We start from the raw sequence: 43,307 nt of genomic DNA, 5'->3' as shown, positions 1-43,307 counted from the left end.
CTGAGCGCCAGAGGAAACCGATCAGCCAACTCCTCAACGACCAAAGAGGTTAGCTGCCAAAGTCCTTCCCACTGGCTCTGGTCGTGAAGATGAGGTAGCCGGGGGGTCATCAGCCCCAATAGGCTCAGGAGATAAGGGATCCTTATCATCGCCGCTGCAAGGGGCTATGGTGTTCAACCCAAGAAGATTGAAAAGAGGCTATCCCTGGGCAGAAGCTGGCCCGGAAATCGGTCTGCCAGGCCTGTAGCCACTAGCGAATGTACTGAGCCAAAGCCCGCGAAGAATAGCCCACCCGCAATTTGCGCAGGGCATCCCGCTCGATCTGACGAATCCGTTCCCGCGTTAGGTTGAAGTGATCCCCCACCTCCCGCAGGGTTCTCGCCTGTTGCCCGTCTAACCCATAGCGCAACTCCAGCACTTGCCTCTCAATCGGCTTCAGGGTTTGCATGGCAGAACGCACATCCTGCTGCATCGATTGCACGAGGATCCCTTGAAAGGGCTGCTCTTGCCGCTCATCTTGCAGCAAATCTCCAAGGCGGCTTTCTCCTTCCTGGCCGACCGGCACATCCAGCGACAGGGGCAAAGCAGCAGCCTGTTGGATCATGCGCAGTTTCTTGACTTTAATGCCCAAGGCTTCTGCCAGCTCCGCTTCGGTGGGCCGCCTCCCCTGCAGCTTCATCAGCTCGCGGTTGGTGCGCTTGAGCAGGCGTACTTTGTCGACCATGTGTACCGGCAGGCGAATCGTCCGCGCTTGGTTGGCAATGCAGCGGGTAATGCCTTGGCGAATCCACCAATGAGCATAGGTGCTGAAGCGAAACCCCCGCTCCGCATTGAATTTTTCGGTGGCCCGAATTAACCCGATATTGCCCTCTTGGATCAGATCCAAAAAGGGCACCCCCCGATTGAGGTATTTTTTGGCAACACTGACCACCAGGCGCAGGTTGGCGTTGACCAGCTTGCGCTGAGCTTGCTCCCCTTGTCGGATGCGGGAGCGAAGGGTGGATACGGAAATCTGCAGGGCCTCGGCCAGAGCCTCATCGCTGGGATCCTCCCCCCGCCGTTGCCGCCATTCCTGCCGGGCTTGGTCGATGAGGAGCTTTTGCTGAATTTTGCGCGACAGCTCGATTTCCTCAGCGTGATCGATGCGGGGCACGCGACCGATGGTATTCAGGTAGTGATCGACAGCGTCTTCATTCAACCGGGATCCGCCGGCCCCTGGCTCTGAGTCAACTTCTGCGAGGTCGTCTTGAGGGGCAGACTCGGGGTCGAACCAGAGATCGTCGAACTCCTGAGGCGAAGAGGCAGAGTGTTCAGGATGAGGACGAGAAAAAACCACGGCCAGGTGAGGAGAGAACTTCATCTCCCAGTCTAAAAAGGTTTCTGCTGCTGCTGCGAGCGAAAATCGATCATGACCCTCTTTTTTGTCCGGAGATTTTTCCGTTTAGATGCGGGAACAGCAGGGATCCCATCCGTCAAGTCCTTGTAGGCAAGGGGTTGCCCGGCAAAAAGCGGTAAGCGATTTTCGATCTAGACCTTGAGATAAGATTGTTCCTGAGCCAGTCAGCTCAACGGCTGCCGGGTGGGATCCCAGGAAAAGGGAACCTTGCCAGCTCAGGCTACCATGTGAGGATCCCTCAACTTCCTCAGTCTGGAAAAGAATATTTACGGCTTTCTGCTCCTATGGAGTCTAACGACCGGCACCATCCATCGGCCAACTTGATTGGGGAGCGGGTGCGCTGGGTACGGGAGAAGCTGCAACTCACCCAAGATCAACTGGCGGGCCGCTTGGCCAAGTACGGTGTGCAGTTGGACTACGTCAAGATTGGCCAGGTGGAAAAGGGAAAACGGCGCGTCATTGACAAAGAACTGGTGGCCTTTGCCAAGGCGTTGGGGGTATCGGTCACTTGGCTGCTGAGCGGAGATGAATCCCACCTGTAGCGGCTGGTGGGAAGATATATCCGATACAAGTATCTCGAACGAAAAGACGTGAAGATACGTAAGTATCCTGCGCTTTTCGGCGTGATCTTGGTCAATTTCCGTGTAAGTACGGTAGGCTTAATTTACGAATAGATTGGTTTGAGGCCAAACCTCATCTTTCCCTCAACCATCCGAGGGGGTAGGAGAGGCGGAGAGATACAGCGCCTCGTCAGCAGTACGGGTTTTTCCAACAAGGATCGGGATCACGGGCTTCTTCACCTAAACTTGATATTGTTGACTTGGCGTTAAGCTGCCGCCGTTTATCTGTCTGTTTGTGTGAGGTTTGCCGATGCTCTCTTTCTTCTTCAACTCCAACAAGGCCAACAGCCGACAAACCGGAGGCCACCGTCTGCCTGCTGCCAGCAAAACCACAGGCACGCAACGGATCCCCAACTACAGCCGCCTGTCCGCTCCCCATGAAGTGCTCAAGCAGGAAAGGCAGATCAAGCGGGAGCAAGAGTTTACAGAAATGGAGCAAAACATCAATCGCATTCGCTACTTCTACCAAAAAGCAGATATGCCCCTGGAGATGCGACAAATTCTGACCTACCGTAAGCTGATGGAGCTGGACTACTTTACCCCGCAGGCGGCAAAAGAGCTGCTCAAGCAATGGCAGCAGCAGGAAAAGCAGGAGCAAGAACGCCGTCGGGCTTGAGAAAAGGACTACCTCCAGCAGAGTTTGGGCAGCCGAACCCTGGCAAGTGGGCTTGTTGAGCCAAGAGTTCCCGGTCTCCAGGTGGGGGAGCGTCTACGGGTAAAGGCCGCGATCCTGTAGGGCTTGGGCCACTCGGCCTACCCCTAGGGTGTAGGCAGCCAGTCGCAGCGACACTTGCCGCCGTTCTGCCTCCTGCACCACCCGTTCAAAGGCACGTACCATCAGACCTTCCATTTCTTGATAAACTCGCTCTTCATCCCAGAAGACGTAAGAGAGTCCCTGCACCCACTCCAGATAGCTCACCACCACTCCACCGGCATTGGTTAGGATATCCGGCAATACCTGGATCCCTCGCGATTCCAAAATCCGGTCGGCGGCAAGGGTGGTTGGCCCGTTGGCAGCTTCTGCCACAATCCGGGCTTGAATTTGGTGGGCATTGGCTTCGGTAATTTGATTTTCCAGAGCGGCAGGGATCAACACGTCCGCTTTTTGCACCAGTAGGTCGGCGTTGCTGATGGGCTCAGCCTGTGGAAAGCCCGCCATGCGGCCTCCCCGTTCCTTCATGTAAGCTTTGAGGGCGGGGATATCCAGTCCATTAGGATTGTAAAGGCCCCCAGAACTGCCGGAAACCGCCACAATCTTAGCTCCCGCCTCATGCAGCAAGCTGGCCGCTGCCCCGCCCACATTGCCAAAACCTTGGATTAACACCGTTGCCCCTGCCAGGGATCCACCATGTCGGGCCAAGGCTTCCCGTACCGTGATCATCACCCCCCGTCCGGTGGCCAGTTCTCGCCCTCGGGATCCCCCAATCGAGAGAGGTTTGCCCGTCACCACTCCCGGCACCGCATGCCCAACATTCATAGAATAGGTATCCATCATCCAGGCCATCTCACGGGCAGAAGTTCCCATGTCTGGAGCGGGGATGTCCTCTGCAGGGCCGATATCCTTGATCAGCTCGCTGGTATAACGGCGGGTAATGCGCTCCAGCTCCGAGACCGAATAACGCTTCGGATCGATAGGGATCCCCCCTTTGGCCCCACCGTAGGGAATGCCCATAAGGGCACATTTCCAGGTCATGAGCATCGCTAAGGCCGATACCTCTTCAAGGGTGACCGCGGGATGGTAGCGGATCCCCCCTTTGTAGGGGCCGAGAACGTTGCAATGCTGCACCCGATGGCCCGCCAGCACTTGGATGTGTCCGTTATCCAGCCGCACGGGGATCGCCACCGTCACCACTTTACGGGGGGTGCTGAGGATCGCCACCCAGCCGGGATCCAGTTTCAGCTCGCCAGCTGCCCAATCTAGGTAGCTGCAGGCCTGGGCAAGGGGACAGATATGGGCGGGAGAGGGAGGGGCAGAAGAGGCCAGCGCAGGACTTGCAGCCATGGCGAAGAGAAGCAAGGGCTGTTTCCACACTATACCGCCGGGAACCGGAGAGGAACGTTTTGTAGCAAGCGTTACAAATAATTGAGGATCTGCAGCAGAACAAAACAGAGGCCGGCACTGGCCAGGGGCACGGTCAGGTTATCCAACCCCCACCAAGAGAACACCTCCAGCCCCATAGCCATCCCTCCCACCAAAAGGCTCACTCCGAGCAAAGGGAGAGAGAAGCCAAAGTACCCCAGCAGCAGAGCCGCGATCACCAAGCTGCTCACTGCCCACATGGTCAGGGATCCCTCCCAGCTTTTTTGAATGGATCCCAGTTGGTAGGGGTGTTGGCCCCAAGTTTTGCCCACCAACCCTGCCAAGGCGTCGGCCCACGTCATCACCAATATGCCGATCACCGCGAAGACCTGTCGCTGGGGACGCCAAAACCAAAACAGCAGCAGGCCAATGCTGACGGCGTAGAAACAGGTGCCAAAGCTGCGGCGACCGACTCCATTCAAGCTGGGCAAGATGGCCACCCGGTAGGAGAGCAGCGCCAAGCCGGCAAACACCAGAGAGAATCCCACCCCTAGCCAGCGAGGCACTTGCAAAGCCCAAGCCAACAAAATGATATTGCCCACACCAATGTGAATGGCCTTGCGCACCCATTCCCCGTCCACCTGCCGGGAGCGCAGCCATTCCGCAAAAGCAAATACGGCGGCCAGCCAGAGAGCATAGCAAGCAAGCTGCTGGGCCAGGCCCATGAAACGGCCTCAGAGGGTTTTCAAGTAGCTGAGCAGATCTGCCATCTCCTGAGGATCCGGCTGGAACTGGGGCATGGGAGGCGTTTTGCCACCGGTCACCTGCTGAATAATAAACCGATCCGAGCGGCGGCTGCTCACCCCCCGCAGACTGGGCCCCACTCGCCCATCCGCTTCTTCTCCGTGGCAGGCTGCACAGTTGAGGGCAAACAAGGATGCACCATGGCTAACCTGCCCCTGTAAGCTGAGGACGGCTTCCGTGTAGGGATCCAGACGAGCCTCAGCACTTAGCCAAGCCCAGGTCAATATCGCCAGCCCTAGGCCGAGGAGGGCAAGACCCAGCCGAGTTTTTTGAGACCAGACACTTGTAAAGAACTGCTGCAAGGATTTGAGGAAGGGTTGTAAACGTCGTTGGGATGGAGGTTGAAGTCGCTTTTGCTCAAACTCAACCCAACTGCCAGTTGACGACTGGCTGCTGCAGGATTGAGGAGTGTCTGAGAGGGAGGGAGGCACAGACAACGCTGAGAGAAACCGTTTCAATCTTTTACATTTCAACCAACACGATAACCCAGGAGCCTTTCCCTGCCAATAATCTGTAAAGGTATTTACTTTTTCTTAATGGTTGGCTGGGCCACGTGAGACTTTGATCCCTCTGAGGGGGGACGGTTGGGAAAGAGCCGCTCCATCACCTCCGCTTGGGCCCAGGGATCCCGGTTGAGGCTGTGGATGGCATTGGCCCATGGAAAGTGCGCCTGCAGGCGGCGGTAGAGAGATAAATTACCATAAATGACGACCGCTGCCACCCGCTCCCGATGCTGTTGCAGCCAATCCAGCACATAGTTGGGCAGGGGATCCCGAAGGAAACCTTGGAAAATCAACCCTGGGGCGTTGTCTAGAGCGGCTTCCAACCAAGGCAGGGGGGTAAGGGCATCGCTGAGCACAGGAAGCATGCCCAGGGCAGCCGGAACATGCAGGGCGGGAGACTGCAACTGCACATCGGCAGCACCCAAGGGGGGATCCTGCCAGATCCAGTTCAACCATCCGGGCTCTGCGGGCGGGCTGAGGGGCCGGCCTCCTTCCACGCCACCGCGGGCCATAGCCGCTTGACAGGGGGCGATATCCTTCTCGGCCAAGAGGGATCCCAGCTGTGCGGCTCTGTGCAGAGCAGAGGTCAGGTGGGAGCGCCTGTTGAACAACTTTCCCAACGCCGTTCGCGTCCGCGGAACGGAGTCCTTGTCCTTGGAGATGGGATCCCCCAGCAGCAAAGGCTTCAGTTGCTCGGCGGGAGAGCCACGGTTGAGGGCCGGATCTGTGGGATCCTTGGCTCCCATCCATCCGCCAAGGGCGCTGAAGTCGGTTTCTGCCAGGGCCGGCCACACCTGTTGGAGGAGAGCTGAGGCGGCGGGTAGGAGTCGCTGTTTGGCCCGCAGCACCCGCGTCACCGACTGGGCAAGCTGGGCTGCGCTGAGGGATCCCTGTTGCACCGCTTCCAAAACGGCTGCCAAGGATGCCATCGGATCGGGGGGGGCCAAAATTAGGTCGGCACCGGCCTGGAAAGCCCGCACGGCCAATGAGTTGGGAAAGGACTCCGTCCCGCTAACGCGAACGGCCAGCTCTGCCAGAAAGCCTTGATCGAGGCTATCCACGACGATAAGCCCACCAAACCCCCATTCCTGGCGCAGCAGTTGGGTCAGCCGCCCCGGCAGCAGGGTGATAGGCCAGCGCTCATCCCACTCCGGCAGCACCACGTGGGAAACCAAGATCGCCCCCACCTGCTCCACCAAACCTCGAAAAGGCAGCCAAGGTCCCTCTTGGAGCTGGGCTAGGGTCAGGGTTAATCGGGGGCACCAGGGGGTGTCTGTTGTCTTTGGGGATGGCTTCAGTCCGGCCTGAACCGGATCCCTCCAGCCTTTGCCCGGAAAAGAGCTGGCTGTGGTTAGGATCCCGCCTGTGCTGCCCGGGGTGGCTTGCTCACATCCGCGCACAAAAGCTCGCGCCAGTTGCAAAGCAGACAGGGGATCCTCCGCCAGCGCCCCTTCCCCCAGCGGCTCTGCCACCGGGCTGAGCAACCAATTGATGCCGATGGCCGCCGCCTCCCGCGCCGTGATCCGCCCCCACTGCTCGGCCCAGCGCTCGGCTTCCGCCCCCAGGCGGCTCAACCCTAGAGGATGGGGGAAAGGGGTCGCCCCCTGCAGGGCCAGCCCCCGCCCGACCTCGGCTGCCACCAAAAGGGGCAGAGCCGTCCAAGACTGGGCCTCCTCGATCAGCAGCAGGGCCTCGGCCACGTGGCCATCCGTGAGCCAGATGCCCCCGATCCCCACCTCCTGGATAAGCCGTTTGAGGATCTCTCGGGGAGGAGACTGGGATCCCAGACGGGCCGAGACCGGCACCACCAACAGTTGCGCCACCTGCCGGGCTAGGGACAAGGGTCGGTCAAGTTCCTCGAGCGGAGATCCGGAAACACTCATAGGCACAGCCGAAAGTTCGTCAGCAAGGGGAACTGCTCCCTTTGCAGAAACGCAGATCATGATAGCCACTCCTGCCGGTTGCGGCTCGCAGCGGGCTGTTGAGGGCTAACGAGAAAGCCGACAACGGTCACAGGTGCCACAGGGCAGGCCGGGCTGCTCCCCAGGGTAGCCAAAATAGGGCAAGATCGCCTGCCACCGACAGCCGCGGGCGTGGATGAGGGCTTCCATCCCTTGCCAGGGATCCTCTCGTCTTAAAGGCTGCCAACGGCGGTGCAACACCTGAAAGCGAAAGGGATCCGGCCAGTGCAGGCAGCCCATCTCCTGCAGCAGACCCAAGGCCACCCGTGCCTCTCCGGGCGGCAGGTCGGCGTAGGATCCCTGCTGAGGCAAGGTTTGCAGCAGGTGGCGTGCTCGGGCCTGAAGGCGCTCCTGCTGGGAATAGAAATAGGCTTGGCGCCGGCGATCGCTGGGATCCAGCATGCCCGTCGGCTCCGAGACCAGCATCAGGGCCCGACAAGGGCCACCATCCCGACCGCCTCGCCCCACCTCTTGCAAATAATCCATCAAGGTGGGCGGGGGATGAAAGTGCAGCACCCAACGCACATCCGGCTTGTTGATCCCCATGCCGAAGGCGTTGGTGCAGACCAGAAAGCGCAGTTCCCCCTGCAGCCAGGATCGTTCTAGCCGGCGGCGGGATCGCGCTTCCAGCCCCCCGTGATAGGTGGCGGTTTTTAGGTTCTGTCGGCCCAGCCACTCGGCCAGCTCTTCCCCATCCCGTCGGGTGCGCACATAGACCAGACCCGACCCGGGATTCTCGCCCAGGAATCGCAGCAGACGACGACGGCGATCCGCCGGGCTCCAGGCTATCGCCACATTGAGGGAGAGGTTGGCCCGCAGGGGATCGGCGCGAATGTGCTCCGGATCCCGCAGCCCCAGGATTTGGCTGAGGCGGCTGCAGGTTTGGGGGTCAGCCGTGGCGGTAAAAGCGGCGATGGGAAAAGAGGGCTTCACCGGGGCCAGAGCCGGGCGCAGCAATCCCAGACGGCGGTAGTCGGGCCGGAAGGATCCCCCCCAATGCACCAACGTGTGGGCCTCATCCACGATCAGGCCGTTGATGTGCACCTGAGGCTGTTGCAGCCGTTGCCAAACGGGGGGGCTGAATAGGGTCTCCGGCCCCAGATAGAGCAGGCGCAGTCGGTTTTCCTCAAGGGCCTTCAACACCCGCTTGCGCAGGGCTGGATCCAGTTCGCTGTGGAGACAGGCTGCCGGCAGCTTGCGTTTCCAGAGATCCTGAACTTGGTCTTCCATCAGGGCGATCAGGGGCGAGACCACCAGCGTCACCCCTGTTTGCAGCAGGGCTACTAGCTGAAAGCACAGGGATTTGCCAAACCCCGTCGGCAACACCACCAGCGCGTCGCGCTTGTCCAGCAGAGCGCGGATCACCTGATCCTGGGGTGGGCGCAGCCTCTCGTAACCCCAGTGTTGCTTGAGGGCGCGCTGAATCTGCTGCCAATCTTGCAAACGGCAACCCCCTTTTCAACAATTTCTTCAGCAATCTACAGCGATTTCGGGAGAAGCTGTCTTATAGGCTATTTCAAATCCCGCTGAACCTGCTAGCTCCCCTCTCCCAAGGGGTGAGGGCGCAGAGGATCGGCCCCACCGGCTTGCCTGTAGGGGATCCCTGTCACACCTATCCCCGTGTCCAGGGGGCTGGGATCAGGATCCCCGGCAGAGAAGGGATTCTCACCTGCTGCATGGGTGAAGGTGTCGATGGCGGCGGGCTTGTGCGATCCTAGAGCTGGGACTTCCCGCCTGCTTCGATACTTTTCCCATGACTGCCAAAGTGCTCCGCACCGCTGACGCGAACGACTCCTCGCGCCTGCTCCAGCCCAGAACGGCCTCTGTTCACCGTCGCACTGGAGAAACGGATGTCCAAATTCATCTGAACCTGGATGGCAGCGGGCGCCATGAGATCGATACTGGGATCCCCTTTTTGGATCACATGCTGGCCCAGCTCAGCACCCACGGGTTGATCGATTTGCAGATCAAGGCCATAGGGGATCTGCACATCGACGATCACCACACCAACGAAGATGTGGGCATCACGCTGGGACAGGCTCTGGCGCAGGCTTTGCAGGATCGGCGGGGCATTCATCGCTTCGGCCATTTTTGGGCGCCTTTGGATGAAGCTTTGGTGCAGGTGGTGCTGGATTTTTCGGGTCGCCCTCACCTCAGCTATGGCCTGGAGCTGCCCACAGAGCGCATTGGCCGCTACGAAACCCAGTTGGTGCGGGAGTTTTATCAGGCGGTGGTCAACCACGCCCAGCTTACCTTGCACATTCGCCAAGCTGCCGGTCTCAACGCCCACCACATTGTCGAGGCCAGTTTTAAGGCGTTTGCCCGTGCCCTGCGCATGGCCGTAGAACGGGATCCCCGCCGACAAGAAGGGATCCCCAGTTCGAAGGGAGTACTCTAGGCATGAACTGGCCACGGAGACTGTTGGCCTTGGCTCTGGGATTGGGGACAGTTTTCTTCGGTCTGGGCCAGATGGGGGGTGCAGAGCGCTTGGGGGTGTTTCTGCCGCCTTTGTTTGATTGAGTTCTCCTTGCCCGTGGAGGATCTGGCCCGGTTTGCCCACAATGGCACGGTGAGCCGGCAGTTGGATTTTTATCTGCGGCGGCTTACGCCAGAGCAGCAGGCAGCTTTGGCAGATTTGCTCACACGCGATTTTGATCCCAGCACCTCTGCGCACTACTTTGATTCGAGACCTGAGGCCAGAACGGATCCAACTGGCCTCGTTCGCGACGGCGGTGCGGAGCACTTTCCCGTGAGAAGTGTCTTGAGCTGAGGAGCTGAGAAGAGGGCTGGCTGCTATCTTTTCGGATTATTCCCTTTGGTTTTGCTGAATCTCTGCCCATGCTGCTGTTGCTGACCAATCTGAGCGCCGTTTTGCTGTTTTTGCTCTGCCCCTGGTGGGTGCTGAGGCGGGAGTTCGGCGGCACAGGGGTGCTGGCAGGAACCTTTGGCCTCATCGACCCGCAGCAGTTGGGAATCCCGGAGACTTTGGCGGTGGGTTGGATCCCAGGGTTGAGCTGGGCCTGGGTGCTGTTGGCGCTGTTGTCATGTCTGGCTCTGGGGATCAAGGAGCGGCAAGTGCGGGCCCGCTGGCTGTACAGCTTGGGAGTGGTCGGTCTGGTTCTATTTGGGCTGGGCTTGCTCTGGTTTTATGGGGCAGTGGGGGCGGTGAATGGGGCGGCCCTGGCGGAGGGGATCCCGCCGGCTCGGTTGCCGTTGCGGCGGTTCAGCCCTTCTTTGGCTGGCTATGCCAGCTTTGCCTATGCCCTGCTGCTGTTGCTGCTGGGGCGGCTGCAGTTGCCGGGAGGAAAAGCTTTTTTGGTGCGGCAGCGGCAGATCATCGTACCCCTGAGTGCCTTGGGGGCGGCGGTGGCAGCAGGGGCGGTGGTGGTGGGGTTGCTGCGGCCCGGCTTAGGCTCCTCGCCCGATTCGCCTTTTTTTGTAAAGCTGAGCACCAAAGTGGACTTGATCACCTACACCTTTTCATTGCTGCAGGCGGCCTGTTGCCCGGCTATTTCACGGATCCCTTGCAGGCAGCCCAGGTGGAAATGGACTGCGATGAACGCTCAACTTGAGTACCTCTGAGCGGAGATCTCGTTTGCGCTGGCGCTGCGGAGCAATATGGCAACTCTGTTTTGGGCTTTGATCCCGGCTACCCTGCGCTCCACCACCCCTCTGTTGCTCACGGCCTTGGGGGGCATGTACTCCGAACGCAGCGGCGTGGTCAATATTGCCCTGGAGGGGATCATCTTGTTTGGGGCTTTGGCGGCGGCGGTAACCACCCAACGCCTGGAAGCTTCCCTTCTGGCCCAGACTCCAGCAGCTCAGGTGGGTTGGATCCCTTGGGTGGGTTTGTTGGCCGGCGCCTTAGGGGGGGTGGCCATTGCCTTTGTGCATGCGCTGATGTGCATCCGCTACAGAGCCGATCAAATTGTCAGCGGCACTGCCATCAACCTGTTGGCCATGAGCGTGCCTTCGCTGGTGCTGCAATCGTTCTACGGCAACACCACCAACTCTCAAGAAATTGTCAATCGGCTGCCGCTGTGGCATGGGTTTAGCCCCTTGGTGTATCTGGCCTTTCTGTTGGTGCCAATCTCCTGGTGGTTGCTGTTCAAAACACCCTGGGGCTTGCGGCTGCGAGCGGTGGGAGAGCATCCTCAGGCTGCTGCCACCATGGGGGTGGATGTCCTGGGTATGCGCTACGCGGCGGTGCTGCTCTCCGGCCTGTTGGGGGGCCTGGCGGGGGCCTACCTTTCCATTGGCTTTTTGAACCAGTTTGTCCGCAACATGTCAGCAGGAAAGGGCCTTATCGCCTTGGCAGCGATGATCTTCGGCAAGTGGCACCCCTTCGGGATCTTGGGCGCAACGCTGTTGTTTGGAGCCACCGACGCCCTGGCCATCCAACTGCAGGGAGGAGATGTGATGCCGCCCGTGTTGATCCAGGCTTTGCCCTTTGTGTTGACGATGGGGGTTCTATCGGGAATGCAGGGCCGCGCCCGCCGCACTCGTCCGCCGGCTGCCTTGGGCAAAATCTACAGCAACTGAGAAAGAGCCCAGAATTAAGATCCAAGTTGCGGGCTTGGGCAGCAGTTAGTCAGGTGATCGGGGTCGATTGCACATCCCTGGTGGGTGCGCTAGTTCTGGACGCGATTCTCAGTGTGGGCCTGTTGGCTCCCGCCTTGGCAGCCCAGATGGGGCAAAGTCTAGCCGGTAGGGATCCCCATTTGGGTTTATTCTGGACTTAGCCATCTTTCCAGAGTTGCACCTCAGCTTATGCGGGATCCAGAGTCGAAAACGGTTTCACCCCATCGGGATTCTGGCGGTGGCCAACCCTGGAGGCTCTTGTTCCAAGCAGTCGGTAAATCAATCTATGTTAGGGGGGGATGAAAACCATGGACATTGATCTCCGTCCGCTGATCGTTCTGTCGCCCATTGTTTTGGTGGTTGCCTGGGCTGCCTACAACATCATCAAGGCTGCCATCAAGGGAGAAGCCAAGCTCTTCGGAGAGAGGGGCAACAACCCCTTCGGCAGAGGCGGGAGCTGAACGTGCGGATCCGGTCACAGCCGGCAGGCTCAGTATGCTAGGCGAAGCAACCCAGGCAGCGGTAACCCCTTCCGAGGGAGCCCGCTCAACATCCGCCGATGTGATTGTCATCGGGGCGGGAGTGGCCGGTTTGGTGTGTGCAAGGCAACTGCTGCGGGCAGGGCTCCAGGTTCTGGTGCTGGAAAAATCGGCAGGCTTGGGCGGGCGCATGGCCACCCGTCGAGTTGAACATGCTGGGCAAACGGTGCCAGTGGATCATGGGGCTCAATACCTGACTGCCGATTCGGATGGCTTTTATCGCTGGGTGAAGGAGCTGCTGGGCCTGGGGCTGCTGGCGGAATGGACGCGCTCGCTGCATGTGCTGGATCGAGAAGGGCTGCGCCCAGAGGATCCCAACGACGAGAAACCACGCTACGCTTGCCCCCAGGGCATGACAATGCTGGCCAAACACTTGGCTGCCCCGCTGTCGGTACACACCCAAACTCGTGTGGTCAGCCTCAAACCTTTGGTAACCACCTGGCAATTGAAAGCGGAGAACGGCCAATGCTACGAGGCTGCTGCCTTGGTGGCGACAATCCCGGCCCCCCAGTTGCTGCCCCTGCTCCGGGAAGGGATCCCTTCGGCTGAAAACCTGTTGCCTCTGCTGGAATCCGCCCAGTATCAACCCTGCCTTGCGGTTTTGGCGGGCTACTCTGAGCATACGCCGCCTTGGAAGGGGATCAAGTGCTTGGAGGATCCGATGTTGGCCTGGCTGGGACTGGACAGCAGCAAGCGCCTGCAGCCGCTCCCGCCTGTGGTGGTCTTGCATGGGGGGGCGGAGTGGTCATCTCTGTACTTGGAGGCCGGCCCCTCTGAGCTGGAAAAGGCCGGTCGAGAATTGCTGGCCCACGCAGCCCAACGGCTGGATCCCTGGTTGGCTTCGCCACAATGGATGCAGGTGCACCGTTGGCGCTACGCTTTGCCTTTGGAAACCACGGGATTGGCCAGCTTAAGCACCCGTGTGCCGGTTTCCGCTGCTGAGGGATTGCCTTTGGTTTGTGCCGGCGATTGGTGCGCCGGAGGGCGCGTAGAGGGGGCTTGGCTCTCAGGACACAATGCCGCCAAAACCTTGCTCGAAATGCTTTCTGGGAAATGAGGGTATGCACAGGCCGACCCGGTCGGCAGGGCAAGTGCCTGACCTGGCGCAGGACAGAGATGACGGCAAGACCACTGGGAGGGTAGGCTGAGGGCCGCTGAGAATTTCCACCCTCTGGGCCGGGGAGTGTGTCAAGCTAAAGGGTGGATCCCCCGGCAGATGCTCTCCTCTCCACTCATGTCCAGAATCTGTACAATCTACCGCCGTGCGCAATTTGCCGCCAGCCATCGGTACTGGTTGCCCGAACTCTCAGAAGCCGAGAACTTAGCCCGCTTTGGCCCCAATGCCCGTTTTCCCGGCCATGGCCACAACTATGTGCTGGAGGTGGGCATGAGTGGTGAGGTGGATGACTATGGGATGGTGCTCAACCTCTCGGAGGTGAAGCAGGTGATCCGGCAGCGGGTGATTCAAGATCTCAACTTTGCTTATCTAAATCAAGCTTGGCCGGAGTTTGCCCAAACCTTGCCCACTACCGAGTTTATCGCTTACGTGATTTGGCAACGCCTGGCCGATGCCTTGCCCCTAACCAGCGTCCGTCTGTACGAAGATCCTGAGCTTTGGGCCGAATACCGAGGAGAAGCCATGCAAGCCTACTTGACTGTTGCCACCCATTTCAGCGCCGCCCACCGCTTGGCTCTGGATCACCTGAGTTTTGAAGAAAACAGCGCCATCTACGGCCTCTGTGCCCGTCCCCACGGCCACGGCCACAACTACGGCCTGGAGATCACCGTCAAGGGATCCATCGACCCGCGCACGGGGATGATCGTGGACTTGGCGGCCCTGCAGCGGCTGATCGAGGAGCAGGTGGTGAAGCCGCTGGATCACACCTTTTTGAACAAAGACATTCCCTACTTTGCCCAGGTGGTGCCTACTGCCGAAAACATCGCCCTCTACATCCAGCGGCTGCTGACTCTGCCCCTGCGGGAGCTGGGGGTGCAGTTGCATCGGGTTCGCCTGCAGGAGAGTCCCAACAACAGCAGCGAGGTCTACGGGGAGTTTCCGCTGGAAGAGCTGCTCAACTCCTCAGAAGGACAAGATGTGGCTTCTTCCGCTTCTGGCAGCCGTATTGCCATGCAGGGCTGATGCGGCCATCATGTTGGATCTCCATCATGTTGGATCTGGTTAAGCTGAGCGGGCAAATTCCTGCGTTCACTCGGCACCTGCAACAGGAGTCGAAAGCCAGCCAAGAACGCCTGCGCCAAGCCTGGCAAGTTTTCGAGCGCTGGCAGCAGGAGCCGCAGGTTTGGCAGTCCCGCTGGGTGGAGTGGGGATCCCATCTGTCGTTTGTTTGCGCCAGCCCCGCCGAGCCGCCGGAAGCCTGGGGATCCCTGCCCAAGGTCGAGCCTCTGCAGGGGCGACACACGGTGGTGGCCACGGATGGATCCCAGATTTTGCCCAGTCACCACGAGATTGCCTACTGCTCGCTGATCAATGTTGGGCGCGTGGTTCTCCACTACGGCACCCAGGAGTGGCCGCTCCTGGACAGCCAGCCCCTGCTGCTGTATGGAGATGGGCCCCTTGCCCAGCAAAACCGCTCAGACTCCCCTCTCTCGGAACCGCGGGCAGAAGGGTTGCCGAGGGCCCCCCTTAACCGGCGAGACTCTCGCCCGCAGCGCGCTCCAGGTGAACGCAATCCTACCAGCGGCACGGAGTCCTCGTTGGGGCTGGAAGAGATACTGGCCTTACGACGCTCCCAAGCGGAACTGGAGGAGCTGGCTCGTTTGGCCCTGTCGGTGCCCCGTCGCCGCACCACGCTGGCGCTCCTGGATGGATCCCTAATCCCTTGGGGACTGGAGCCTCTGCCCCAGTCGGCCCGGCGCCCCTGGTTGGATCCCATTCTGGCGACCTTGGAGCAGTTGCGGGCGGCCCGCATTCCTCTCGTGGGTTACATCAGCGCCTCCCGCAGCAGCGAAACCCTCAACTACCTGCGCTTGGGGCTGTGCCCGTACCTGGGCTGTGACTGCTACCGCTACTGTCCCGGCGAGAAGTCTCCTCCCTGCCATCCCTTCGCCCCCCTGGCAGACCGCGTCTTTTGGGGATCCCTGCTGCAGCCGGGAGAGCGCAGCCCCCTTTGGCGCAGCGGCGCCAGCGTGTTGGACGCCTTCGGGGAACACCACGTCCACTGTTGTTACCTCAATGTTGGCGAGGGATCCCTGGGCCAAGCCGAAATTGCTCGCCTGGAGTTTCCCGCTTGGGTGGTCCAGGATGCGGAGTTGCTGCAGCGGGCTCTGGCAGGGGTGCTGAGCCAAGTGCACAAGGGCTTTGGCTACCCCATCGCCTTGGCGGAAGCCCATCATTTGGCGGTGGTGAGAAGCGGGGATCGGCAGCGGTTTTTTGCCTTGATCGAGCAGGAGCTGCTCCGGGCCGGCCTGCGCCACGTGGCCGTCTCCCGCAAGGAAGCCCAGAAGCGGAGTGGCATTGCCTGAACCGACGCCGGGGATCCCTGGCACCCAAGAGAAGGCTGTAGCCTATTGAGGGGATCCCCATTCAACGGCTAGGGTTGCCAAGGTGTCCCAATCCTGTCTCTGTTGCCGACATGACCGACATGATGATCCGAGCCCCTCTGCGCAGCCTCATCTCCCCCCTCACCCACGACCCCCTTTGGTACAAAGATGCAATCATCTACGAGCTGCCGGCACGGGCCTTTTTCGACAGCGACGGCGATGGCGTGGGCGACTTCCAGGGCCTGACCGAAAAGCTGGACTACTTGCAAGAACTGGGGATTACAGCCGTCTGGCTGCTGCCGTTTTTCCCCTCGCCTTTAAAAGATGACGGCTACGACGTTTCTGACTTTACCAGTGTTCACCCTGACTTGGGCACCCTAGAGGACTTCAAGATCTTTCTGGAGGCTGCCCATAAGCGGGGGATCCGCGTCATCATTGAGCTCATCCTCAACCACACTTCGGATCAGCACCCCTGGTTTCAGCGGGCCAGACGAGCTGCCCCCGGCACCCCCGAGCGGGACTTTTACGTTTGGAGCGATACCCCCGAAAAGTACAAAGAGGCCCGCATTATCTTTCAAGACTTTGAAGCGTCCAACTGGACCTGGGATTCAGTGGCCAAGGCCTACTACTGGCACCGCTTTTACTCCCACCAGCCAGATCTCAACTACGACAACCCCGCCGTACAAAAAGCCATGTTCGAGGTGGTGGACTTTTGGCTGAGCTTGGGGGTAGATGGCATGCGGCTGGACGCGGTGCCTTATCTCTACGAGCGGGAGGGCACCACCTGCGAGAGCCTACCGGAGACCCATGCCTTTCTCAAGGCTCTGCGCCGACACATTGACCAAAGGTATCCTGGCCGCATGCTGCTGGCGGAGGCCAACCAGTGGCCAGAAGATGCTGTGGCCTACTTCGGCGATGGGGACGAGTGCCACATGGAGTTCCACTTTCCCCTCATGCCACGGCTATTTATGGCCATCCAGATGGAGGATCGCTTCCCCATCATTGACATCCTGCAACAAACCCCTCCCATTCCTGAAACCTGCCAGTGGGCCCTCTTCCTGCGCAACCACGACGAGCTCACCCTGGAGATGGTCACTGACGAGGAGCGGGACTACATGTACCAGGTGTACGCCAAGGATCCCAACGCGCGGGTGAACCTGGGGATCCGCCGCCGCTTGGCCCCCCTGCTGGGCAACAGCCGCCGCCGCATCGAGCTGATGAACAGCCTGCTGTTTTCTCTGCCCGGCACGCCGGTCATCTACTACGGGGACGAGATCGGCATGGGGGACAACATCTACCTGGGGGATCGCAATAGCGTGCGCACCCCCATGCAGTGGAGCGCCGACCGCAACGCCGGCTTTTCGCGGGCCAACCCTCAGAAGCTCTACCTGCCCATCGTCATCGACGCCGAGTACCACTACGAAGCTGTCAATGTGGAGGCGCAGCGAAACAACCCCCATTCCCTGTGGTGGACCATGAAGCGGCTCATCGCCGTGCGCAAGCGATTCCAAGCTTTTGGCCGCGGCTCCTTTGAGCTGCTCCACCCAGAAAACCGCAAGGTGCTTGCCTTTGTGCGAGCCTACCGCGGCGAGCGCATCTTGGTGGTGGCCAATCTCTCCCGCTACGCCCAGTGGGTGGGGCTGGATCTATCGCCGTGGGAAGGATTGATCCCGGTGGAGATCTTTGGCCACACCGAGTTTCCCCCTATTGGGCGACTGCCCTATTTCCTAACGCTAGGCCCCCATTCCTTTTACTGGTTTTCCCTTGAGCCCAAAACGGAGACCATCCACCTCAGCCCCAGCAAAGCGGAGGAGCAGGAACGCCTGGTCCCTCTGGTTGTTCAAAGTGGTAGTCCTCTGGTTGTTCAAAGTGGTAGTTGGGACAGTCTCTTGCAAGGGGAAAGCCAAAAGCAGCTGGAGGCAGTCTTGGCGGACTACCTCTACCGCTGTCGTTGGTTTGGCTCCCAAAACCGCCAGCTCCAGGCGATCCATATCCTGCAGGCTATCCCCTGCCGCCGAGAAGAGGAGTCCTTGCTGGGCAGCCAGATCTTGCTTCTCCAGGCCGAGTTTATCGAGGGCGATACGCAGCTCTACTCTCTCCCTGTGGGCTATGCCACCCAAGAAGCAGCCGTACACCTGCGCCTAGAGATGCCCCAGGCGGTCATCCTCCCTGTGCAAGTGGCCGGAGGGCCGGCGGGAGTAATTTTCAACGCTCTGGCTGACAAAAGCTTCTTGCTGCGGCTGCTGCAGCTAATTGCCCAGCAGGGCCGCCTGCGTCACCGTCAGGGAGAGCTCTGGGCCACTAGCTTTGCTGCCCTTGAGCATGACCTGGAACCCCGCCTCCTCAAGGCGGAGCAGAGCTACACCTCCGTTGTCTACGGCAACCACTACCTCCTCAAGCTCTACCACCGGGTGGCCGAGGGGGTAAACCCAGAGCTGGAGATAGGCCGCTACCTGCTGGAGCACCATCCCCAGGTGCGCGTGCCACGGCTGCTGGGATCCCTGGAGTATCGCCGTCGTCGCGGGGCCCGTGGGTTTGATCCCGCCGATCAGCCCATTACCCTGGCCATTTTGCAGGAGTACATCCCCAACGAGGGAGATGCCTGGCACTACACCCTGGACAGCCTGGGGCAATTTTTTGAGGCGGTGCTGGTTCACTACCAAGAGGTGGATCCCGTGCCCGTGCCGCAGGGATCCTTCTTGGAGCTTTCCCAACAGCCCTTGCCGGAGCTGGCCTACGCCACCATCGGCAGCTACCTAGAATCGGTGCGGATCTTGGCCAAGCGCACCGCCGAGCTGCACATCGCCCTGGCTGCCGATACGGAGAACAAAGACTTTGCCCCAGAGCCTTTCTCCAGCCTGTACCAGCGCTCCGTTTACCAGTCCATGCGCAACTTGGTGGGGCAGGTGTTTCCGCTGCTGTTCGCGTCAGCGGGACGGAGTCCTTATAAGCAGCTCCCCAAGCTGCCGGAAGCAGAGGCCAACTTGGCTCGGGCTGTTTGCGACCAAGAAGGGGAAATCATGAGCCGCTTCCGCCTGATCCTGGAGCGGAAGATCACCGCCCTGCGTACCCGCTGCCACGGGGATTATCACCTGGGCCAGGTGCTGTTTACCGGCAAAGACTTTGTCATCATCGACTTTGAAGGGGAGCCGGCCCGCTCTTTGGGCGAACGGCGTCTCAAGCGTTGCCCCTTACGGGATGTGGCGGGGATGCTGCGATCCTTCCACTATGCTGTCCACACAGCTTTGCGCCAGCAACTGGAGAGCGGCTTGGTCTGCGCCGACCACTGCCCCGACATGATGCGGTGGGCCCAGTTTTGGCACCGCTGGGTCTGCGCGGGCTTTTTGGCCGAATATCTGCAGGTGGCTTCCCAAGCGGCTTTTTTGCCCCGCAGCCTGCAAGAGATAGAGGTGTTGTTGGACGCCTATCTGCTGGAAAAAGCCATTTACGAGCTGGGCTATGAGTTGAACCACCGCCCCGAGTGGGTGGAGATTCCCCTGCGCGGGATCCTGCAGTTGCTGGGCATTTCCACCAAGGTTTAGGGGATCCTGTCGGTGGGTCATTTGGGGGACAAGCATGTGTGGACGGTTTAGCCTGGGAGTGGCGCCAGAAGTGCTGAGGCAGCATTTTGGCTTGCCGGTGGCAGCAGAAGAAAGGGCAGCTGTCCCCCGGTATAACATCGCTCCTTCTCAGCCGGTGCTGGCGGTGGTGGCGGGATCCCTTCAGCGCGAGGCAACCCATTTTCGCTGGGGCTTGATCCCCAGCTGGAGCCGAGCTCCTCAGGCCGGCTGGATCAATGCCCGAGCTGAGACAGTAGCTGAGAAGCCTTCTTTCCGCGAAGCTTTCCGCCGTCGTCGCTGCCTGATCCCGGCAGATGGCTTCTACGAGTGGGCCGACCAGGGTACAGGCAAGAAGGGCAGACAACCCTACTGGTTTCACCTGCTGGATCGACCGGTATTTGCCTTTGCCGGCATTTGGGAACGCTGGCGCAGTCCAGAGGGGGTGGAGGTGGAAACCTGTGCCATCCTCAACACCGCTGCCAACCGTCTGATGCAGCTTTTTCACGAGCGGATGCCCGTGATTTTGACGGAAAACGACTACGACCTCTGGCTGGATCCCCAGGTGCAGGATCCCAAGCTGCTTTTGCCCTTGCTCCGCCCCTACCCAGCAGAAGCCATGGCGGCTTATCCGGTCAGCACCTATGTGAACAACCCCCGCCACGAGGATCCCGCTTGCCGTGCTCCTATCGGAGAAGCAGTGCAGGGATCCAGCCTCAGCGAGCCCGCTGGTAGCGCATCCCCGGCAGTTGTACCAGCCAGCCTTCCAATTCCATAAGCAGCAGGGTACTGGAAAGGGTGGCAATATCCATCTGGCTAGCCTGGGCCAGGGCATCGAGGCTGAGGATGCCCTCCCCTAGCAGCTGCCAGAGCAGTTGCTGTTGGGGATCGCTGGGGCCAGTGGACGAGGGCTGCTTTAGCACAGGGGATCCCTGGAGGAGGCCCAAGTCTTTCAACAGCTCCTCGATCCCCAGGATCATGCCGGCGCCGTCGCGGATGAGCTGCAGGCAGCCGCGGGCTGCTGCCGTGTCGATGTTCCCCGGCAGGGCATACACTTCCCGACCGTAGTGGTTGGCCAGGTGAGCAGTAATTAGCGCTCCCGAGGTTTCCGGAGCCTCCATCACCAAAGTGGCGCGGCAGAGGCCGGCAATGATGCGGTTGCGCTGGGGAAAATGCTCCTTGGCCGGTGGCGTGCCGGGGGGATATTCGCTGAGGATGGCCCCTTGGGCCAGGATGCGCCGGTAGAGAGCTTGATGGTGAGCTGGGTAAACTTTGTCCACCCCCGTTCCCACCACGGCCACCGTCTTGCCGCCGGCATCCAGACAGGCCTGGTGGGCAATGCCGTCGATCCCCGTTGCCAGCCCCGAGACCACCACACAGCCAGCTTCCGCCAGGGCAGCGCTGACTTTCTGGGTCCACTGTCGACCGTAGGCCGTAGGGGCGCGGGTGCCGACGATGGCAATAGCCGGCTGTTGCCAATTGGGACATTCTCCTAGGGCATAGAGAATGGGCGGGGGATCTGGCACCTCCCACAGCAGCGGCGGATAGTCCGGATCTGCAGGCGTGAGAAAGGGGATCCCCGCTTTGAGGGTTTCCTCCAGGATCTGCTCGGGATCAAGGCCAGGACGGGCAGAGACAATAGCCTGGGCCAGGGTGGGGCCAATGCCTTCCACCTGCCGCAGGGCCGGGGCATCCGCTTGCCAAGCCCGCTCCAGGGATCCAAAAAACTCCGCCAGCCGTTTCAGGCGGTGGGGGCCAATCCCTTTGATGCGGGCCCAAGCTAGCCAGTAGGGCCGCTCCCGTTCTTCATGGCCTGGCCCACGGGAAGGCTCCCTCTTGCCAACAGGATCTGAAGGGGAAAGGGGAAAAGACAATTTAGCTCTGCGCAGTAGTGGCTGTATCTTAAATGATTGGCAAAAGGAACGCTTGGCAAAAAAGCAGGAGATGGGTAGATGTCAGGGTTGGATCCCGGCGGTAACCTTCAGGGATCAAGGCCCCTGCGGTTTGGGCGGATGCGCCAAGCTTGGGTGTGGGGGGCCTATCTCCTGCTGTGGCTGTTGACCTGGGTGGGATCCCGCTCGGCCCAGCCCCAGTTTTTGGGGATCCCGGCCTGGTATTGGCTGGCGGGATTGGCTGTCCTGCTGTTGGTACCTCTTAACTTCTACATTGTGCGCGTTTGCTGGCCGAGAGGCGGAGATGAGTAACACGGTTTTGAGTCTGGGTGTGGTGGGGGCATACTTGCTGCTGCTGGCGGCCATTGGCTTCTGGAGCTATCGCCACAGCGGTCGGGATCCGGTTAGCTACTTTTTGGCGGGGCGGGGGTTGGGATCCCTGGCTCTAACTTTGACGACGCTGGCCACCTTGCTCAGCGCCTTTACCTTCATTGGGGTGCCGGCAGATGCCTATACCCACGGCCTAGGGATCTTCCTGGGGGTGGGAGTGACCACCGCCTTCATTTCGGGGCTGTTTTTGTGGGTGGGCTACCGGGTATGGCTAGCAGCCCAACACTTTGGCTTCATCACCCCTTCGGAGTTCTTCGGCCATCGTTTTCAAAGCCCCCTGTTGGCGTTGTTGTATTGCCTGAGCGCTTTGGTGTTTACAGCCCCCTACATCAGCATCCAGATCATTGGCGGGGCCCGAACCCTAGCGGCTGTCTTGGGGGAGGGGATCCCCTACTGGCCCTTGGCAGTGGTGGTGGCCTTGGTGATCCTGGGGTATGTGCTCTTTGGAGGATCCCAGGCGGTGGTCTGGACGGATGTGGTGCAGGGGATCATCTTGATTCTGGGGATGGGGGTGGCCTTTGTTGCAGTGGCTTTCTCCCTAGGGAGAGAAGCGGGTAGCGAACTGGATCCCTGGCTGAGCTTGCCCGGCCCCAATGGGCGCTGGAGCTGGCAAGGGTTACTCGGCAATCAACTGCTGTTTTTCATGGCCACTCCCCTTTTCCCACAATTTTTCCAGCGCTTTTACATGGCCAGGAGTGCTCATCCCTTCAAGACCCTGATGGTAGTCTGGCCGCTGCTGATTCTGCTGGTCTTTTTCCCGGCAGCTCTTCTTGGGGTTTGGGGCCGCCTGGCTTTTCCCGGCCTGGAGAAAGCGGACCAGATCATGCCCCTGATGTTGCAAACTCTGCCCGGCGGTGTGGCAGCGGTGGTGATTACAGCAGCTCTGGCCGCCCTCATGTCCACGGCAGACTCACAGCTCCTTACGGCCAGCTCGTTGGTAACGCGGGATCTGGTAGTGACCCTCTTTAGACGCCAGCTTTCCCCCCACCAAGAAGAACAATTGGGACGCTGGGTGGTGCTGGGGATCGGCCTAGCTTCCTTTGTGATTGCTCTTAACCCGCCGGGGCTGATTGTGGAGATTGCCACCTGGAGCTTTCAGGGCAACGCCATGCTGTTCCCTGTCTTAATTGCTGGCCTGTACTGGAAGCGGGCTACCCGCGCCGGGGCAGTAGCCGGGGCCCTCGTCTCCAGTGGCCTGACTTTAGGTTGGCTGTCGGGTCTGTTGCCGCGGGCTTGGACAGGGGGCTGGTTACCCGTAATCCCGGCAGTGGTGATCGGCAGTGGGGTGTTAATTGGCGTAAGCTTGCTTACCCAGCCGCCCAAGGAGCAGGTGACCGCCTACTACGAGGAAGGGCCTTGGGGAGAGTAGGTTATTCTTTATCGATCAGCTCAATCAACGCTTTTCCAGGTCTGCCGGTAGCCAGCCAGCTTGAGCCAGGCCGTTGAGAAATGCGAAAGTCCCTCCTAGAAAAAGCAAGCCCATCAGGCCCGCCAAGGGGTTGCCACCAATCCCCGTTAGCCACGCTGGCGCCCTGCCGGTGTAGTCTATCCAGGCCAAGTTGTTGACCCAGGCCATGCCCCATACCCAACCCGCGTGCAGCCCTAGGCTAAGGCCCAGCTTGTTTTGGTTCCAGACCCTCGCCTGCACCAGCAGCAGCCCCATCAGCCACAGTCCGGGAAATTGCGGCCAGGTGGCGAGAATCTCAGGCAAAGGCTTCAGGAAATGGGCCACAGCAAAGAGGAAGCTGGATCCCCACACCGCAGTGCTGCAACCGTAGTCCAGCAGCATCTCCTGCAGCAGCCAGCCGCGAAAAAACAGCTCCTCCGCCAGCGCCACCCCCAAGCCCAAAAGCAACCCCAGCAACCCATAGACCAGCAGGGATCCCCTGTCCACTGGCCTCCAACTCAGCCAACCCAGGGATCCCTCCAGGCCCAAAAGCAAGAAAAGCCCCCCGACCCCGATCCCCAGGCCCCACAGGATCCCGCCTCGGCAAGGCCAACTGCCATCCAGTCCATAGGCGGCAAACCCGGATCCCCACAGCCCCAGCCAGACCAGCAGCAAGGCATACAGGGGCAGCCACAGGTAGGCTCGCGCTTCCGGAAAAAACCACCCCCCCAGCCCGACCCACGGCAGCCAGGCTAGGAGGGGGATCCCCAAAAACAGCAACAGCCGCAGCGGCAAGGGCAAAGCCTTGAGTTTTGCAATCAGCAGGCCCACCCCAACCGCTCCTGCTTAGCGTTCCGGCTCAATGGAGCTGGTGAGGCCGTGCTGACGCAACTGCTCACAGTAAAACTCCGCGTGCTCCCGCGGCACCACGATCACCACAGCAACACCGTTGTTGTGGGCCTCTAGCATGATCTCGGTGGCTTGCGGCGGCATCATGGATGGGATCACCTTGACCAGCACCTGCACCACGTACTCCATGGTGTTGACATCGTCGTTGTGCAGCAACACCCGGTACATGGGCATGTGCTTTGGGGTTACAGAAGGCTTGACCAGGGTCTCTGTAGCCACAACGATCCCTCCTTCGGCAGGGTCAAAAGAAGTCTAAGGAACGCAAAACCGCAGAAATGGGGCAAAAGCAGGAAAAACTGTAATGAAATTTTAGCCTTCTCAGCAAGCTCTGTGAAAAGGCCCTGGGGAGCCTAATCCATTAAACAAACCCTAACCCAACCTTCACCTGCCCACAACCTCAGCTTGAGGGCAAAAGTGCTTGACTAAAAAGGCGATTGGCCTCTGCTGCGGATCCCTTTACATTTGCCTGTGTCCCTGAGGTGGGCCCTATGAGTTCCCTGCGTTCCCGTCGCTTTTTCCTGCAGTTGCTGATGTTTGGGGGTGGGGCAGCTGCCCTGGCTGCCTGTGGGGGCACCTCCAGTTCCTCCATTCCCCCCCTGGGAGAGCCTGGATTTCCCCAAGGGGTATTTGCCGGGGATCCCACCTCGGAAGGGGCGGTGCTTTCCACGCGGGTGATCCCGGCCAGTGCGACAGATACGGTTGCGGTGACGTTGCAGGTGGCTGAGAATTCCGAGTTCAACCCCATTTCGCAACAAGTTTCACTTACTGCTCGCCGTGTGGCGGGCCGCAACTACCGCACTGAGCCAGGCGACTACATTGCTCGTGCCGTCGTCACCGGCTTGAGGCCAGCGCAGCGCTACTTCTACCGGTTTGTCAGCGAGGGGTTTACCAGCCCTGTAGGCCAGTTTCGCACCCTGCCAGCTCCTGGGGATGGACGACCCATTCGCTTCTTACACATCAGTTGTGCCAACGAGCCTCCCTTTCCTATTGGGGCAGCCATGCTGGCAGAAGTCAGCCGCGGCGATATCGATTTCATTTCCTTTAACGGCGATACCGTCTACGCCGATCGCTTCTGGCTGGGGTTAGATCCCATCGGCAATCTGGAGTTCTACCGCAGCCTCTATCGGGATCAGCGGGATCCCAACTATGCCGGACGAGAGTTCGTGCAACTGTTTGGCCGGACTTCCTTTGTTGTCAACTGGGACGATCACGAGGTAATTGACAACTACAGTGGCCAGAAGGCCCGCGGTGGCCGGGCCACTCAGCTGAACGACACCACCGGGCAAACCCGCGATGTGGAAGATCTCAAGGTGCTGGGCTACCAAGCCTTTTTTGAATACAACCCCATTACCCCCAACCTGACAGATGTGGCCGGTGTGGATAGCCGGGATCGGCTGTTTCGCAGCTTCCGCTACGGGGCCAATGCCGAAGTCTTTATCCTGGATCTGCGCCAGTACCGGGATTTGGCGGCGGTCACCCCCATTTTGCCCATTTTGCCCCCCGGCCTGACCCGTCAGCGTTTTTTGGAGCTGGCCGGCGTTCGCCTCACGCCCGAACAAGAGACCCTCTTCTTTGGCCCGCCGGGATCCGAACAAGCCCTGTTTAACCTGCTGCGCCGCACGCCCCGTACCCTCTTGGGCAATCCGCAGAAGCAGTGGCTGTTCAACGGCCTGCGCAACTCCACCGCCACCTACAAGTTCATCGTCAGCGAGTTTCCCATCACGGTGACCTACTTCCGCTCCAACGATGTTTGGGAAGGCTACTGGCTGGAGCGGCAGGAAGTCATTGACTTTATTGAGAGCAACAACATCCGCAACGTGGTGTTCCTGACGGGCAACAACCACGCCGGCTTCATCGGCCAGGTCAACCCCGGCAGCAGCAACCCTATCTGGGAGGTGTGGACCGGCCCCACCGGGCGGAGCGTTACGGCCCTGAGCATTGACGAGCTGGGCAATCAACTGGGGATCCCCAATGCCAGCCGCCTGTATTACCGGATTGTGAACGGCTTTTTGGCACCGGTGAACCCGGCCAATCCCCAGGTGAGCGGGATCCCAGGGGTAACGACGGGCAACTTGCGCTTTTTGGAGCTGGCGGTGCCCAACTACAACGTTATTGAAGTCTCCGGCAGCCGCTGCACCATTCAAATCAAAGGCCCCGCCGGCAGTGTTTTGACGGATCCCTTAGGGCGAAGGGGGGAACTGAATTTGCCGCAATGAGAAGTCGGCCAGACCGATGCGGGAGCTTCGCCGGATTTCTGGTCAGAATTGAGGGATCCCTGCTCTACTCGGGATCCCTTTTTTTGTAACTCTTTTTCGCGATTTTCAGCATGAGATTCTTAAGATCCTTAACGTGATCTGAATCATTCGGGAGAAACGGATCTGGGTGCTAGAGTGTGGGCGTTGAGGTGGATCCCTGTAGAAAATCTATCTCCGTTTTTCAGTAGGGAGGGCAGTCTTATGGCTTCGGTGCGGGGCTGGTTGGTGGCAAGCTTAATAGGAGCGGCCACAGTTATCGGGGGCGCTGCCGCTTGGGCTCAGAGCCGTAGTTTGTGGCTTCTTAATGGACAATCGACCGTAGTTACAGGCTATTTCTACCGAGGTGAAAACATCTGGGCGCAGTGCGACCAGGATTGCTTCGATGTGGATCTGGTGCTTTACGATGCCAGCGGTCAGGTGGTGGCTGCAGACGAACTGTTGGACGATTTCCCCATCGTGCAGGCGCCCTACGAGGGCAACTTTTCTGTCAAGGTGATCATGGCTAGCTGTCTCCACCCCAGTGGTTGTGCTGTGATCGTAGACTCGGACTACAGCTTCTAGAAGGGTGCTGGCTGTCCTCACTTCGTCACCACTGCTTGGGAAACCGATTCAGTAGCCTAGGCTGCTTTGTGAGCAGCTTCCTGGACTTTGGCGTGGGTAAACTTGCTCAGGCCGTGGATGGTCTTTTCCCAGTAGAAGGGCTTGGTAAAGAGCTGCCACAGAGCCATGTAAGCTGCCATAGAGTGCAGTTGCCAGTAGATGGGGTTGAGCAGGGCATAGAAGGCCAGATCGTAGTACCCTCGCCGGAAAACGGCCACCAAGTTGAGGTAAATCCCAATGGCGTTGCCCACCAGGAGGTTAAACAAGCCCAGATAAACCAGCCAACTGGGAAATAGGTTTTGCAGCCAATGGGCGCGGGTGAGCAGCCAGTAAATAAACAGCAGCCACATGATGGGGCTGGTGAGAAAGGTAAAGAAGCTGCCCCCGATAAAAAATTGGTAGGATAGCCAGTTTTTGAGGCCCAGCTTGCGCAAGGAGCGCAGGGGGTTGCGGTTGTGCACCAGCCAAGTTTGCATGTAGCCCTTGATCCAGCGGGAGCGCTGCCGGATCCAGTTTTTAACAGCGCAGTTGGCCTCTTCATAAGTGGTGGAGTTGATCACCCCCACCGTATAGCCGTGCTGGCTGGCGCGGATGCCTAGATCTGCGTCTTCGGTGACGTTAAAGGGATCCCATCCCTGCAGCTCCCGCAGGCGGTCAGTGCGAAAGTGGTTGCTAGTGCCTCCCAGGGGGATGGGCATTTTCAGAGTTTCCAAACCCGGCAGAAGGTAATCAAACCAATAGGAATACTCCAGGGTGAACATGCGGGTGAGGAAGTTCTCGTTGCGGTTGAAGTAGTTGAGGGCAGCCTGGACGCAGACCAAGCTGGGATCCCCTTTCTGGAAGGCCACAACCGCCTTTTTCAGTTGATCGGGGTCGGGGATATCTTCGGCGTCGTAGATGGTGAGGTATTCGCCACGGGCAAAGGCCAGGCCGTAGTTGCAGGCTTTGGGTTTGGTCTTGGGCTTGCTATCTGGCACGATGAGCAGGCGCACGTAGCGGGGGGGCTTGGCAGCCCGGGCCGCCTCAATGGTGTCTCGGTCGTTTTCTTCTAGCAAGATGAGCACATCTAAGCGCTCGTGGGGGTAATCCAGCTTGGAGAGGGAGTTGATGAGAATCGGCATCACTTCCGGTTCTTTGTAGACCGGCACCAGGATGGTGTAGATGGGCAAGTCGCGATCATCCAAAGCGGCTACTTCCTCATCGGTAATCTGGTGGAAGCGATCGGCGGATCCCACCAGACTGAGCAATAGCTTAAACAGAATCGAGGCCACGTAGAAGAGATTGATCAGCACCACCAAAATCGTCAGGGTCGTCCAGGGAGCAGTGGCCAATCCCCAAAGCAACAGCAGCAGCAGGCCGTAGCCCACTGCAATCTGAGAAGGAGTAAACACCCGCGAGGCCGATTCTTCTGGCAGGCGGGCCATCAGCTTGTACACCGCCTCTTGGCTGAAGCGGGATCCCTGGTCTTGGCTGAGCAGTTGCGTGATATCCTGCTCGGTGCCCAGCACCTTTTCAATCCGCAAGCCTGGCCGCCAGCTGTAGAGCAGCTCATCCACCGCCCAGTCCAGGGGGTCATTGACCATCACTGTAAGGGTGTGCTCATCCGTCCAGCTCAAGGGGTAGAAGAGGTGGCGCATCATCACCTCGGGATCAAACTGCCGGCTCAGGCTCTCGTCGCGGTGGAGCAGCCCTGTCCCCATTAGTTCTGAGACAGCGGGGTAGCCCAGCAAATGGGCTAGGATGCTGAGATACTCGGGGGTGGAGAGGTAGCTCAGCCGGGTCAGCACCTGCCCCAGGCTGGAGCCGGTGCGGCGGCGGATCTCCAAAGCCTGCTGCCACTGCTCTAAGGTAAGACGGCTGCCCAGCAGCTCGGCGGCCAGCTTGCGCTCAAGGATGACCGTCAGGATCTGCTTTTCAGTGGCTGGGATCTCCCAGAGTTTTTCTGCTTCCGGGCACAGGTGTTTCACAGACTGCCAAATGGCGGGGAAGCCCGGCTCTTCTGTGGCCACCACAACAGTTTGCGGGTCGAGCCAGCCACAGGGCAAAAAGCGCACCGGCACCAAATCAATAGGCTCAATCAGCCAAGGCAGCTCTGGATCTAGGGAGTGCTTGAGCAGCCAGTCTCTCAGCCTAGGCCGGTCCAGAATCTGGCGACACAAGTTGACAAACTTGTCCGGGTGCATGACTCGCAAGCTCCAAAGAGCCCTAGGCAAGGAGCAACTAGCTGCTTCGCGATACTCCTCAGCCTCAGCCAATTGCTGCCGGGTAAGGTAGCCCGTGCGCAAAAGCGAGGATTTGAGGGACTGGAGCATGGCTGGAAACCCTATTCGCGCAAGTGGGACGGAGTCCTTGCTTGGCTCAAGTCTGGTTTAACCGGAAGTCCTCTGCCAACCCCCCTAGGAAAGGGTGGGCGACTCAGGGCGGCGGGCCAAGCGTTGGTAGGTATTCCAGGCTCCTACTGCCAGCAAAAGGGCCAGCAGCAGCACTAACCAATAGCGGTATTGCCACAACAAAAGCTGCCAACTGAAGCGACCGGGGTAGCGCACTCGATAGCCCGACGGGGTGAGATCCCAGCTCTGTACTTGGGTGAGATCGGGGGCAGCGGCATAGGCGGTGAGCACGTTTCCCTGTAGCTGGTTGGCCAGGCGGGTGCGCGGATCGGCAAGGCCGCGGCTGAGGCGCTCTGCCAAAGCCGGGTCAGATCCCCACCAGGAAAGCCAAAGGTTCGGCTTACCTTTCAGGAGAAAGTACTGCAAAAGGCCGAGGTTTTCTTGAGGCTGAGCGGCCAAGGCCACCTGTCGGTTGAGGGGATTGATGATTTCAAACTGGGATCCCAGCCGGATGGGGCTATTAAGCTCCACCTGATCTGGCCCAGCCACGATCACCTGCCAGGCAAAGTTCCCCGTCTCCAGGTTGGCTTCCTCTTTGGGCAAAACCTCAAGGGTGGGCAGCAGGGGTCGGGCAGCCAGCCGGCTGAGGGCACCGACCAGGTAGGCGGCAGCCGGCAGCAGTTGGGGATCCCCCACCCACACTTGGCCGGATCCTCGAAGCACCGCCGGGATCTCCTGCAGCTCGCCAGTGGGGGCTTGGTAGCCGCTCCAGAGAAGGCCAGAGCTATCGGAACGCACTTGCAAAGTCAGCGGGGTCAGGGATCCCTGGCAATTACCGGGGCTGGCGCCATAGTCAAAGCGGAGCTCCAGTTGATTAAAGCGGCGCAGCAGGCGGGTGGGCAGGGTCACAGTTTCGTTGAGCTGGGTGCGCCCGGTTAGGTTGTAGGTGCGCAGCATCACCCCATTTAAGAACACGTAGCCGGTGAGACGATCCCCCACCCGGCCATCCACCGGGTTCATGATCACATCCAGTTGCGCCGCCAGATCCCGCGGTCGTCCCCCCAATTGGGACAGGTTGAAGTTGAAGACCAAAGACTGGCTGCCAAACCCCCGCAGCAGCGGATCCACGATCCCCAGCTCTCGCAGGCTGAGGCGGTTGGCCCTGAGCGCTCTCTCCAGATCCGCCACCCTTGTCACCTGGATGCCGCGGCTGACCAGCCCCGCCCGCTTCCATTCTTCATAGAGAGCAAGAATAGCTTCCCGGCGGGCGGCCACTCGCAGGCGGGATCCCTCTGGGGTAATTTGATGCTGCAAGTGGGGGGTGAAATTGGCCGGCTCTAAGATCACCTGTGCCCCCTGCTTCGGACGGTTGCTCCACAGGATGGGCGTTTGCGGAAACAGGTGAGAAAGGAGGCTGTACAGCCACAGAGCTGCTTCCGCCGTCTCAGAGGAAGGATTGGCCGGCACTACCAAAGTAACCTGAGGATACAGCCGGCCCAGAAAACCGGCCACCGTGGCATCAGGAACGAGGGGCGCCAGCTCAAAGAAACTGTCCCGCCCTACCGTCAGCAGCAAATTGCCGGTATTCAAGTCGGCACAGATGTCGTCGGTAATGCTCAGGAAAGGCTGCACCGACAAGGTGATAAAGCGCTCGCCAGCGGCCAAGCTGGGGATGGGCACCCGCACCACCGGCTCCTGCCGCAGGTCCCGCACCAGAAAAAGGCCCATTAGCTCCTCGTTGATCAGCACCCGCACCGTGGACGTGGGCTTGAGCACCGGCGAGGGATCCAGGCGCAACTGCACAAAGCTGGCCTCAGGGTCAACACCGTTCAGGGGGGCAGGGATCCCGATATCTAGACGCGGGTTAGCTCCTTGCAGCAGCACCGAGCGGTCGTAGCCCAGCCTTTGCAGAGAAATGACTTCCGCTGCGTGGACAGCCGTCGGCCCGCAACACCAAAGCAAACCGGCAACCCACAAAGCCCACTGCCTTGCCTTCTGCGTCACCTTGACCCCCTCTTGCTTATCCCTCACTTGTCTAGTGCAGGCAAGCCCCTTGGCCCACCTGACCCAAGTTTGCCCAACATGCAGAAATCTGTAAGCTTTCGGGGTCTGTACGCACAAACCGTAGATTCGGATGCCCAGGGGATCCCTCTACTGGCGGGCGTAGTCATCCTCAAAGCGCACGATGTCGTCCTCCCCGAGGTATTCCCCGTTTTGCACCTCGATCAACACCAAGGGAAGGGTGCCGGGGTTTTCCAGGCGGTGCTTGGTGCAGGGGGGAATGTAAGTGGACTCGTTGGAGCTCAGCAGCATCACCTCTTCTCCACGGGTCACTTTCGCTGTGCCCCTGACCACGATCCAGTGCTCGCTGCGGTGGTAGTGCATCTGCAGGCTGAGCCGATGGCCAGGCTTCACCTCGATGCGCTTGATCTTGTACATCGGGCCTTCATCCAAAACCCAGAAGGATCCCCAGGGACGGGTCTCTGCTTGAGAGGGCACCAGCTCAAGCGCTGGAACTGCTGCTTCATTCACGTCCCGCACAGCCTGCAACATAAGATCATGTCCTTGCAAAGTCGTCCCCATCCTCTCTCAGAATCCGAGACCTCCTCATCGACAATATGGCTGAATTGGCCTACGCCAAAACTCGTAGATAAAGTCTCTCAGGCCAGGGAATGCTAATCTAGCCCTGTGTCCAGTTCCCAGACACGTCAGCCCATCCCCATACTTTTTCTGAAACTTGTTCTCATCAGACAACTCTTAAGGCTTGATTCGCTGTTGAATGAGTTGCCTTCTAACTTCTTGAAGTCGTTAAAGCAACCCATGTTTCTCACCAAGCTCAGGGCTTTCTTGCGGCTCTTCGGGTCTACCGGGATCCTGTTTCTGCTGCTGGCTAGCCTTCTGTGGGGTTTGAAGGAAGGCTGGAGCTGGGTGAGCTTGGAGATGCAGTTTCTTGGCTATAAGGGATCCGTAGCCGCCCTGGGGCCGGATCCGCGCCTGCCCATTGTCGGCACCACTTTCCCCCCCTCCCTGGTGCTGGCCACGGCCATTCTGGGACGATCCCCGCTGTTGCTGCAGACCATCTTGGGCTCTCTGGTGCTGGGCTGGGTGTGGCGGCAGTTACGCCGTTTGCCGGTGGAGGTGGGATGGTGCTGGCTGTGGGGTTTGTTGATGGTGGTGCAGCCGACTTTGATCTTGATGCTGCTGCGCAGCCCTGTTTGGACAGCCACAGCAGGGTTGGTGGGGGTGAACATGGCCCTGCTGTTTCCCTTGAGTAAAGAGGAGCAGGCCAGGGCAGAGACTGGGGCGGATTCTGGCGAGCTGCCCATTGCGCTACGGCTACTGCTCATTGGGCTGGCGCTGGGGCCTCTGATGGTGCTGCGTTGGGAAAGTGGGTGGCTGCTGCCCTGGGTGGCAGGGGTGCTGCTGTTGGCTTTTCGCAAACAGTCCTGGGGTTTTCGGCTGGCTTCGCTGCTGGTGGCAGGGTTTATCAGCCTGGCCCTGATGTTGAGCTGGCTGTACGTGAACTGGCTGTCGGCAGGGGATCCCTGGGCTTTCACCTACCAGGTGGGCAGCGGTCTGCGGCTGCCGCAATTGCGGGAAGACTTGCAGCAGGCGGGTGGCTGGCGGGGGGTGCTGGAGGCTGGGAAATGGCTGGCGGTGCTGGCCCCTGCCTATCTGCTGTTGGGGCTGGGATCCCTGCTAGGCCGAGGCCCGGGTCGCTGGGTATGGGCTCTGGTCTGGGGGATGCCGCTGGTCATCCTGCTGGCTTCTCTAGGGCAGGGGCTGTTTTTGCGGGAGCTGAGCCGCTTTGGCCTTTTCTGGGTGCCGCTGCCTTTGCTGATGGGCGCCTACTTGTGTCGCGGAGCCGGCCCCGGCTGGGCTAAGCGCCTGTTGATCACTGCCCTCTTGGGGTTGAACTGCCTCACTGCCGGTTATGGGGTGAGCCAAGAGCCGGGTTTCTTCATGCCCCTGGTGGCCGAGGAGCGGGATCTCTGGGAGCGGCTGGTGGCAGGGTTAGTGCCCCTTAGTGGCGAGTTGGAAGCTGCCCAAAACCTGTATGAAGTAACCTCTGCTGGGCAAGCCCTAGAAGACTGGCGGAGGCTGCGGCAGGAAAAGCGCCAGGTTGGGCAGTATCTCTATCGCCACCTGTTGCCCGGACAAAAAGTGCTGGTGGACGACGACATCCACTTTGAGGCTATCTTTTGGGCAAGGGATCCCCGCTCTTTCCTTACTCCTCACCAGTACGAGTTTGCCCTGGCCCTTCAGCATCCCCAGGAAAGGGTGGACTACCTCTTGGTAGCGGGGCTGGCGGATCCCTTGCGGAGCGCCGATCGCATCCTGCAATTTTGGCCTGAGCTCAATTTTGAGGGGCTGCCGGGCTTCAGGGAGGTTTATAGCTCCCCCCAAGTGCGGCTGTGGGCTCGCCAACACCAAGAGGAACCGCAGGAGGAGAGGAGATGAAAAGGAGACGATCCTGGCAGCGGCGACAGGTGCTGCAAGCGGGCGGAGCGCTGCTGGCTGCCTATGGGGTTGCCGGCTGTGGCCAGGAGTTTTTGAGTCAGCAGGGGAGTCGCAGCCCGGAAAATGCCGAGACGGGAAGCATGAACTTGTCAGAGCTGCTGGCCCGCTGGCAGGTGGGCATTGGCGAGGATCCCGGTCGCTTCCTCTGGGAAATCGAGTCGGATCCGCAGGTGGCGGCAGTGGCGCAGGGGTGGGATCCCCATTTCCTGAGCGGCTGGCTGAACAGCTTTGATCACCGCCAGGGGGATCTCTCCTTTTGGCGCAACTGGCACCAGGCCGGGCTTTTGCGGCAGTGGTTTGAGCGGGGCTATACCCTCCACATCATCACCTGGGAAGACGACACCCACCGCCCCTGCGGCGACTACCACATCTCCAAGCAGTTTGTCCAGGATGTAGCCGAATTGGCCGGCTATATCGCTCAAGCCAACCCCCAAGGCCGCCCTACCTATTGGAGCCTGGCCACGGAGTTTTCCTATTGGCGGATCCCGGCGGACACCTACAACGCCGACACTGCTCCCTACTACCAAGCCCTGATGCGCAATGTCCTCAAAGCCCGACAGGCCATCAAAGAGCGGCTGCCAGAGGCCGAAGTGGCCCTGTGCTGGGGGGGCTGGATTGCCACCTTTGACGACCCTTCCCAGGGGGCAGGCCGCAGCATGGTGGAGCCCTTTGCCGAGACCATGAGCCAAATGGACGGGATCGCCTTCCAGTCCATGCGCCAGCGGCGGCCAGGGGAGTTTAACCCAGAGCTGAACGGCCCGGATCCCGGCAACCCAGAGCAAATCCGCCTCTGTTGCCGCCTGTTTTCCCCTATCCACTCCAACCTGATGTTGGCCCACTACGAGCCATCGATTAAGGACAAGCACCCCAGTGGCGGACGGGCCGACACTGTCCATACAGACTTTCAGCTCATGAGCCAGCCGGAGTGGCTGCGGGAAGTGTCTCAACTGGGGCTGCGGCACCTGTCCTTGATGCACTACGGCCTGTATAAGGGGGATCCCTTCGGAGCGCTGACCGCCGCTCGCCAATTCCGGGCACAGGTGGGCCTACCGGCTGCCACCTCATAGTTAGCAGTCGTTCCAAAGCCGGTTTTGTCCCGGATCTTGGCCCAGAGCTTGATCCTGGGGATACAATCCCCCTGAAACTGCCGGGATCCCTGCCATGGAGAAGCTGAGATTTCTAAGGGCAAGCCTGCTGGCGAGTCTAGTGGTTAGTGCAATGCCGCCGGAGCTGCCGGCCTGGGCAGGATGCGGTTTTCCCCGCGGTGCCGGCAAGACTTTTTTTTCGCTGCAGCCGGAGGTCTATCGGCCTCGCACCCGCTTTGACCAGGGGGGGCAACTGGGGCCTGCTCTCTCAGAATATGGGGAAACCCGCCTCAACCTTTTCGCCGAGACTGGCCTTAGCGATCAGCTCACTCTCAACCTCAACACCAGCTACGTTTTCATCGAAAATCGCTTTGCCAGCGGGGCTGACACCGTTACCCAGCGCAACCAGGGCCTGCGGGATCTGGAGCTGGGCCTACGTCATACTTGGGGAAACGGGGATCCCTTCTTCTCGGCTCAGCTAACGGCCTTGATCCCGCCGGGATATGCCACCCAAGACATTCCCCTGCCCTTGGGGTACGGTGTTTTCGGCTACGATCTCAAAGTTGGGGTGGCGGCCAATACCCAGTTGGGATCCCTGCCCGCCTTTTTCGACTCCTGCCTCACGTTCCGAGATTACTTGGGCTATCCCGGGGATCGGGTCAAGGCCAACTTAACCCTTGGGGCCGATTTGACTCCTGAGCTGCAGGCCATCCTGGCCCTGGATGGGGATTTTACGTTGGGCAACGGCGCGCCTTTGTTGTTCGGGGATTTGGCCGTTCAGGATCCCGACTACGACAACCTCAAGCTTTCGGGCCAGCTCAACTGGCGGCTGGAGGGAGGGTTAACGCTGGGCTTGGGGGGGTTTCAGTTCCTGGCCGGTCGCAACACCAATGCCGGCGGCGGCTTTACCGGCTATGTGTGGCTAAGTTACTGAAACCCAACAAAATGTTGCAGGATATCCCCTACGGTAACAGGGATCCGCAGGGGCAGATCTAGGATGAGTCTTGGCAAACTACGGCCCGGAGAACGGATCCCATGCCTCGATTTGAGAACCTCATTGCCGCCATCGATGGCAGCGGCCCCACTGAGCAAATGGTGCATACCCTTCTGTCTCTGCCGGCCTTTGCCCAGTGCCACGTGACATTGCTGCATGCGGTGCCTTCCCAGACCTCTGCCGAGGAGATGCGGGCTGCCTGGCAAAAGGGGCAGGAACTGCTGGCCCAAACCCTGCAGACTTTCCCCCCCCGCCCAGGGCTAAAGATCAGCACGCAACTGGTGGAAGGGGATCCCAAAGTGGTGGTGCTGCAGGTGGCCGAGTCTATGCCCAATCCGCTGATTGTGATGGGATCCCGGGGGCGCAACCGCATCATGGCCATTTTGCAGAACTCGGTGAGCCAATATGTGTTTCAGCTCGCCTCCTGCCCAATGCTGCTGGTCAAAGACGACGCCTACGTCAAATACCCCAGCCATGTCATGGTGGCCCTCAACAACTCCCCCGCTGCCCAGGCCGCCTTTGCCACGGCCCTTGACTTGATCTCCGGCATTCAAGGGGCCCAGATCTTCCTGGCCTCTGTGCAGTTGGATGCCGACAACCCAGGTAGAGATGAGGCCCTAGATCGGGCAATCGACATCCTCAAAAACCGGCAAATCGGCCACCAGGTGTTGACGGCTGTCGGGGATCCGGGCACAGAAATTGTCCGCTTAGCCGCCGAGAGCAACGCCGATCTGCTGGTGATGGGATCCCCTGACCGCCGACCTACCATTGCCCGCAGCATTCCCGATTTGGATCGGCTGTTGGGGCGTTCCATCTCCGACTATGTGCGGGTGCACATCGGCTGCCCCGTGCTGATGGTGCGTTCCGTCCAAGACAGCGACTGAGCCAGGCTTCAAGGCAGTATGGAGCGGCGCTCTGTAACTCGGTCACTCTGCTGCTGGCGATCCGGGCTGACGGCCCAAGCTTCAAAGATCAGCTCAGGGACTCCGGGAGGGATGGTCATGCGGGTGAGGGCTTGCCACTGCCCCTGCTCGTCACGGGAGAAGTCCAGCAACCAACGGGGGCCATCCACCAAAGAGCGAGTGCGCCCGTGCTTCACCCAAAACTTGATCCAAAAAGGGGCTTGATGGCCTGCAGCAGGGTTGGTCGTGGGGGGCAAGCGCAACACCACATCGAAATTGTCTCCGGCTCGGAGTTGCTCGGGCACCACCAGTTGGGGAGTTGGACAAACCCCAGGCGGAGCGGGGGGCAGCAGCGAGTTTTCAGAGGGAGCTACAGGGCTACTCGGGATCCCGGCTGCCGCTTGCGTTGGCAAGATGGCCTCAGCTTGGGGTGGTGGGGAAGGGGAGGAGATGGGCGATGGCAACTCTGCCGTCTCTGCTTCGGGTAGGGGCTGAGCGGAGGGGTTGGGCGCAGATGGCAGGGGATCCTTTTCCGGGAAGGAGCGGAGGGCTTGGGTCTCGGCGGGCTGAACGGGCGAAGCTGAGTCCTCCTCTCGCTGTTGCTCGGCAACGCTGACGGAAATGGGGGCGCTGTGTTGCCAGATGCGCAACAGCTTTTGCAGGGTGCGTTCGGGAGACAGCAAGGTTAAGGGGGGGTCTTCCCGCAACCGGGCCAGTGGGATGTTTGTTGCTCCCCAATACTGACGCGGAGGGGAGGCGGGAGGCAGCTCTCCGCCTTGTTGCTCCGCAACGCTGACGCGAAGGTCTCGACAGCGGACGGAAAACGGAATCGTCAAGGGCTGGGAAGGCCGGTCTGCATCCCGCCAGGAAGAGGGAGTGAGGGCCAGTTCCCCCCGCAAAGGACGGGTCCAAACGCGGCTTGGCAGGGTGATGGGAATGCTGAACACCGCCGTTCGGGCTTCAGCGGGAAATTGAATTAGCCGTTGCCCCTCGAAAACCGTGCTCTCCTCGCCTTCCTGCCAAACCCGTACCCGCAGCTCGCCGCTGCAGCCGATCCGCCCCGTCAACACCAGCACCTCCTCCGGGGATCCCTCCAATTCACTGTGCATTAGGGAAAACAGCTCTGGCGGGATGGCGACCTCTTTTTTCTGGGGGGGCTCAAACCCGGCCTCTTCAGCCACCGGGGCAGGGATCCCCCGTTCCGGCTCCAGAGGCGCAGGGGCAGGCACAACCTGAAAACGGAGACAATTGTCCAACTCGGTTTCGCCGAACAGTTCTGCGATCAAGTCGGCATCTCGGCAGTGCAATTCCCAAAACCCAGGGGTGAGGTGGCTGGCGGGCAAAATAATGCCGATCCCTTCATCGTTGGTGCGCACAGAACGGGTTTGGACCTGTGGAGGAGTCGTGCCGGTGTTGGGGCCCTGATTCTGTGGCCCTAGAGGACGCTGCCGGACTTCCACCGTGATGGTGAAGTGGGGCTGGGGCGAACGGGCAACAATGGTGTAGGTATCTTCTTCCAGAACTGCTCCCTCGGCTGGTACCGGCTGCCAGTCTTCTTGGCCGTCGCGCCGAACCCAAAAATTCAACATGGCTCCATCACCTTAGGTGCTCCGCACTGCTGACGCGAATGGCATGCCAGATACTGAATCAGATCGGCTTGCAAAAGGGTTTGCTGTTGCCCTGTAGGCAGGTGCTTAAGCTGTACCTCTCCGGCTGCAGCTTCCGCATCCCCTAGCACAACAGCCCAAGTTGCGCCGCTGCGGCTGGCCCGTTTGAACTGCTTGCCAAAGGCGCTGCCGCTCAGATCCAGCTCGGTGCAGAAACCGGCTCGGCGCAGCGCTTGAGCGATCCGGAGGGATTGGGCCTCAGCCTTCGCCCCACGGGAGATCACGTAAACCTCGACCGGTGCTGGCGGAGCCTCCCCTTGTTTCTTTTGCAACAGCAGCACCAGCCGCTCCATGCCGATGGCCCAGCCCACCGCTGGGGTTGAAGGCCCGCCCAGCTCTTCCACCAAGCCGTCGTAGCGACCGCCCCCACAGACGGTACTCTGGGATCCCAAGTCAGGTGAGACGATCTCAAAGGCGGTGTGGGTGTAGTAGTCCAGGCCCCGCACCAAGTAGGGATCCAACTGGTAGGGAATATCCAACATCTGCAGGTGATCTTGCACCTGCTCGAAGAAAGCCCGCGATTCTGGGCCGAGGTAATCCGGCAGCTTGGGGGCCCCCTCGGCAATCTCGCGGGTGCGGGGATCCTTGCTGTCTAGAATGCGCAGCGGGTTGCGGGTGAGGCGCTCTTGGGAGTCGGGATCCAGCTTCTCCCGCAAGGGAGTGAGGTAGTCCACCAGGGCCTGGCGATAGGCCCGCCGATCCTGCAGATCCCCCAGGGAATTGAGCCGCAAGCTCAGGTTCTCCGCCCCCACCGCTTGCAACAGCTCCCAGGCCAAGGCGATGACTTCCGCATCGGCGCGGGGATCCCGGCTGCCCAGCAGCTCTACCCCCAACTGGTGGAACTGGCGTTGCCGCCCCGCCTGGGGACGCTCATAGCGAAACATCGGCCCACAATACCAGAGGCGTTGCACATCTCCAGCCGTTTGCAGCCCGTGCTGGATGTAGGCCCGCACCACACCTGCTGTGTTCTCTGGGCGCAGGCTGACCTCTTGCTCGCCACGGGTGCTGAAGGAGTACATCTCCTTGCCCACCACGTCGGTGGCGCTGCCAATGCTGCGGGCAAAGAGTTCCGTCAACTCCAGGATGGGGGTGCGAATTTCTTGGTAGTTGGCCCGTCCCAGGATCTCTCGGGCGCTGGCTTCCACCTGCTGCCAGAGCCGCACCTCCTGCGGCAGAATATCTCGGGTGCCCCGCACCGCCTGGATCATCTCCATTCTCGTTCTCCCTCCCTGGGGTGGGCCTGGCCGCCTGCTATGCCAATGGCTGTTCTCGTCAAAGGACTCCGTCCCGCTGACGCAAACGGCCTAGTTATTGATTATCGGCGACAACACTCCCCGTCGCTAGCGGAGCCAAATGACCCCGATCCAAGCTCGAGTCCAACCAGGAGTAGGTGGCGGCAATTTGGCTGGTGGCAACAACAGCGGCGGTGGTAGCTCGCAAGATGGTAGGGCCAAGGGAGACGCACACGCCCCCATATTCCTCAGCTTGCCGACGTTCGGCAACCGTCCAGCCCCCCTCTGGGCCAATGGCTATGGCCAAGGCCGGGATCTGCAGCTTTGGCAGGGCTTGCACCAGCGGGGGCGCTTTGTGCCGAGCCACGGCTATACCCCACCAAAAGGACTCCGTCCGAGTAGCGCGAACGGCTTGTAGCTCCGCCAGCCAACTTGTCCAAGGGGTAGGGGGATCGACCTGAGGCCAGCGCAACCGCTCACATTGTTCTGCGGCCTCCCGCACAATTTTTTGCCAGCGTTCCTGCCGCCCAGATCCCGGTTCCAACACGGTGCGCTCCGTCAGCAGGGGAGTAATGCGCGCCGCCCCCAGCTCGGTAACCTGGCGGAGCACCTCGTCAAACCCCTGCCCTTTGACCACCGCCAAGCCCAGATGCAAAGAAACAGGCAATTCCCGCGGCAGCACCTCCACCTCGCCCACAACTCGGGATCCCTGGGCTTGCCAACGGGCCGCCCACAGCTTGCCTGAGCCGTCCAAAACCAAAAAGAGATCCCCCGGCCTGAGGCGGCGCACCCGCTGCAAGTAGTGCTGTTGCAGACCAGTTAAATGGAGAACACCGCTGGGATCCCGCTGCGCTGGGTCAATCGCCAATCGGGGCAAAGCGCTCAGGTCATGCGTGCGTTCAGACAACACCATTCCCCCCGTCGCCAGAGGGCTGCCACCACCCATTCGTTGGCCTCCAGCATCTCCGCCACCAACTTGGCCTGCTCGATGAGGATGCCGCTGAGGATCAGCCATCCCCCCTCCTTCACCACCAGCCGAAACTCCGGGATCATATCCAGGATCACATCTGCCAGGATGTTGCACACCAGCCCATCCACCATTTCGGGAATATGCTCCAGGCTGCCCTGAGCGACCACAATGCGATCCGTCAGGCCGTTGAGATCGCGGTTGTGCATCGTGGCTTGCACCGCCAGGGGGTCGATGTCCACCGCAAACACCCGCTTCACCCCCAACAGGGCCGCCGCCAACGACAGAATCCCGGATCCACAGCCCACATCGGCCACAGTCACTCCCTCGGCACCCCCGCCGCCCTCCAGGCGCATCTCCAGCGACTCCAGACAGAGCTGAGTGGTGGGGTGAGTGCCCGTGCCGAAGGCCATACCGGGATCCAGCCGCAACAGGTGCCGACCGGGGTGAGGGGGCGGATCCAGCCAGGCCGGACAAATGAGCAACTTGTCCCCGACCCATTGGGGCTGCCAGTGCTGCTTCCAACTGCTGCTCCAATCTTCCGCCTCTATGCGTTCCCAGCGCAGCTTGGGAACCCGCTGACCGGCAATGAGGGCATCCTGCTGCAGGCGCAGGGAGAGGGCTGCCAAATCCAAGAGGCTGACGTGAGGCCAAGGCAGATAGGCGTGAATGCAAATCTGATCTTCGCCGTGGGCTTGGCTGGTCATGCCCCGACAGCCAAAATTCTCCAGCCGCCAAAAGATCAGGTCTTCTTGGGCAGGGGAGGCGATGAGACTGAGATCCCACCAAGCACCAGCGGGGTCCAGCGCTTGTGCGGGCGAAAACGGAGTGGGATTGGCAACAGTTCTGCTCACAGGGATCCCTTCACAAACCTAGGGAAAAACCAAAGTGATGGCCAACAAGATAGCGCTTCATGTCACCCAGCCGGCCAGCACTCAATGCGGCACTTTATATCAAAAATTGCAGCGCTCTGCTCAATTCATAGTTTAGGCTTATTCTGGCTATTCTGGGATTGAAAGGCTCACAGCGTCGGTTCAGCAGCGAAGAAGGGAAGGATCCCCCCAATTGGGGGATGACCCTCAGCGGCTCTTTGGATGACCAGCTCAGCCCTGTGAGATACCTGTGAGATAGATTAAGTCCAAAAGCATTGAACAAGAATTGGATGCAGCGTCGACATTCGTTTCGAGCCTCAGTGATTTTGCGGATAAATGAGGTTTGGCTGGGGCGTACTGAGCAACGATGTAAGGATGAAGAAAGAGCAATGCAGGTGGCGAGGTCGATGTCAATTGAGCAGTCAGGGCAGCAGCCGAAGGTAGCTCCTTGGGGGATTACCAGAGGGGAAAGGGCTGCCCATAAGGATCCCCAGCCGCTCAAAGTCAGCACCCGCAAGGACTCCGTGCCGCTGACGCGATCCGCTCTGATGCGGCGTTTTAACCAGAGCTTTCCGCCTTTTTACAGCCAGTTTGTCAGCAGCGAGGTGCAGGCCCAAAATCTGCGCTTGGCTTACACCCTCTACCAGACCCGCAAGGCGGTGGTACAGATGCAGGACGAAGGTCGCAAGACGGTGGTCTGTCTGGCCTACCGTAATCGACCTTCCCTGCTCAGCGATCTGTTTGGGGTGTTCACCGCTTTTAATCTCTCGGTGCACGGCATCCATCTCTATGGGCAGATCTACTCACCGCACCTGGTGTTTATCCGCACCATTGTCTCCCGCGATGGCCACAGCCTTTCTTCCCAAACCAAGCTCAGCCTAGAACGGGCCATTCACGAATGCCTGGCGGGTGTGTTTCGCGTTCACGAAACCTTGGCACTGGAGTTTGATCTCAAGGCCGGACTAAAAGACGTGCAGGTTTCTTTTTATTTTGACCCGGTGTTTCATTTGCCCACACTTCTGGTGGATGTGGACAACCAGCCGGGCGCGTTTTACCGGGTGATGACGGCCCTCGCGCAGGAGGATTTGACCGTTGTTAACCTCAACTTGATGCTCCGCCGCAAGCAGACGCGCTTTATTTTCTACTTGCTGGGGCCGGATTCAACTCCAGCCATGCCGGAGTTCCTGGGGCAAAAATTGGCCTTGAGCATCCAGCAGCGGCTGCAAGGGGATCCCGCCTAGATCTGCACGGGACTGGGAGGCAAATCGAAAAGGACGGTGTTCATGTAGCGCTCTGCCCAGGCGGGACCGAAGGCTTTTTCCAAAACGCGGCGGGTGCGGTCGTTCTGCTGTTGCTGGCTGCAATAGCGCTGCTGCCCCTGGTAGTGGGCCAAAATCTGGCCGGGATCCGTCTGTGGGGGGATCTGCTGCGCCAGCCGGCAGTGAATTTCCAGGAAACGGCAGGCAAAGTGTAAAAAGCGCTCGGCCTCTGCTTCGTCGGCAGGACGCACGAACAGACAGTAGGGAGAAAAAATCGTGCCCCACTCCGGCAACCGGCGCCGATGCTGGAAAGGGGCCAGATGGGATCCCAACGCTTCCAGCTCTTGGATATAGAGATCGGGCAAGCTGGGGGTCACCGGCGAGAGATCGACAATGGCGGCGCTCACCTGTCCGCGACCGACCACAATGTCGCAACCGAACAGCGGCAGCGGGTACTGCGGCTGCGGAAACATAACGCAATGGAGAATATCCAGGCTTTGCCCGGCCTGGGCCAGCTCCAGGTGCAGTTTGCGAAAGGGATCCCCTTGGTAGCAGCGGTTTTC

Annotated in this window: 38 protein-coding genes; 21 read left to right on the top strand and 17 right to left on the bottom strand. The window is 60.1% G+C overall.

Features of this window, described 5'->3' with window-relative positions:
• Positions 1–250: 250 nt before the first annotated feature.
• Positions 251–1,360, bottom strand: a complete 1,110-nt coding sequence (locus NW829_RS00850; protein ID WP_414351534.1) for an RpoD/SigA family RNA polymerase sigma factor — start codon at positions 1,358–1,360, stop codon at positions 251–253.
• A 320-nt stretch (positions 1,361–1,680) separates the two neighbouring features.
• Here NW829_RS00850 and NW829_RS00845 point away from each other — a divergent pair, with 320 nt between their 5' ends.
• Both NW829_RS00845 and NW829_RS00840 read left to right on the top strand, forming a co-directional pair.
• Positions 1,681–1,938, top strand: coding sequence for a helix-turn-helix domain-containing protein (locus NW829_RS00845; protein ID WP_041436246.1), 258 nt, complete (start codon positions 1,681–1,683; stop codon positions 1,936–1,938).
• A 328-nt stretch (positions 1,939–2,266) separates the two neighbouring features.
• Positions 2,267–2,632 (top strand): hypothetical protein, encoded by a 366-nt coding sequence (locus tag NW829_RS00840; RefSeq protein ID WP_414374207.1) that lies wholly within the window; start codon positions 2,267–2,269, stop codon positions 2,630–2,632.
• Between the two features lie 93 nt (positions 2,633–2,725).
• Here NW829_RS00840 and NW829_RS00835 read toward each other — a convergent pair whose 3' ends face one another.
• The 5 genes from NW829_RS00835 to NW829_RS00815 all read right to left on the bottom strand — a co-directional run bounded on the left by NW829_RS00835 (position 2,726) and on the right by NW829_RS00815 (position 8,747).
• Entirely contained in the window at positions 2,726–4,018 is a 1,293-nt protein-coding gene (locus NW829_RS00835; protein ID WP_414416235.1) for a Glu/Leu/Phe/Val family dehydrogenase, read from the bottom strand.
• Between the two features lie 71 nt (positions 4,019–4,089).
• Positions 4,090–4,761, bottom strand: coding sequence for a diacylglycerol/polyprenol kinase family protein (locus NW829_RS00830; protein ID WP_414416234.1), 672 nt, complete (start codon positions 4,759–4,761; stop codon positions 4,090–4,092).
• A gap of 9 nt (positions 4,762–4,770) precedes the next feature.
• Positions 4,771–5,064: a c-type cytochrome gene (locus tag NW829_RS00825; protein ID WP_369791762.1), complete on the bottom strand. Its 294-nt coding sequence runs from the start codon at positions 5,062–5,064 to the stop codon at positions 4,771–4,773.
• Positions 5,065–5,363: 299 nt separating this feature from the next.
• Entirely contained in the window at positions 5,364–7,184 is a 1,821-nt protein-coding gene (locus NW829_RS00820) for a glycoside hydrolase family 3 N-terminal domain-containing protein (RefSeq protein WP_414416233.1), read from the bottom strand.
• A 147-nt stretch (positions 7,185–7,331) separates the two neighbouring features.
• Positions 7,332–8,747 carry a RecQ family ATP-dependent DNA helicase gene (locus tag NW829_RS00815; protein WP_414416232.1) on the bottom strand — a complete coding sequence of 472 codons (1,416 nt, stop codon included), beginning with the start codon at positions 8,745–8,747 and terminating at the stop codon, positions 7,332–7,334.
• Positions 8,748–9,057: 310 nt separating this feature from the next.
• Between NW829_RS00815 and hisB the strand changes: the two genes are divergently transcribed.
• The 10 genes from hisB (at position 9,058) to NW829_RS00765 (ending at position 20,260) form a co-directional block, all read left to right on the top strand.
• The gene (gene hisB / locus NW829_RS00810) at positions 9,058–9,702 is read left to right on the top strand and encodes an imidazoleglycerol-phosphate dehydratase HisB (RefSeq protein WP_414416231.1); all 645 of its coding nucleotides are present in this window, start codon (positions 9,058–9,060) and stop codon (positions 9,700–9,702) included.
• A gap of 135 nt (positions 9,703–9,837) precedes the next feature.
• A complete protein-coding gene (locus tag NW829_RS00805; protein WP_414416236.1) occupies positions 9,838–10,074 on the top strand; it encodes an alpha/beta hydrolase in 237 nt (78 codons plus the stop codon).
• Between the two features lie 68 nt (positions 10,075–10,142).
• Positions 10,143–10,886: a hypothetical protein gene (locus NW829_RS00800; RefSeq protein ID WP_414413150.1), complete on the top strand. Its 744-nt coding sequence runs from the start codon at positions 10,143–10,145 to the stop codon at positions 10,884–10,886.
• A 36-nt stretch (positions 10,887–10,922) separates the two neighbouring features.
• Positions 10,923–11,846, top strand: coding sequence for an ABC transporter permease (locus tag NW829_RS00795; RefSeq protein WP_414330799.1), 924 nt, complete (start codon positions 10,923–10,925; stop codon positions 11,844–11,846).
• 347 nt (positions 11,847–12,193) lie between these two features.
• On the top strand, positions 12,194–12,346 hold the full coding sequence (locus NW829_RS00790) for a photosystem II protein Y (protein WP_414330801.1): 153 nt from the start codon (positions 12,194–12,196) through the stop codon (positions 12,344–12,346).
• Between the two features lie 34 nt (positions 12,347–12,380).
• Positions 12,381–13,481, top strand: a complete 1,101-nt coding sequence (locus NW829_RS00785; protein ID WP_414413149.1) for an NAD(P)/FAD-dependent oxidoreductase — start codon at positions 12,381–12,383, stop codon at positions 13,479–13,481.
• A 177-nt stretch (positions 13,482–13,658) separates the two neighbouring features.
• Entirely contained in the window at positions 13,659–14,564 is a 906-nt protein-coding gene (locus tag NW829_RS00780; RefSeq protein ID WP_011432318.1) for a 6-carboxytetrahydropterin synthase, read from the top strand.
• A 26-nt stretch (positions 14,565–14,590) separates the two neighbouring features.
• Positions 14,591–15,907 (top strand): DNA double-strand break repair nuclease NurA, encoded by a 1,317-nt coding sequence (locus NW829_RS00775; protein ID WP_011432319.1) that lies wholly within the window; start codon positions 14,591–14,593, stop codon positions 15,905–15,907.
• A 110-nt stretch (positions 15,908–16,017) separates the two neighbouring features.
• Complete coding sequence (treS, locus tag NW829_RS00770) at positions 16,018–19,467, top strand: maltose alpha-D-glucosyltransferase (protein WP_414416230.1); 3,450 nt, start codon at positions 16,018–16,020, stop codon at positions 19,465–19,467.
• Positions 19,468–19,501: 34 nt separating this feature from the next.
• A complete protein-coding gene (locus NW829_RS00765) occupies positions 19,502–20,260 on the top strand; it encodes an SOS response-associated peptidase (protein ID WP_414416229.1) in 759 nt (252 codons plus the stop codon).
• On the opposite strand, the gene dprA is transcribed toward NW829_RS00765, so the two are convergent.
• Positions 20,199–21,356, bottom strand: coding sequence for a DNA-processing protein DprA (gene dprA / locus NW829_RS00760; protein WP_011432322.1), 1,158 nt, complete (start codon positions 21,354–21,356; stop codon positions 20,199–20,201). The genes NW829_RS00765 and dprA overlap by 62 nt on opposite strands.
• A 78-nt stretch (positions 21,357–21,434) precedes the next feature.
• On the opposite strand from dprA, the gene NW829_RS00755 reads away from it, so the two are divergent.
• Both NW829_RS00755 and NW829_RS00750 read left to right on the top strand, forming a co-directional pair.
• Positions 21,435–21,686 (top strand): hypothetical protein, encoded by a 252-nt coding sequence (locus NW829_RS00755; RefSeq protein WP_414329380.1) that lies wholly within the window; start codon positions 21,435–21,437, stop codon positions 21,684–21,686.
• A complete protein-coding gene (locus tag NW829_RS00750) occupies positions 21,679–23,133 on the top strand; it encodes a sodium:solute symporter family protein (RefSeq protein WP_414416228.1) in 1,455 nt (484 codons plus the stop codon). Before NW829_RS00755 ends, NW829_RS00750 begins: the two co-directional genes overlap by 8 nt.
• A gap of 24 nt (positions 23,134–23,157) precedes the next feature.
• On the opposite strand, the gene NW829_RS00745 is transcribed toward NW829_RS00750, so the two are convergent.
• Together NW829_RS00745 and clpS are read right to left on the bottom strand one after the other, a co-directional pair.
• Positions 23,158–23,982, bottom strand: a complete 825-nt coding sequence (locus NW829_RS00745) for a lysostaphin resistance A-like protein (protein WP_414416227.1) — start codon at positions 23,980–23,982, stop codon at positions 23,158–23,160.
• 15 nt (positions 23,983–23,997) lie between these two features.
• The gene (gene clpS / locus NW829_RS00740) at positions 23,998–24,279 is read right to left on the bottom strand and encodes an ATP-dependent Clp protease adapter ClpS (protein ID WP_414333897.1); all 282 of its coding nucleotides are present in this window, start codon (positions 24,277–24,279) and stop codon (positions 23,998–24,000) included.
• A 269-nt stretch (positions 24,280–24,548) separates the two neighbouring features.
• Between clpS and NW829_RS00735 the strand changes: the two genes are divergently transcribed.
• Together NW829_RS00735 and NW829_RS00730 are read left to right on the top strand one after the other, a co-directional pair.
• Positions 24,549–26,276 carry an alkaline phosphatase D family protein gene (locus NW829_RS00735; RefSeq protein WP_414416226.1) on the top strand — a complete coding sequence of 576 codons (1,728 nt, stop codon included), beginning with the start codon at positions 24,549–24,551 and terminating at the stop codon, positions 26,274–26,276.
• Between the two features lie 240 nt (positions 26,277–26,516).
• Positions 26,517–26,876 carry a hypothetical protein gene (locus tag NW829_RS00730; protein WP_099812809.1) on the top strand — a complete coding sequence of 120 codons (360 nt, stop codon included), beginning with the start codon at positions 26,517–26,519 and terminating at the stop codon, positions 26,874–26,876.
• A 56-nt stretch (positions 26,877–26,932) separates the two neighbouring features.
• On the opposite strand, the gene NW829_RS00725 is transcribed toward NW829_RS00730, so the two are convergent.
• The 3 genes from NW829_RS00725 to NW829_RS00715 all read right to left on the bottom strand — a co-directional run bounded on the left by NW829_RS00725 (position 26,933) and on the right by NW829_RS00715 (position 31,798).
• Positions 26,933–29,227, bottom strand: a complete 2,295-nt coding sequence (locus NW829_RS00725) for a glycosyltransferase family 2 protein (RefSeq protein WP_414416225.1) — start codon at positions 29,225–29,227, stop codon at positions 26,933–26,935.
• 84 nt (positions 29,228–29,311) lie between these two features.
• Positions 29,312–31,249, bottom strand: coding sequence for a cellulose biosynthesis cyclic di-GMP-binding regulatory protein BcsB (locus NW829_RS00720; protein ID WP_414416224.1), 1,938 nt, complete (start codon positions 31,247–31,249; stop codon positions 29,312–29,314).
• 147 nt (positions 31,250–31,396) lie between these two features.
• Complete coding sequence (locus tag NW829_RS00715; protein ID WP_148202691.1) at positions 31,397–31,798, bottom strand: cupin domain-containing protein; 402 nt, start codon at positions 31,796–31,798, stop codon at positions 31,397–31,399.
• A gap of 267 nt (positions 31,799–32,065) precedes the next feature.
• Here NW829_RS00715 and NW829_RS00710 point away from each other — a divergent pair, with 267 nt between their 5' ends.
• The 4 genes from NW829_RS00710 (at position 32,066) to NW829_RS00695 (ending at position 36,729) form a co-directional block, all read left to right on the top strand.
• Positions 32,066–33,706, top strand: a complete 1,641-nt coding sequence (locus tag NW829_RS00710) for a hypothetical protein (protein ID WP_414416223.1) — start codon at positions 32,066–32,068, stop codon at positions 33,704–33,706.
• Entirely contained in the window at positions 33,703–34,833 is a 1,131-nt protein-coding gene (locus NW829_RS00705; protein ID WP_414412747.1) for a hypothetical protein, read from the top strand. Before NW829_RS00710 ends, NW829_RS00705 begins: the two co-directional genes overlap by 4 nt.
• A 139-nt stretch (positions 34,834–34,972) precedes the next feature.
• Positions 34,973–35,785, top strand: coding sequence for a hypothetical protein (locus NW829_RS00700; RefSeq protein WP_414388847.1), 813 nt, complete (start codon positions 34,973–34,975; stop codon positions 35,783–35,785).
• Positions 35,786–35,886: 101 nt separating this feature from the next.
• Entirely contained in the window at positions 35,887–36,729 is an 843-nt protein-coding gene (locus NW829_RS00695; RefSeq protein ID WP_414412746.1) for a universal stress protein, read from the top strand.
• A gap of 8 nt (positions 36,730–36,737) precedes the next feature.
• Here the strand turns inward: NW829_RS00695 and NW829_RS00690 are convergent, their stop codons facing one another.
• The 4 genes from NW829_RS00690 to prmA all read right to left on the bottom strand — a co-directional run bounded on the left by NW829_RS00690 (position 36,738) and on the right by prmA (position 41,419).
• On the bottom strand, positions 36,738–38,336 hold the full coding sequence (locus tag NW829_RS00690; protein WP_414416222.1) for a hypothetical protein: 1,599 nt from the start codon (positions 38,334–38,336) through the stop codon (positions 36,738–36,740).
• The gene (hisS, locus tag NW829_RS00685; protein WP_414414076.1) at positions 38,330–39,628 is read right to left on the bottom strand and encodes a histidine--tRNA ligase; all 1,299 of its coding nucleotides are present in this window, start codon (positions 39,626–39,628) and stop codon (positions 38,330–38,332) included. The genes NW829_RS00690 and hisS overlap by 7 nt, the downstream gene beginning before the upstream one ends.
• A gap of 94 nt (positions 39,629–39,722) precedes the next feature.
• Positions 39,723–40,559: a 16S rRNA (uracil(1498)-N(3))-methyltransferase gene (locus NW829_RS00680; protein ID WP_414416221.1), complete on the bottom strand. Its 837-nt coding sequence runs from the start codon at positions 40,557–40,559 to the stop codon at positions 39,723–39,725.
• Positions 40,529–41,419, bottom strand: coding sequence for a 50S ribosomal protein L11 methyltransferase (gene prmA / locus NW829_RS00675; protein ID WP_414414144.1), 891 nt, complete (start codon positions 41,417–41,419; stop codon positions 40,529–40,531). Before prmA ends, NW829_RS00680 begins: the two co-directional genes overlap by 31 nt.
• Before the next feature lie 473 nt (positions 41,420–41,892).
• Here prmA and NW829_RS00670 point away from each other — a divergent pair, with 473 nt between their 5' ends.
• The gene (locus NW829_RS00670; protein WP_414416220.1) at positions 41,893–42,726 is read left to right on the top strand and encodes a hypothetical protein; all 834 of its coding nucleotides are present in this window, start codon (positions 41,893–41,895) and stop codon (positions 42,724–42,726) included.
• Here the strand turns inward: NW829_RS00670 and NW829_RS00665 are convergent.
• The coding region (locus NW829_RS00665) for a phycocyanobilin:ferredoxin oxidoreductase (RefSeq protein WP_414416219.1) at positions 42,723–43,307 on the bottom strand (585 nt) is incomplete at its 5' end. The genes NW829_RS00670 and NW829_RS00665 overlap by 4 nt on opposite strands.

This window comes from Synechococcus sp. R55.8 (assembly GCF_047461895.1).
GTDB lineage: Bacteria > Cyanobacteriota > Cyanobacteriia > Thermostichales > Thermostichaceae > Thermostichus.
Note: the sequence above shows the minus strand (reverse complement) of the source record. Positions and strands in the feature narration are given on the sequence as shown.

Coding starts and splice junctions, on each gene's coding strand:
- NW829_RS00850 (WP_414351534.1), bottom strand. CDS start 1,360: ATGAAGTTCTCTCCTCACCTGGCCGTGGTTTTTTCTCGTCCTCATCCT.
- NW829_RS00845 (WP_041436246.1), top strand. CDS start 1,681: ATGGAGTCTAACGACCGGCACCATCCATCGGCCAACTTGATTGGGGAG.
- NW829_RS00840 (WP_414374207.1), top strand. CDS start 2,267: ATGCTCTCTTTCTTCTTCAACTCCAACAAGGCCAACAGCCGACAAACC.
- NW829_RS00835 (WP_414416235.1), bottom strand. CDS start 4,018: ATGGCTGCAAGTCCTGCGCTGGCCTCTTCTGCCCCTCCCTCTCCCGCC.
- NW829_RS00830 (WP_414416234.1), bottom strand. CDS start 4,761: ATGGGCCTGGCCCAGCAGCTTGCTTGCTATGCTCTCTGGCTGGCCGCC.
- hisB (WP_414416231.1), top strand. CDS start 9,058: ATGACTGCCAAAGTGCTCCGCACCGCTGACGCGAACGACTCCTCGCGC.
- NW829_RS00800 (WP_414413150.1), top strand. CDS start 10,143: ATGCTGCTGTTGCTGACCAATCTGAGCGCCGTTTTGCTGTTTTTGCTC.
- NW829_RS00795 (WP_414330799.1), top strand. CDS start 10,923: ATGGCAACTCTGTTTTGGGCTTTGATCCCGGCTACCCTGCGCTCCACC.
- NW829_RS00790 (WP_414330801.1), top strand. CDS start 12,194: ATGGACATTGATCTCCGTCCGCTGATCGTTCTGTCGCCCATTGTTTTG.
- NW829_RS00785 (WP_414413149.1), top strand. CDS start 12,381: ATGCTAGGCGAAGCAACCCAGGCAGCGGTAACCCCTTCCGAGGGAGCC.
- NW829_RS00780 (WP_011432318.1), top strand. CDS start 13,659: ATGTCCAGAATCTGTACAATCTACCGCCGTGCGCAATTTGCCGCCAGC.
- NW829_RS00775 (WP_011432319.1), top strand. CDS start 14,591: ATGTTGGATCTGGTTAAGCTGAGCGGGCAAATTCCTGCGTTCACTCGG.
- treS (WP_414416230.1), top strand. CDS start 16,018: ATGACCGACATGATGATCCGAGCCCCTCTGCGCAGCCTCATCTCCCCC.
- NW829_RS00765 (WP_414416229.1), top strand. CDS start 19,502: ATGTGTGGACGGTTTAGCCTGGGAGTGGCGCCAGAAGTGCTGAGGCAG.
- NW829_RS00755 (WP_414329380.1), top strand. CDS start 21,435: ATGTCAGGGTTGGATCCCGGCGGTAACCTTCAGGGATCAAGGCCCCTG.
- NW829_RS00750 (WP_414416228.1), top strand. CDS start 21,679: ATGAGTAACACGGTTTTGAGTCTGGGTGTGGTGGGGGCATACTTGCTG.
- NW829_RS00735 (WP_414416226.1), top strand. CDS start 24,549: ATGAGTTCCCTGCGTTCCCGTCGCTTTTTCCTGCAGTTGCTGATGTTT.
- NW829_RS00730 (WP_099812809.1), top strand. CDS start 26,517: ATGGCTTCGGTGCGGGGCTGGTTGGTGGCAAGCTTAATAGGAGCGGCC.
- NW829_RS00725 (WP_414416225.1), bottom strand. CDS start 29,227: ATGCTCCAGTCCCTCAAATCCTCGCTTTTGCGCACGGGCTACCTTACC.
- NW829_RS00715 (WP_148202691.1), bottom strand. CDS start 31,798: ATGTTGCAGGCTGTGCGGGACGTGAATGAAGCAGCAGTTCCAGCGCTT.
- NW829_RS00710 (WP_414416223.1), top strand. CDS start 32,066: ATGTTTCTCACCAAGCTCAGGGCTTTCTTGCGGCTCTTCGGGTCTACC.
- NW829_RS00705 (WP_414412747.1), top strand. CDS start 33,703: ATGAAAAGGAGACGATCCTGGCAGCGGCGACAGGTGCTGCAAGCGGGC.
- NW829_RS00695 (WP_414412746.1), top strand. CDS start 35,887: ATGCCTCGATTTGAGAACCTCATTGCCGCCATCGATGGCAGCGGCCCC.
- NW829_RS00690 (WP_414416222.1), bottom strand. CDS start 38,336: ATGTTGAATTTTTGGGTTCGGCGCGACGGCCAAGAAGACTGGCAGCCG.
- hisS (WP_414414076.1), bottom strand. CDS start 39,628: ATGGAGATGATCCAGGCGGTGCGGGGCACCCGAGATATTCTGCCGCAG.
- NW829_RS00680 (WP_414416221.1), bottom strand. CDS start 40,559: ATGGTGTTGTCTGAACGCACGCATGACCTGAGCGCTTTGCCCCGATTG.
- NW829_RS00670 (WP_414416220.1), top strand. CDS start 41,893: ATGTCAATTGAGCAGTCAGGGCAGCAGCCGAAGGTAGCTCCTTGGGGG.